This is a genomic window from Pseudomonas agarici (genome assembly GCF_900109755.1).
Classification (GTDB): domain Bacteria; phylum Pseudomonadota; class Gammaproteobacteria; order Pseudomonadales; family Pseudomonadaceae; genus Aquipseudomonas; species Aquipseudomonas agarici.
Genome location: NZ_FOAR01000006.1, coordinates 168,369 through 221,820, shown reverse-complemented (window position 1 = coordinate 221,820; position 53,452 = coordinate 168,369). Strand labels below are relative to the sequence as shown.

41 protein-coding genes, 4 pseudogenes and 1 riboswitch are annotated in these 53,452 nt (G+C 58.0%); of the genes and pseudogenes, 26 read left to right on the top strand and 19 right to left on the bottom strand.

Going from position 1 to position 53,452, the window contains the following annotated elements:
- Both BMX68_RS25850 and BMX68_RS25110 read right to left on the bottom strand, forming a co-directional pair.
- A partial coding sequence (locus tag BMX68_RS25850; RefSeq protein ID WP_177178864.1) for an Ig-like domain-containing protein occupies positions 1-1,205 on the bottom strand: 1,205 nt, incomplete at its 3' end.
- Positions 1,206-2,133: 928 nt separating this feature from the next.
- A pseudogene (locus tag BMX68_RS25110) lies at positions 2,134-2,997 on the bottom strand (transposase); the annotation flags it as partial.
- Between the two features lie 302 nt (positions 2,998-3,299).
- Between BMX68_RS25110 and BMX68_RS08270 the strand changes: the two are divergent.
- Together BMX68_RS08270 and BMX68_RS08265 are read left to right on the top strand one after the other, a co-directional pair.
- Positions 3,300-3,680: pseudogene (locus BMX68_RS08270) on the top strand (arginase family protein); the annotation flags it as partial.
- Between the two features lie 273 nt (positions 3,681-3,953).
- Positions 3,954-5,189: pseudogene (locus tag BMX68_RS08265) on the top strand (TIGR03862 family flavoprotein).
- A 71-nt stretch (positions 5,190-5,260) separates the two neighbouring features.
- On the opposite strand, the gene rhlE1 reads toward BMX68_RS08265, so the two are convergent.
- The 5 genes from rhlE1 to BMX68_RS08240 form a co-directional block, all read right to left on the bottom strand.
- The gene (gene rhlE1, locus BMX68_RS08260; protein WP_017131471.1) at positions 5,261-6,601 is read right to left on the bottom strand and encodes an RNA helicase RhlE1; all 1,341 of its coding nucleotides are present in this window, start codon (positions 6,599-6,601) and stop codon (positions 5,261-5,263) included.
- A gap of 61 nt (positions 6,602-6,662) precedes the next feature.
- The gene (yedA, locus tag BMX68_RS08255; RefSeq protein ID WP_017131470.1) at positions 6,663-7,553 is read right to left on the bottom strand and encodes a drug/metabolite exporter YedA; all 891 of its coding nucleotides are present in this window, start codon (positions 7,551-7,553) and stop codon (positions 6,663-6,665) included.
- 338 nt (positions 7,554-7,891) lie between these two features.
- The gene (locus BMX68_RS08250; protein WP_017131469.1) at positions 7,892-8,503 is read right to left on the bottom strand and encodes a 3'-5' exonuclease; all 612 of its coding nucleotides are present in this window, start codon (positions 8,501-8,503) and stop codon (positions 7,892-7,894) included.
- A 27-nt stretch (positions 8,504-8,530) separates the two neighbouring features.
- Positions 8,531-9,010, bottom strand: a complete 480-nt coding sequence (locus BMX68_RS08245; RefSeq protein WP_017131468.1) for an NYN domain-containing protein — start codon at positions 9,008-9,010, stop codon at positions 8,531-8,533.
- A gap of 153 nt (positions 9,011-9,163) precedes the next feature.
- A complete protein-coding gene (locus BMX68_RS08240; RefSeq protein ID WP_017131467.1) occupies positions 9,164-9,913 on the bottom strand; it encodes a DUF2076 domain-containing protein in 750 nt (249 codons plus the stop codon).
- Between the two features lie 180 nt (positions 9,914-10,093).
- Between BMX68_RS08240 and BMX68_RS08235 the strand changes: the two genes are divergently transcribed.
- The 3 genes from BMX68_RS08235 (at position 10,094) to BMX68_RS08225 (ending at position 13,760) form a co-directional block, all read left to right on the top strand.
- The gene (locus BMX68_RS08235) at positions 10,094-10,756 is read left to right on the top strand and encodes a YciC family protein (protein WP_017131466.1); all 663 of its coding nucleotides are present in this window, start codon (positions 10,094-10,096) and stop codon (positions 10,754-10,756) included.
- 86 nt (positions 10,757-10,842) lie between these two features.
- Complete coding sequence (locus BMX68_RS08230; RefSeq protein ID WP_026013115.1) at positions 10,843-11,925, top strand: endonuclease/exonuclease/phosphatase family protein; 1,083 nt, start codon at positions 10,843-10,845, stop codon at positions 11,923-11,925.
- 368 nt (positions 11,926-12,293) lie between these two features.
- Positions 12,294-13,760: a benzaldehyde dehydrogenase gene (locus BMX68_RS08225; protein WP_026013114.1), complete on the top strand. Its 1,467-nt coding sequence runs from the start codon at positions 12,294-12,296 to the stop codon at positions 13,758-13,760.
- A 75-nt stretch (positions 13,761-13,835) separates the two neighbouring features.
- Here the strand turns inward: BMX68_RS08225 and pcaQ are convergent, their stop codons facing one another.
- Positions 13,836-14,750, bottom strand: a complete 915-nt coding sequence (gene pcaQ, locus BMX68_RS08220) for a pca operon transcription factor PcaQ (protein WP_017131463.1) — start codon at positions 14,748-14,750, stop codon at positions 13,836-13,838.
- Positions 14,751-15,052: 302 nt separating this feature from the next.
- Between pcaQ and BMX68_RS08215 the strand changes: the two genes are divergently transcribed.
- Positions 15,053-16,273 (top strand): OmpP1/FadL family transporter, encoded by a 1,221-nt coding sequence (locus BMX68_RS08215; RefSeq protein ID WP_143063256.1) that lies wholly within the window; start codon positions 15,053-15,055, stop codon positions 16,271-16,273.
- A gap of 57 nt (positions 16,274-16,330) precedes the next feature.
- On the opposite strand, the gene BMX68_RS08210 is transcribed toward BMX68_RS08215, so the two are convergent.
- Positions 16,331-17,968 (bottom strand): GMC family oxidoreductase, encoded by a 1,638-nt coding sequence (locus tag BMX68_RS08210; RefSeq protein ID WP_256218772.1) that lies wholly within the window; start codon positions 17,966-17,968, stop codon positions 16,331-16,333.
- A gap of 518 nt (positions 17,969-18,486) precedes the next feature.
- On the opposite strand from BMX68_RS08210, the gene BMX68_RS08205 reads away from it, so the two are divergent.
- Positions 18,487-19,476 (top strand): LysR family transcriptional regulator, encoded by a 990-nt coding sequence (locus tag BMX68_RS08205; RefSeq protein WP_017131460.1) that lies wholly within the window; start codon positions 18,487-18,489, stop codon positions 19,474-19,476.
- A gap of 38 nt (positions 19,477-19,514) precedes the next feature.
- Here the strand turns inward: BMX68_RS08205 and BMX68_RS08200 are convergent, their stop codons facing one another.
- The 3 genes and pseudogenes from BMX68_RS08200 to BMX68_RS26730 all read right to left on the bottom strand — a co-directional run.
- Complete coding sequence (locus tag BMX68_RS08200; RefSeq protein ID WP_017131459.1) at positions 19,515-20,096, bottom strand: NADPH-dependent FMN reductase; 582 nt, start codon at positions 20,094-20,096, stop codon at positions 19,515-19,517.
- Positions 20,097-20,135: 39 nt separating this feature from the next.
- Positions 20,136-20,831 carry a nitroreductase gene (locus BMX68_RS08195; protein ID WP_017131458.1) on the bottom strand — a complete coding sequence of 232 codons (696 nt, stop codon included), beginning with the start codon at positions 20,829-20,831 and terminating at the stop codon, positions 20,136-20,138.
- 349 nt (positions 20,832-21,180) lie between these two features.
- A pseudogene (locus tag BMX68_RS26730) lies at positions 21,181-21,421 on the bottom strand (hypothetical protein); the annotation flags it as partial.
- 410 nt (positions 21,422-21,831) lie between these two features.
- A riboswitch (guanidine-I (ykkC/yxkD leader) is annotated at positions 21,832-21,934 on the top strand.
- Between the two features lie 66 nt (positions 21,935-22,000).
- On the opposite strand from BMX68_RS26730, the gene BMX68_RS08185 reads away from it, so the two are divergent.
- The 7 genes from BMX68_RS08185 to atzF all read left to right on the top strand — a co-directional run bounded on the left by BMX68_RS08185 (position 22,001) and on the right by atzF (position 31,607).
- The gene (locus BMX68_RS08185) at positions 22,001-23,068 is read left to right on the top strand and encodes a putative urea ABC transporter substrate-binding protein (RefSeq protein ID WP_017131455.1); all 1,068 of its coding nucleotides are present in this window, start codon (positions 22,001-22,003) and stop codon (positions 23,066-23,068) included.
- A gap of 15 nt (positions 23,069-23,083) precedes the next feature.
- Positions 23,084-23,899: an ABC transporter permease gene (locus BMX68_RS08180; RefSeq protein WP_017131454.1), complete on the top strand. Its 816-nt coding sequence runs from the start codon at positions 23,084-23,086 to the stop codon at positions 23,897-23,899.
- Positions 23,896-24,693, top strand: a complete 798-nt coding sequence (locus BMX68_RS08175) for an ABC transporter ATP-binding protein (protein ID WP_017131453.1) — start codon at positions 23,896-23,898, stop codon at positions 24,691-24,693. The genes BMX68_RS08180 and BMX68_RS08175 overlap by 4 nt, the downstream gene beginning before the upstream one ends.
- Positions 24,686-25,399, top strand: a complete 714-nt coding sequence (locus tag BMX68_RS08170; protein WP_017131452.1) for an urea amidolyase associated protein UAAP1 — start codon at positions 24,686-24,688, stop codon at positions 25,397-25,399. The genes BMX68_RS08175 and BMX68_RS08170 overlap by 8 nt, the downstream gene beginning before the upstream one ends.
- A 10-nt stretch (positions 25,400-25,409) precedes the next feature.
- The gene (locus tag BMX68_RS08165) at positions 25,410-26,036 is read left to right on the top strand and encodes an urea amidolyase associated protein UAAP2 (protein ID WP_017131451.1); all 627 of its coding nucleotides are present in this window, start codon (positions 25,410-25,412) and stop codon (positions 26,034-26,036) included.
- A 205-nt stretch (positions 26,037-26,241) separates the two neighbouring features.
- Positions 26,242-29,847 (top strand): urea carboxylase, encoded by a 3,606-nt coding sequence (gene uca, locus BMX68_RS08160; RefSeq protein ID WP_017131450.1) that lies wholly within the window; start codon positions 26,242-26,244, stop codon positions 29,845-29,847.
- Entirely contained in the window at positions 29,844-31,607 is a 1,764-nt protein-coding gene (gene atzF, locus BMX68_RS08155) for an allophanate hydrolase (RefSeq protein ID WP_017131449.1), read from the top strand. Before uca ends, atzF begins: the two co-directional genes overlap by 4 nt.
- Before the next feature lie 288 nt (positions 31,608-31,895).
- On the opposite strand, the gene hrpB is transcribed toward atzF, so the two are convergent.
- The gene (gene hrpB, locus BMX68_RS08150) at positions 31,896-34,418 is read right to left on the bottom strand and encodes an ATP-dependent helicase HrpB (RefSeq protein WP_026013113.1); all 2,523 of its coding nucleotides are present in this window, start codon (positions 34,416-34,418) and stop codon (positions 31,896-31,898) included.
- Between the two features lie 230 nt (positions 34,419-34,648).
- On the opposite strand from hrpB, the gene pmcY reads away from it, so the two are divergent.
- Together pmcY and BMX68_RS08140 are read left to right on the top strand one after the other, a co-directional pair.
- Positions 34,649-35,068, top strand: coding sequence for a periplasmic Zn2+ metallochaperone PmcY (gene pmcY / locus BMX68_RS08145; RefSeq protein ID WP_017131447.1), 420 nt, complete (start codon positions 34,649-34,651; stop codon positions 35,066-35,068).
- A 43-nt stretch (positions 35,069-35,111) separates the two neighbouring features.
- Entirely contained in the window at positions 35,112-36,002 is an 891-nt protein-coding gene (locus BMX68_RS08140; protein ID WP_017131446.1) for a cation diffusion facilitator family transporter, read from the top strand.
- A gap of 11 nt (positions 36,003-36,013) precedes the next feature.
- Here BMX68_RS08140 and BMX68_RS08135 read toward each other — a convergent pair whose 3' ends face one another.
- Entirely contained in the window at positions 36,014-37,015 is a 1,002-nt protein-coding gene (locus BMX68_RS08135) for a DUF6515 family protein (protein WP_017131445.1), read from the bottom strand.
- A gap of 428 nt (positions 37,016-37,443) precedes the next feature.
- Between BMX68_RS08135 and BMX68_RS08130 the strand changes: the two genes are divergently transcribed.
- The gene (locus BMX68_RS08130; protein WP_017131444.1) at positions 37,444-37,923 is read left to right on the top strand and encodes an Lrp/AsnC family transcriptional regulator; all 480 of its coding nucleotides are present in this window, start codon (positions 37,444-37,446) and stop codon (positions 37,921-37,923) included.
- Between the two features lie 100 nt (positions 37,924-38,023).
- Positions 38,024-38,233, top strand: a complete 210-nt coding sequence (locus BMX68_RS08125; RefSeq protein WP_017123375.1) for a DUF2788 domain-containing protein — start codon at positions 38,024-38,026, stop codon at positions 38,231-38,233.
- On the opposite strand, the gene BMX68_RS08120 is transcribed toward BMX68_RS08125, so the two are convergent.
- The 4 genes from BMX68_RS08120 to BMX68_RS08105 all read right to left on the bottom strand — a co-directional run bounded on the left by BMX68_RS08120 (position 38,228) and on the right by BMX68_RS08105 (position 44,669).
- Complete coding sequence (locus BMX68_RS08120) at positions 38,228-38,794, bottom strand: pseudouridine synthase (RefSeq protein WP_167375450.1); 567 nt, start codon at positions 38,792-38,794, stop codon at positions 38,228-38,230. The two genes, BMX68_RS08125 and BMX68_RS08120, sit on opposite strands and share 6 nt — an antisense overlap.
- Positions 38,795-38,987: 193 nt before the next feature.
- A complete protein-coding gene (amn, locus tag BMX68_RS08115; protein WP_169316092.1) occupies positions 38,988-40,460 on the bottom strand; it encodes an AMP nucleosidase in 1,473 nt (490 codons plus the stop codon).
- Between the two features lie 99 nt (positions 40,461-40,559).
- Positions 40,560-42,209: an acyl-CoA dehydrogenase family protein gene (locus BMX68_RS08110; RefSeq protein ID WP_017131441.1), complete on the bottom strand. Its 1,650-nt coding sequence runs from the start codon at positions 42,207-42,209 to the stop codon at positions 40,560-40,562.
- Between the two features lie 78 nt (positions 42,210-42,287).
- Entirely contained in the window at positions 42,288-44,669 is a 2,382-nt protein-coding gene (locus BMX68_RS08105; protein WP_017131440.1) for a hybrid sensor histidine kinase/response regulator, read from the bottom strand.
- A gap of 285 nt (positions 44,670-44,954) precedes the next feature.
- Here BMX68_RS08105 and BMX68_RS08100 point away from each other — a divergent pair, with 285 nt between their 5' ends.
- From BMX68_RS08100 to BMX68_RS08085, 4 genes are all read left to right on the top strand, one after another.
- Complete coding sequence (locus tag BMX68_RS08100) at positions 44,955-45,752, top strand: hydroxymethylpyrimidine/phosphomethylpyrimidine kinase (RefSeq protein WP_017131439.1); 798 nt, start codon at positions 44,955-44,957, stop codon at positions 45,750-45,752.
- A 71-nt stretch (positions 45,753-45,823) separates the two neighbouring features.
- Positions 45,824-46,447, top strand: a complete 624-nt coding sequence (thiE, locus tag BMX68_RS08095) for a thiamine phosphate synthase (RefSeq protein ID WP_017131438.1) — start codon at positions 45,824-45,826, stop codon at positions 46,445-46,447.
- A 17-nt stretch (positions 46,448-46,464) separates the two neighbouring features.
- On the top strand, positions 46,465-47,748 hold the full coding sequence (hemL, locus tag BMX68_RS08090) for a glutamate-1-semialdehyde 2,1-aminomutase (RefSeq protein ID WP_017131437.1): 1,284 nt from the start codon (positions 46,465-46,467) through the stop codon (positions 47,746-47,748).
- Positions 47,749-47,974: 226 nt separating this feature from the next.
- A complete protein-coding gene (locus BMX68_RS08085; RefSeq protein WP_017131436.1) occupies positions 47,975-48,523 on the top strand; it encodes a tetratricopeptide repeat protein in 549 nt (182 codons plus the stop codon).
- 147 nt (positions 48,524-48,670) lie between these two features.
- Here BMX68_RS08085 and BMX68_RS08080 read toward each other — a convergent pair whose 3' ends face one another.
- On the bottom strand, positions 48,671-48,997 hold the full coding sequence (locus tag BMX68_RS08080) for a DUF1820 family protein (protein ID WP_003236992.1): 327 nt from the start codon (positions 48,995-48,997) through the stop codon (positions 48,671-48,673).
- 775 nt (positions 48,998-49,772) lie between these two features.
- Here BMX68_RS08080 and BMX68_RS08075 point away from each other — a divergent pair.
- The 4 genes from BMX68_RS08075 to miaB all read left to right on the top strand — a co-directional run bounded on the left by BMX68_RS08075 (position 49,773) and on the right by miaB (position 53,364).
- A complete protein-coding gene (locus BMX68_RS08075; RefSeq protein ID WP_074862017.1) occupies positions 49,773-51,176 on the top strand; it encodes a PAAR domain-containing protein in 1,404 nt (467 codons plus the stop codon).
- A complete protein-coding gene (locus tag BMX68_RS08070; RefSeq protein ID WP_017131434.1) occupies positions 51,173-51,562 on the top strand; it encodes a hypothetical protein in 390 nt (129 codons plus the stop codon). The genes BMX68_RS08075 and BMX68_RS08070 overlap by 4 nt, the downstream gene beginning before the upstream one ends.
- Before the next feature lie 4 nt (positions 51,563-51,566).
- The gene (locus BMX68_RS08065) at positions 51,567-51,872 is read left to right on the top strand and encodes a hypothetical protein (protein ID WP_017131433.1); all 306 of its coding nucleotides are present in this window, start codon (positions 51,567-51,569) and stop codon (positions 51,870-51,872) included.
- Positions 51,873-52,035: 163 nt separating this feature from the next.
- Positions 52,036-53,364: a tRNA (N6-isopentenyl adenosine(37)-C2)-methylthiotransferase MiaB gene (miaB, locus tag BMX68_RS08060; protein ID WP_017131432.1), complete on the top strand. Its 1,329-nt coding sequence runs from the start codon at positions 52,036-52,038 to the stop codon at positions 53,362-53,364.
- Positions 53,365-53,452: the final 88 nt, after the last annotated feature.

Below are 53,452 nucleotides of genomic sequence, written 5' to 3'. Positions count from 1 at the left end.
GCATCAGCATCAGCATCAGCATCAGCATCAGCATCAGCGTCAGCATCAGCATCGGCATCGGCATCGGCATCGGCATCAGCATCCGCGTCGGCATCCGCATCCGCATCAGCATCAGCATCCGCATCCGCATCCGCGTCGGCATCGGCATCGGCGTCAGCATCCGCGTCGGCGTCGGCGTCAGCATCAGCATCAGCATCAGCATCAGCATCAGCATCGGCGTCGTTGTCATCTATATCAACCGCAACCACGGTAGTCGGAACAGACTCGTTCCCCGCCGCATCCGTCAGCGTGACGCTGAGGGTTTCGCCGTTGACTTGAGGCGGGTCCAGGGTGACCTGGAAGTTGCCGTCAGCTCCTACCGTGCCGGTACCGATCACGTTGCCGTTGGCATCGGTGATGGTGACAGTGGTATTGGGTTCACCCTTACCGGTGAGAGCAGTGCCATCAGGGCTGACTTCCAGCCCGGTAGCGGCAGCAGGCGCGGTAGTGTCACCCGCCACAACCGTAGCTGGCGTCGACTCGTTGCCCGACGCATCCTTGAGGACCACCTGCAGGGTTTCGCCATTGGTTTGCGGCGTGCCCAGGTTGACCTGGAAATTACCGTCGGCACCGACAGTCCCGGTGCCGATCACATTGCCGGCAGCATCCTTGACCGTCACGGTGGTGCCGCCTTGGCCCTTACCGCTGAGGACCGTGCCCGCGCTGCTCACTGACAACTCGCTCGCCGGCCCTGGTGGAGTGACGGGCGGCGGCGCATCGTGATGACCGCCCCCACCACCGCCACCGTCGATGGCCGCTGCGGCACCGCCCACAGCAAGAATCCCCAGCCCCCACAACACCCAGCTCGGGATCGAACTGTCGGCGGCGATGGCGGCCACGCCCAAGTCGTCGAGAGTAGAAATCTGCGTAAAGTTGAAGCCCGAATACGGGGTGGAATAGTTGCCCAGCAACAGTGCTCCATCGGCGTTTTCCAGAACCAGTTGGTTCGTCGCACCGTCAGCACCCACCACAAAAAAATTCTGAATAGTGACGGTTTTTCCGGACTTCAGAGTGACCACCAAATTCTGGCCGGACTGTTGAAAGGTTTGAACGCTTTCCAGTCCGAAGGGCAATTTTACAATGCTGGTTCCTTTAAGGCTGGTATTGCCAAAGGCATGTTCCGTCGCCGTCCCCGTCGCCTTGTCGACAACTATTATGTTTTTCATCTTTCACCCGTTTCTATCAATGAACACGCAGAGTTCAGCGCGAGCGAATGCCCACGGCGGTTATGACTGCCGAGCACTAAACATGTTATTGCGTTATTTAAGGGCTGTTCAGAATCCGCGCGGGTCAACCCACGCCGGTTTCTTCACGCGGTTGCACGTCGACCCACTCAGACGTGCAACGTGTTGGCGCCGATTCAGGAGAGGGGCTGGTATGCCCGCAAGCCCAGAGATCAAGCAATCGGGAGAGATGGCGTGCCGCGAGACGGACTTTTACAAGCTCTCGGGCAGCTTCGGTCGATGTGGTCGAGTGCCCGGGGATACCCGATGTACGATTCCTTTCGTTAGCCATCTCTGACGCACCTGCACAACTTTAAAAAGTACAACGCTTGGGCGGGAGCCGTCGATACATGGCGCCGCCGACAACGCCCGCGAGGCCGATACTAACGAGGCAAGAGTCAACATAAAAGGGAAAATTAAACACGCATTAAACATGAGCATTTAAACAGAACACTCACCGCACACCGATCGCACATCACTTATTAATCCATTATTACAGAATGATAACAAAGCACTCCTCCTCTACGAGCCGAGTGACGATACCGTTATAAAAAACAGGCTCCATTCATAAACATTATAAATTTGTAAAATCATATTTCAACGACGCACACACCTTCGAAAAGCTCAAGCCAAATAGTTAGCGGATTAGTAATAACTGAAGCTTATGTATTTATATAAGGCTCATTAATTTCGGGATGCAGAGATGCCTCCGCAATTTGCGGAAGAGGAAGGTATTCCTAAAAAGAGGGGTGCGAGCGGCAGGCGCAGCAAGGCCATAAACGAGGGAGGAGCGCTGTATCAACCAAAAACCCAGGGACCCGCCCGACGCGGCACCCCGTAAAATCGTCAGATTGCGCAGGGCCGTTTCTCAATCCGGTTTGGGCATATGAGCCACATAATCACGCTTGATCGTCTTCACGAAACTCTCCGCCATCCCATTGCTCTGCGGACTGCGCACAGGTGTTCTTCGCACCGTCGTCGCAGCGGAATTCGAAGCCGTCCGAGCACCAACGGGTATCACTGGTCATGACTGCGATTCGGCCTTCATGCCTGCGCTGGACGCCGGGCTGCTTTACGTGTCGTTGTAGCAGCAGATTGTGATCGCGCATCACGCGATAAACCCGCTTCACATTGATCGGTGGCAGCGACTGGGCTTCACGCTCACGGCGTAACAAACCCCAGACACGGCGGTAGCCATAGCTCGGTAAATCGCTGACTTGCTGCTCGATCTCGGCGACCAATTGCGTGTCGTTCACAAGCCGGCGTCGCCGTACTATGGGCGATACCGATTGCTGGATCCGAACCGTTAATTGCGAGCGCGACACACCGAGACATTTACTGACCAGTTTCACTGGTCGTCCCCCGGCAACAAGGGTGAGTGCGCAATCCATTTTCGCGACCGAGCGATCTCCACGGCCTCTTTGAGAACTTCCGCTTCCATCGTCTTCTTGCCTAGCATCCGCTGTAATTCGCGGATCTGTTTGAGCGCATCGCTTAGCTCGGACGCTGGTACCACGGCCTCGCCAGCACTGACCGCCGACAGACTTCCGTCCTGGTACAGCTTGCGCCACAGAAACAGCTGGTTGGCATTGATGCCGTTACGCCGGGCTACCACGGACACGCTTTGTCCGGGCTCAAGGCTCTCGCGAACCATGGCCAGCTTCTGGTCGGTGCTCCAGCGCCGCCGACGTTCCCGGCCGAGCAACTCGCCACCCTTATCATTGCTGTTAGTCATGAACATACCCGTTTGCCTATCCCCCTATCTTAAGGGGGGAACGGTGTCCTGTCTTTCATGGGGCTCGTTCAGTTAGGATCAAACGCGATACCGCTTTTGCTCCGAACTATCGATGGAAGTGAAGGACAGAAATCACTTCCATCCATTATGAAATCTTTCTCTGGTCTTTTACTCATCGGGATGAGCCTCCACACGCAATTGTTTTTGCATTTGCAAGGACACAGCGGTGGCTTTTTTCTTGATGTGACGCTGGTTATATACAGTCGCCATTCCGGGTGTTTGGGACCACCCCATCAACCTAGCATTGCGAGAAAAATTTCCCCGCACGCAAAGCCCCCAGCGACTGGGACATTCCACTGCCCATGGGCATGGGCGATGCCGACTACCTGCGGGTGGTGGATAACGCCCTGAATTACCTGCTACCGCTCTATCAGCCGGATCTGGTGCTCTACGACGCCGGTGTGGATGTCCATAAGGACGATGCCCTGGGTTATCTGAAACTGACGGACGCGGGGCTGGCGGCGCGAGACGAACAGGTCCCGCGCCATTGCCTGGGCCGGGACATTCCAGTGGTCGGGGTAATCGGTGGCGGCTACAGCAAGGACCGCCAGGCCCTGGCGCGGCGCCACGGCATCCTGCATCACAGCGCGCAGCGGGTCTGGACGTCATCAGGCTGTCACTGAATCGTGCTTGCTTACCCACAATGCCTGTGGAACCGCCTGTGGATAACCTGCGTGAAATGCGCTACAACACCTACGGAATAAGGGCTACAGACCGCTGTATGTTTTTTGTACAAGCCTCCTGAAAGCGCCGACAGTCCTGTGTTGGAGCGGGCTTGTCCACGAACGTCTCATCGCTGTTTTACCGACACCGCCTATTTTCGTTCTTCGTGGGCAAGCCCACTCCCCCAAAGAAAACGTAGAATGCCTGCCTACCATGCCACTTCGCAGCCTGCCATGACTCGCCCAACGCTCGACTCGCCTCCCCACGTCGCCATTATCGGCGGCGGCCCAGCCGGCCTGATGGCCGCCGAAGTCCTGAGTCAGGCGGATGTCCGGGTCGACCTCTACGACGGCATGCCTTCAGTCGGGCGCAAGTTTTTGCTGGCTGGCGTCGGCGGCATGAACATTACCCATTCCGAGCCCTACCCGGCATTTCTCTCGCGTTATGCCGAGCAGGCCTCACGGATCGCCCCGATGCTGCGGGCCTTCGGTGCCGATGATCTGCGCGACTGAATTCATGGCCTGGGGATAACTACCTTTGTCGGCAGTTCCGGACGAGTCTTTCCCAGCGATATGAAGGCCGCTCCGCTACTGCGCGCCTGGCTCAAGCGTCTGCGCGATGCCGGGGTCGTTATCCACACCCGCCATCGCTGGATGGGCTGGCAGGATGACCAGTTGGTTATCCACAGCCCGGACGGCAAAAAACACGTCCAGGCCGATGCCACGCTGCTTGCGCTGGGCGGCGGCAGTTGGGCACGCCTGGGTTCCGATGCGGCCTGGCTACCGCTACTGGAACAGCGCGGCGTGCGCGCTGCCCCATTGCAACCGAGCAATTGCGGATTTGAAGTCCAGGCCTGGAGCGAACTGCTGCGCGACAAGTTTGCCGGTGCCCCGCTGAAAAACGTCGCCATCGGCCTGCGACATACCGCTCCACGCCTGGGCGAGTGCGTGATTACCGCCAGCGGGATCGAGGGCAGTCTGATCTACGCCTTGTCCGCGCCGATCCGCGAGCAGATCAACCAAAACGGCTCGGCGATCATCGAAATCGACCTGCTCCCCGGCAAGACCCAGCAGCAGATCCAAGCCTCGCTCGCCAAACCACGCGGTTCACGCTCCATGGCCAAGCACTTGCACAACCAGCTCGGTATCGACGGGGTCAAGGCAGCGTTGCTGCGTGAACTGGCGGATGCCGCCTGCTTCAGCGACACCGCGCAACTGGCGAGCGCGATCAAATCCCTGCCACTGCAACTGGTCGCCTCCCGCCCGCTGGACGAAGCGATCAGCAGCGCCGGTGGCGTGCCTTTCGAAGCCATGGACGAACAGCTAATGCTCAAGGCGTTGCCGGGCGTATTCTGTGCCGGCGAGATGCTCGATTGGGAGGCGCCGACCGGCGGTTATCTGCTGACCGCCTGCTTCGCCAGCGGGCGGTTGGCGGGCAAAGGCATACTGGAGTGGTTACGGCGGGCCTAAGCCTTTTGCCCCTGCGCTCGGCCTGACGCCAGGGGAGCCGGTTGGCCTGCTCCCACAAGGTAACGCGCGCCTCAGGGCTTGCGCTTACGCGGCCCGGTGTTGAACACCGGCACCTTGCGCACCGGCTTGACCGATGGCGCCACGTCTTCCGGCTTTTCGCCGCTGTCCACCCATTTGCCCAGATTACGTTTACCACCACCGCCCGCGGCCTTCGGCTTTTTTGGTTTCTTCGGTTTTTTGATCACTTGCCCGGACACATCGGTTTGCGGCACTCGGTGTTCGGGCTCGAAATCTGCTTCTTCGCGACGGCTCAGCGCCTGGCGCGTCAGCACCTCGATGGCCGACAACAGATTGACTTCATCGGCACACACCAGGGAAATCGCCTCGCCGGTAGCGCCCGCACGACCGGTACGGCCGATACGATGAATGTAATCCTCGGCGACAATCGGCAGGTCGAAATTGACCACCAGCGGCAGGTCTTCGATATCCAGGCCACGGGCCGCGACATCGGTCGCCACGAGGATCTGGATCTCGCTGGCCTTGAAACGGTCCAGCGCCCGTTGGCGGGTCGCTTGAGGTTTGTCGCCATGGATGCCGTCGGCGTTCACACTCAGGCCCTGGAGTTTTTCCACCAACTGGTCGACGCCGTTGCGAGTCTTGGCAAACACCAGCACCTGCTTCCACTTGTGCTTGCGCAACAGATGCACGAAGAGCTCCGGCTTGCGCTTCTTGTCGACCGTCACCAGCCACTGTTTGACCGTGTTAGCCGCCACGTTGCGCGGGCTGACTTCAATGCTCAACGGATCGTTGAGCGTTTGCCCAGCCAACAGGCGGATGGCATCGGAGAACGTCGCAGAGAACAACAGGGTCTGGCGCTTTTTCGGCAAGGCTTTATAGATATTGCCCAGCTCTTCCTGGAAACCCAGGTCGAGCATGCGATCAGCCTCGTCGAGCACCAGGACTTGCAACTGGTTGAACTTGAGCGCGTTCTGGCGGAACAGATCAAGCAGGCGCCCCGGCGTGGCCACCAGCAGGTCGACGCCTTTGCGCAGCTTCATCATCTGCGGGTTGATACTGACGCCGCCATACACCGCATACGTGCTCAGCGGCAGGTGCTCGGCGTACTGGCGCACGCTTTCATGCACCTGCTCGGCGAGTTCGCGGGTCGGTACCAGGATCAGCGAACGGACCGAGTTAGCGGCGACCTTCAGTCCTTCCAGGGTCAGCAACTGCAACAGCGGCAGGGCGAAACCGGCGGTCTTGCCGGTGCCGGTCTGCGCGGCGGCCATCAGGTCGCGGCCAGCCAGCACGGCGGGAATGGCCTGGGCCTGGACCGGTGTCGGCGTCTTGTAGCCGAGAGTATCCAGGGCCCGGGTCAGGGGCTCGATCAGGCCGAGAGTCTCGAATGTCATGCAAGTACCATAGAAAGAAAAAGTGTCAACGCACAGGAGCGATGCGCGGCAGTTTACCTGCTCAAGCCTCTTTCGGCTTGCGCCACTGTGGTAAACCGATCAACACCACGGCGCTGATGATCACGCCCATGGCGATGCACTCGTGCCAGCCGATGTGTTCGTCGGCAAACAGGATGCCCAGCAACACCGCCACCGCCGGATTGACATAGGCATAACTGGTCGCCGCCGCTGGCCGCACATGCTTCAACAGGTACATGTAAGCGTTGAAGGCGATGATGGAACCAAAGACGATCAGGTAGAGCAGCGCCAGCCAGCCTTCGGTCGAGGGCATCTGGGTCAGGCGCTCGCCCCTGACAAAGCTGGCCAGCAACAGGACCGCGCCGCCCACCAACATTTGCGCCGCACTGGCCATGCCGCCCGGAGGCAGCGGCAGATGCTTGCTCCACACCGACCCGAACGCCCAGGTCGCCGCCGCCAGCAGCAGCAAGCCGGCACCCAATGGGCTGCCTTGCAGGTTGGACCCCATGTTCAGCAGGGCGATACCGATCAGGCCCAGCACGATCCCGGCCCATTCCAGAGCGGTATTACGAGCGCCCCAGAAATAGCCGCAGAGCAAGGTGAACAGTGGCACCGTGGCAATCGTCAGCGCCGCGACACCCGAGGCCACGCCCGTGTACTCGGCCAGGGTCACCGCACCATTGCCGAAACTGAGCAGTAGTACGCCGATGGCCCCCGCCGCTTTCCATTGTCGCCAGGTTGGCGCCGGTACACCGCGCCAGCGCTGATAGGCATACAGCAGGCTGCCGGCGATTACGAAACGGATACCCCCCATCATCAACGGCGGCCAGGACTCCACGCCGATACGAATACCCAGGTAGGTCGATCCCCAGATGAAGTACAAGGCAAAGAAGGCACCGATCAGCGGTAACGGAAAACGGCGTGGGGTTGGCATGGAAGGCTCTGGGCAGGACAAGGAAACGTTATTCTAGAAAGGTCATCGGCAAATAATAAGTTACAAAATCGCGTTATCACGCCAGTACACTTTATAAAGCATGGATATCTCGGGCGCAGAACCAGGCTTGGTCATGCAAGAGCATGGCCCGGAGTTTGAGGTGATGGCGAGTAAGGACTTGAGGTGCGAGGCTGATAACAGCCCGTATTGCATGCTCTATAGCTACGACACTATCAATGACACAGCCTTGATACTGAATCAGGTGCAAAACGTCGGGATTGGCCGGTGCATTACTGCCTGGTCAGAGACATCGACTGACGCTCGTCTCCGACCTTGCTTCAGGCGCGCTGATATCGCTTCAAATGCTCCCCCACCTTCGCCGCCGGCACTTTCTGCAATTTGCACAGCAGATCATGGGACAGCTCCCGCAGCCCATGCTTCTCGCGCAGTTCACTGGCCAGGTGCGCCAACAAGTTAGCGGCCATCTCGGCATCGGCCATGGCCCGGTGCGCCTGACCGGTGTGCGGCAGCCGCGCATGGGCCGTCAAAGTGCCCAGTTTGTGATTCGGTGCCGTCGGCATCAGACGTCGCGCCAGCAACAGTGAACAGGCAAAGTTTTGCAGGCGCGTGCGCTTGATCCGGCCCATCTCGAAGTCCCAGAACTTCTGGTCGAATGCAGCGTTATGCGCCAGCAGTGGCGTGATGCCAACGAATGCGTTGACCTCGTTCATCACCCGCTCCGCCGATGGTGCGGTGCGCAACATGGCGTTGCTGATGCCGGTCAGTTGTTCGATAAAGGCCGGCACTCGTACCCCGGCATTCATCAGGCTCTGGTAACGGTCGACAATGCGCCCTTGTTCCAGGATGACCACGGCGATTTCCGTTGCCCGACAGGCACTGCTCGGCGAGATCCCGGTGGTTTCAAAGTCGATGACCGCAATACGTTCCAAAAGCCCTGCCCTTTTCGATAATCGGTTTCAGTTTTTCAACAACAGCGTGCCTTCGATGGGCACGTAGCGGCTCGCTGCGCGGATCAGCGAATTGGCCGTCAGCCCCGGCACGCCATAGGCCACCGCCTCGACCCCGTGCTTGTCGATGATCCGCTCAAGCAGCAGGTCGAAATCACCGTCACCGGACGCCAGCACCACTTCGTCGACATTCGGCGCCACATCCATGATATCGATGGTGATGCCCACATCCCAGTCCCCCTTAGCGGAGCCGTCGCTGCGCTGGATATACGGTTTGAGTTTCACCGTGAAACCCAAGTTGCGCAGAATCTGCTGGAATTGCTGCTGCTTGCTGTCGCCACGGTCGATCGCATAGGCATAGGCCTCGACGATCTGTCCGCGCTGACTGATATCGGCCCACAGGGCGGTGTAATTGAAATGACAACCGTAAGCCTGGCGGACGGTGTAATAGAGGTTCTGGACATCGGCGAACACCGCGATTTTCTTCACCGTGAATCCTCATGGCGCAAGCGCGCACTGGCCGGGGTGACAGACACTCGAAAGCGAGTAGGCGCCCAGTATGCCAGCCCAAGGCAATTTTCAGCGAACAATCAGCCATGCCAGCGCAGTCCGGAGCGCAAAGGCGCTCCGGACCTTGGGAGGTCAGACGTAAGAATCGTCGTCGGCGAAAGAGGAAGAACTGTCGTCGCTATAGCCGCCGTCGAGGAAACCGCCCTGGTCGCTGTTGCCCCAGGCGTCGTTGTTGGCCATGCGCCGGTCATCTCCCCAACCATCGCTGTGGTTGCTCATCGGGCTGGGCTCAATGATTTCTTCGATGATCTGCGGCTGCTGGTGGTGATGGAACAGGCTGCTGATACCTTCGGCCAACATGACCCCGCCGGCGACGCCGGCTGCGGTTTTCAGCGCACCGCCAAGGAAACCGCTGCCAATAGGACTGGCCGCAGCCGGCTGCTGCGGCGCGTAATTGGGCTGAGGATTGTAATTCTGCTGTGGCGGGGCATTAAACGCCGGGCGTGTCGGTTCACGCCAGCCGCCACCGGAGTTGCTCGGCGCCGGAGCGGGTGCCGGATTGCGACTGCCACCGCCAAAGATGCTCGACAGGAAACCGCCGCTGCTCGGTACTGGCGCCGTACTTCGCGCGCGAGCCTCTTGCAAATCGGCCTGGGCTTGCTGCAATTGGGCCTGGAGCTGCTTGTTCTGCTCGTCGAGACTTTTGAGCGCATGCTCTTGCACCAGGATCGACTGAGTCATGTAGTACGTCGCAGCCGGTTGGCGCGTCAGATGCTCCTTGATCCGCGCCTCCGCCAGGGCGTCACGCGGGGCTGAATCCTTTTCGGCTTGTTGCAACCGTGAAAACAGTCCATCGATCAGGGTTTGCTCTTCGCTGTTCATGGCGACCTCATTAGATTGCCGGGTAGAAATCGGTCGCCCTGGCCGATCCGGTCAGGGCGTGCATCAGTTATGGGGCTGTTACAGGAAGTTTCAATGATCCTTACCTAACGTTTACATTTGAATGTCGGCCCACCTCATCGGTTAAAGTATCGCTTTGCTTTGACCTTCGATAGCGAGCCTATGAACCCGCTCACCATACTGCGCGACTCCCTGTACTTTTTTCGGCACAACCTGGGCCAGATCGCCCGCCTCTGCCTGCCGCTGGTGATCTTCGAAGCCGTGCTTCAGCGACTGCTGGACATCGCCATCGGCGCCCCTGTATCGCCTGCCTACGATCTGCTGGCCGGGCTGCTGGTGTACCCGCTGTACACCGCGGCACTGATCCTGTTTCTCGATGCCCGCAGCCGAGGCGAAACTCCGCGCAATCGCGATCTGCTGGCCATGTCCTTGCGCCTGTGGCCGCGCATGGCGCTGCTAGCGGCGATCAATACCGTGGCCATCGTGCTGGGGCTGTCGTTGTATTTCATCCCCGGTATCTGGCTGACCGTGGTGCTGGCGTTCGCCGAGTACTCATTGGTATTGCGGGGTCGCGAGCCGCTGCGGGCGATGAAGGAAAGCTTCAATCTCAGTCGCGGGCATTTCTGGCGGACCTTCAGTTGCATCCTCTGCGTCATGGGACCACTGTGGCTGCTCAAGGGCTTGAGTGCCAATGCTTACCCCGAGCCGCAAAATCCGCTTCTGACACTGATCATCGATAGCACTCACAGTTTCCTGCAACTGTTTACCAGCGTTGTACTCTTCCGGCTGTATATGCTGATCAGCCAAACAGCCGACAGGGACTGAGCGGGCCCCCTCCCGATAGAGGGTTAGGCGGCGACAAGGCTGTCGGCTATGCTCCCACACCTATTGCAACGTCATAAGCCGAGCCCATGACCCGTTTATTACGTTACACACTATTGAGCATGGCCCTTTTTGCCGGTCTGCTTGGACTGTTCATCTACAACCTGAGCTGGCATCCCGACAACAAGCAGGCGCTGCCGGTCAGTTGCACCGCCCAGGCCCCGGTGCTGGTCGCTGGCCAGGCCCTCAAGGCAATGACCTGGAATATCCAGTACCTGGCGGGCAAACGCTATGTGTTCTGGTACGACATGGCCGACGGCAGCGGCAAGGATGAACGCCCCACCCAGGAAGACATGGCCTTCAGCCTTGACGAAGTGTCGCGGATCATTCGCGACGAGCAACCGGATATCGTGCTGCTGCAAGAGGTCGATGAAAACGCCAAGGCCAGCGCCTATCAGGACCAGTTCAAGCTGCTCCAGGAGCGTGTGGCGGACCTCTATCCGTGCAGCTCGCAGGCCTTCGATTGGAAGGCCGACTTCGTCCCCGACTGGCATATCTTCGGCAGCGTCGGGCGCAAGCTGGCGACCTTGAGCCGCTATCGGATCGAGCATGCCGAGCGGCTGCAACTGCCCCTGGCTCCAGCCAACCTGATCCAACGCCAGTTCCAACCCCGCCAGGCGCTGCTGCTCAACTATCTGCCGCTCAGTGATGGCGGACAATTGGCGGTGATCAGTACCCAATTAGCTCCCTTTACCCAGAACGACACCCCGTTGCGCCAGGTACAGGCGATTGCTCGCCTGCTGGATAAGTTCGAAGGCCAGGGCACGCCATGGCTGATCGGTGGCGATTTCAACCTGCTGCCGCTAGGCCAATACCTGCGCCTGCCGCCGAGGTGGCGCGGCAGCTACTCGGCGGACAGCGAATTACATGTGCTGTGGGACAAGTACCCAATGATCCCGAGCAACAACGAAGCCAGCGGCATCGACCGCGAACACTGGCTGACCCATTACCCCAACGACCCCGACGTCAGCGGCCCGGACCGAACCCTGGATTACTTCTTCTACAGTGCCAAACTGAAGCGGGTCGAAGCGCGGGTACGGCAGGACGATACCTTGAAAATCTCCGATCACCTGCCGGTGATTGCGCGGTTCCTGTTGCCGGTGGCGCACTGACTGCCCCGGGTTACGCTCGCCGAGAAATAACGCCTGCATTTCCAGATTTATCGCCCCGCCCCTACTGAAACTTGCACGAACCGTTGTCGCAGCGTTACGTGTTTGAAAGGCACCATAAAGCTCAAACACCACCAAAGGCAGAAACTTGATCAGGAATTTTTTCTTCCACGCCCTGCTATTGCTCCATCAATAACCAAGAGGTTAATGATGCCTCATTTTATTTCAGTGTTACTCGCCCAATCTTCAAGCAAAACTCACTGTCGACCGACTGGTGATGAAGGTCGCCCGTCCCGCTTCTTTTCGAACTTCGATCGTCAGTTATTTTATAAAAGGCCTTCAATCAGGCTCCAACAATAAAGGAAAAAGCCATGTCTACTTTACCACTGCTACCTGCCGAACTCTGGAACGAGCGCCTGTTTACAGGAGACTGGCAGTTGGGGCCATTGCCTGCGACAGTTGTTGTCGAGCCAGCCAGCGGAGCACCACTTGGATCTATCGGCAACGCCGATGCTGCACTGGTTGCCCTCTCTTCGCAGACCGCTAGCCAGGCTCAGAAGCAGTGGTATGCACTGCCCCACTCCGAGCGGGCGCAGGTATTTCGTCGTGCTGCCCAGGCCTGCGAGACGCACCATGACGAGATTGTCGACTGGTTGATCCGTGAGAGCGGATCGACACGGCCTAAAGCGATGTTCGAAGTCAACCAGATGCTGCAGATTCTCAATGAGAGTGCGGCCCTGCCATCCCGCAGCCAAGGTGAAGTACTACCCTCGACTCCCGGGCGCTTGAGCTTGGCACGGCGTAAGCCTTTGGGGGTGATTGGGGTTATCTCTCCCTTTAACTACCCGTTATGTTTGGCAATTCGGGCGGTTGCCCCGGCACTTGCAGTGGGCAACGCCGTGATACTTAAACCTGATCCGAGAACTTCGATCAGCGGCGGTTTCGTGATCGCTCGGATCTTCGAATTAGCCGGGCTACCCAAGGGATTGTTACATGTACTGCCAGGGAGCGCAGAGGCAGGTGCCGCACTGACAACAGATCCACACATTGCAATGATCCAATTCACCGGTTCGACAGGTGCAGGGCGCAAGATTGCCGAAGCAGCCGGGCGCCATTTAAAGAAGGTTTCGTTGGAGCTGGGCGGTAAAAACTCGTTGATCATCCTCGACGACGCCGATCTTGATCTTGCGGTTTCCAACGCAACATGGGGCACCTACCTGCATCAGGGGCAAGTGTGCGTGGCGATCGGTCGTATTCTTGTTCACCGTAGCCTGTACCCGGCCTTTCTTGCACGATTGGTGGCAAAAGCTAAGAGTCTGACCGTGGGCGATCCCGCCAAAGGTGATTACGCCCTGGGCCCGCTCATCAACGCCCAACAACGCGATCACGTCGATCGCTTGGTTAAGGCGGCGGAACAGGCCGGTGCGCGCATCGAAGCTGGCGGCAACTACGAGGGGTTGTTTTACCAACCGACTGTCTTGAGTGGTGTCGATGAACGCAACCCGATCTTCAAGGAAGAAGTGTTCGGTCCCGTGGCGGTGGTAATGCCATTCGACAGTGATGAGGATGCGGTCAGACTCGCCAACAACACCGAGTTCGGCCTGGCCGGCGCAGTCATTTCAAACGATGTCGGCCGTGCGCTGAACCTCGGCGAGCAATTGCATGTCGGCTTGCTGCACATCAATGACCAGACGGTGGTAGACGAAGTTATCAACCCCTTCGGTGGCGTTGGAGCATCGGGTAACGGCAGCAGCATTGGTGGTCCGGCCAACTGGGAAGAGTTCACCCAATGGCAATGGATCACGTTGAAAAGTGAAGCGCCGCGCTATCCGATGTAAATCTCAAGCCTGATGAGAGCACTTTGGAGGGGAGAGCACTTCGCCCCTCCACGCCAAATAGCAAGAGTCATGAAGCTACAGGCTGTCATATCCCTGAGTTATCTCACGCAGCACTGCTATGCACCATTGCGCGGCCGGCGACAGCTCCAAGACGGGGTTGCGGCACACCCCGACCGATCCACCCGGCCCTCTGATACCCAGTTCCACCCATTCGCCTTTATTCAAATCCAGACGCACCGCATCCATTGGTGCCAGCCACAGGGCATGACTGCACTGCACGTACCGTCGACTCAGAGACACGGATAAGGTTTCCAAGACCCGACTTGGTAGATTGGCGTTATATTGAGCGAAAAGGCTATCGGCAAACTTACGAATAGTGGTGCCCGCCAAAGGCAGCACCAGTGGATAGTCCTCAAGTTTTTTGCATGCGCACGGGTCGGTAAACAGCGGGTGGTCACTACGAACTACAAGCGTCATCGATTCGTTATAAAGATGTTCGAACGCCAACCCCTGAATTTGAGGGCTGTCTGTCATACGTCCCACCACCAGGTCCAATTCTCCCTCTCCTAATCGGGACAGCAAGTACGCACTGGGGCCTGTGATGACCGTGACGATCAGCGACGGATGACGAGCATGCAGCCGACATACGACCTCGGGAATCAACACGCTCTCGACTGTCGAAAGCACTCCAAGCCGTATGGTGGTTGGCTCGTGAACACCAGAGCGCAGGCTGTTGACCCCCTCGCGTAAGGCCTGCACGCTCGGCCCGGCGAAGCGCAAAAAAGCCACGCCAGATGGGGTCAGTGCAGCCCCGGCCTTGCTCCGTACAAACAAGCTGACACTCAGTAGTGTTTCCAGCTCCTTTAGGGTCTTGGACAACGCCGGCTGGCTGACGGCTAATTTATCCGCAGCGCGCGCCAAACTCCCCTGCCGCGCCACTTCAAGGAAACACACCAAATGACGATATTTAATCCGTGTGTCGATGTTCACTAAGGCACTAACTCCTTTCATATAGCGGCCCGAAATGAACGTCGCGCTCTAGTGGCCTGTACGGTGAGTTCGTTATCCGAGCATCGCATAACAGCTATTTAGGAGGCAGTGAAAACTATGCAGGAAGATATTGCATAAAACGAATCCAAGAGCAGACAAGACCGAATTCGAGCATTTGCATCCATAACCGTCTGAGTAAGGGTAGGTTCTTTTTTTTCAATAGTTGAAACTATCTTTATCGAGAAATATAGGCGCTAGTGCGTAGCCGATACGTGCACCTAAAATAATAACAACGAGGCCGTATGAATAATTTATCCAAGCCGTTAAATTTCAATCGTTCCCCTTTGAAAAATACCTATACATTGAGCAGCATGGCAGTCAACACATTGTCACTTGGCATTGCGTTACTATGCTGTTGCGAGGTACAAGCCAACAATGGCATCCAACTTCCGGGATACGGTGCCAAAGCCATGGGTATGGGCGGCGCGTCCATCGCGCTGCCCCAGGACTCCGTGGAGTCCGCTAACAATCCTGCAGGCATGGCATTGGTGGGTGATCGAACGGACATGGACCTGACCGTCCTCCATGCCGACGTCAATTCCGAAGTGAATGGCCAGCATTACGGCACCGACCCCGTAGTTCCGGTGCCCGCAGGTGGCATCAACTTTACAATCAACCCAGATGTGACGGCTGGACTTTCCGTTTTTGGGCAAGGGGTTAAGCTCGATTACAAAGAGCCGATCTGGGGTACTAAGGACATGAAGTCTGAAATCAATCAGGTGATCATGGCGCCCACTATTACTTACCAATTCAAACCTGGGCATTATATCGGCTTCTCCCCCCGCCTTGCTTATCAGTATCTTGATATCGCCGGCTTCGAAGGATTCGGCTTCAACTCACCTGGCTCCGATCACGCGTTCGGTTATGGCTTCGCCGTTGGTTATATCGGTAAAATCCTCGACAATCTGCAGCTGGGCTTGACTTACTCCAGCAAAATCCGCTTTCAGCAACTTGATCGTTATAAGTCGCTGGTCCCCAATGGCCGGATCGATACGCCACAGCAAGCGGGTTTAGGTTTGAGTTACATGGCCACCCCCGACCTGACTCTGGCCTTCGATTATTTATGGATCAACTGGGCTGGTGAACGTGCTTATGGAAACAGCATGGTCGAAGGTGGGCCAATGGGTGCAAGCAATGGCCCAGGATACGGATGGCGTAACCAACGGATCTATCGCTTCGGTGTAGCCTATGAATTCAATCAAAAATGGACGGTACGCGCAGGCACTTCGCTGGCCAGTAAATTGATTCCGGACAGTGAAAGCACATTCGCGACTACCTCTCCACTTATGGATACCGACCACTATAGCGTGGGGGCAACATACAATTTGGATAAAAACATAGAAATAAATGGAAGCTACACCAGAGCCCTGAACGCCACCGTGCATGGAACTGGAGCCAGTAGTGGCGTTGACGCCAGTGTCTCGGTCGACTACTTGAATATTGGTATGGGTTACAAATTTTAGATTAGAAAACAAAGGCCCAATGATTTTAGTTAAACCATTGGGCCTTTGCCGATGTCGTTAGCCCTTGACGTATTCGCTCGCCTTGCTATGCGCCGAATGTTCTTGAACACGCCGTCCCCGAGTTCCCATCATATGATCGACGCCCTTGTCAGCAACGGCCATAGCAGTTGCGTTGGTATTGGCACTGATAATCACCGGCATCATCGAACAGTCGAAAACGCGTAGGTTTTGGACCCCTATTACTTTCAGGTCTGCATTCACCACCGACATCGGGTCGTCTTCCAGACCCATCTTGCATGTACCGACCGGATGGTAATTACTCTCGGTGGTTTGGTGGATGTAATCCATCAACTCTTCATCCGATTGCAGGTTCGCGCTTGGTGAAAACACCTCATCTATCGTTGAAGCAAAGGGTTCGGTCGCGGTAATTTTTCTGAGGTACTTGAGAGCCTGCAAGAGGCGACGACTGTCTTCCGGATTGCTGAGCCAGCCAAGATTCATTTCAGGATGATCCGCAGGATCTGCCGAGCGCAGCCGAACCTGACCGCGCGATAGAGGCTTGACCAAGTTCGCCAATAACGTGACCGCATCGGTCGGCTCGCGCTTGATCGATGGGTACATGACACCAACGCAGTAAATCTGTATATCGGGGTCAGCCTCGGGATCATCGAGGTTCACGAACGCCATGCTTTCCGAGCCGGTCGAGCCGATAGGACCACTGTTTTTAAAGGCGAAATATTGGATTGCATTTTTAAGCGCTTTCACCCCACGATCTTCACCGAAATAGCCAATCGGCCGTTTGGTCGTGGCGGATAGAATGGCGACATGGTGGTCCTGTAAGTTCTGACCGACTCCCGGTAAATCAACGAGCGGCTTGATTCCATGCTGCTCAAGATGTTCTCGTGGACCGATACCAGACAACATCAGCAACTGTGGTGTTACCAACGCACCTGCTGTGAGGATGACTTCTCCGGTGGTGGTACGCTCATGTGTCACTCCATTTACCACATATTGCACGCCCACTGCGCGCTTACCCTCAAAGAGAATGCGGTTTACACGCGCAGAAGTTACTAAGGTCAGTCGTGGATCATCTATGATCGGAAGCAGGAATGCGTCCGCCGCACTGCAACGCTTGCCTTTGTATATCGTGGATTGAGTGAGGCCAACACCGTGCAAATTGCCAGCGTTGAAGTCAGCAGTGAAGGGAACGCCTAGGTTTTGCATGGTGCGCAGAAATAAGGTATCGGCTTCGATCAGATAAGGAGCGTCCGATACTTTCAGCGGCCCATCACCACCATGAGCTTCGTTCTCGAAACGCTGGTTACTCTCTTGGCGTCGAAAATAGGGAACCATATCATCCCAGCCCCAACCGGCACCATCAGTGGCCTGATCCCATCTTTCGTAATCCAGGCGTGAGCCTCTTGCATACAGCATAATGTTGACTGAACTTCCACCACCCACAACGTTACCCTGAGGTATCTCGACAATCCGCCCTCCAAGCGAAGCCTGCGGCGTCGAAGCGATGCGTTTAACAAAGGGAGAGCTACCAGAAAGCATTTTAAAGCTGGCGGCAGGTATTTTAATAAGAGAATTGTTATCGCTAGGCCCCGCTTCCAGTAATAAAACTCGAGCATCATGTTCCAAAACAAGTCTGTTCGCAGTAACGCAACCGGAACTGCCAGCGCCAATAACAATATAATCGAAACGGTCTTTAATTATTATTTTATCCTAGCCATTAGTTGAACACAGCTCATTAATCCCAGGGCACAGCATTGTAACGAGTAGCTACCTGGAGATTTTTGCGACCCAAGTCAGCTAACAACATCCTTGCGCCATTTCGGCACAGAGATGCAAAAATTTTTAGCCGTTACAATTTCTCCATAACTGAAAAAAATAGCATCGCACAGCGCTCCCCGGATCGGCAGTGAAAATTATGCAGAAAGACAATGCATAGAACAGGACGAATAATTCTCGTGACCCGCTCAATTTGAGAAAACTTTGAGTACCTGGAGCTCGCATCCGTTTTCATCTAAAGACACTTCCGACTTATCGCCTCCAACAATCTCCATCTTCGATCTTCCATAGAAATATAATTCTATGCAGTATCGAAATGCAGTAACCTCATTAGCTCTCAAACAGGGAAGCGGGCTTGCCAACGGCAGCTTTTTATAATCAAATCAATAGCTAATACGGCCTATCCGGAAATTTTCACCATGATTGCTTTCGACAAACTGGATCTCAATCTAATTAGAGTATTTGATGCGGTTATGGAAGAACACAGTGTGCTGCGTGCCAGCCAACGCCTGCATCTGAGTCAATCGGCTGTCAGTCATGCGTTGTCCCGTTTACGAGAAGGCTTGGGCCAGGAGATTTTTGTGCGCACGGGGAAGGGGATGACACCCACCAGCTATGCGATAGAGATCAGCGGCCCGCTTCGTGCGGCATTACTCAACATGAGTAAAACCCTAACCCAGGCGGCCTCTCCCTTCGAACCAGAGAAGGTGAGCCGCTCCTTTGTGATCGCGGCCAACGACTACATTTCGGCAACGCTTCTACCGCAACTCAATCATCAATTATCGACAGCGGCCCCGGGTATCGATCTGCAGATTACTCCGGCGACTCGCTTAGACCTCGCCGAGCAGATTGACTTGGGGCGAATTGACGTCGCGATAGGTACTTTCCGTAGCGTTCCCGAACGATTTCGCACAAAACCGGTACTGTTTCAGGACGAGGTCTTCATCTGTAGCGGTGAACATCCGATTGGTGCAAAAACGCTGCAATTACAGGACCTGACCAGATATCCGCTGGCGGTAGTATCCTTGGGCGGCGAAGGCGAAGGGGTGCTGAGCGGTTACATACTCGAAAGAGGGCTGGCCAGGCAGGCGCAAATGTATGATCGCAACGCCCTGGAACAGGCGATGGCAGAGGCGGGGTTATCGGTACGACGGCAAATCGTACTTCCACACTTTCTGGCATTGCCGATGCTTTTAGAGAAGAGCGAGCTATTGGCAATCATGCCGCAGCCACTGGCCAGGACATTTGCAAGAACATTGGGCTTCATGATCAAACCAACGCCTTACGCTGCTACCCGCCAGCAACTGGATATGATCTGGCACAGCAGCAATGACAATGATCCCGCCCAACGTTGGCTACATAGTCAAATCAGTGCAGCAGCAGATGAAGTTTCTCGTTTACAGAACTGAGCAAGGCCGTTCGTGGCGACATCCTGCTCAGATTCTGATCAGGCTTCGCGAAGTGCGCCGGAGTATCTGACCAAGGTCGCACCGATCGCCTTCACCTCGCCGTCCACCTGCGCATCGGCCAACTGACCATTTTCCGCAAATGCCTGGTGTGCGACGCCTAACGTAAACGTCTGGGGAATGAGCACAGCACCGAGCCTTTCCAGTACACCACGCATGGCCAACATGGAACGAATGCCGCCCATCGGACCGGGCGATGCCGATATCACAGCAGTCGCCTTATTGGCAAACAACGCTAATCCAGAGACTTTTTCCAGAGTCGGCCGACTCATCCAGTCGATAGCATTTTTCAGCAGGGCTGTATATCCACCATTATAATCCGGGGAAGCTACCAGCAACGCATCGTGCTCACTGAACAACTTCTGCAGACGCAACGCTTGAAGCGGAACGCCCTGCTCCTTTTCAAGGTCACTGTCGAAAAAAGGCAGCGGATAGTCGCTCAACGAAATTACTGTCACTTCAGCGCCTGCCGACAATGCGCCCTGCACAACAACATTCAGAAGCTTTTGATTCAATGAACCCTTTCGGGCACTGCCGGACACGGCCAAAACTCTTACTGCCATTTTTATGTAGACCTCGTGTTGCCATATGAAGGATGCCGACTACTCGATAGATAGCGGAATCCTGAAAAATGGACTACTGATGGCTTGCGTTGTCTCTCGGGGCATACGCAGTGAATTCACCGGTGCAGTTTCATCCGCATAACCCAGCGACATGCCACAGACAATTTCCTGATGATCATCCAGCCGTAAAAAATCCTTGATCAGGGCCTGGAAACGAGCGAAGGAAACCTGCGGACAAGTTGCCAAACCGCGCGCACGCGCGGTAAGCATCAAGGTTTGGAGGAAGAGCCCGTAGTCGAGCCAACTGTATTTTTTCAAGTTGGCATCGATTGTAAAAATCAGTCCTACTGGTGCTCCAAAAAACTCAAAATTCAGTCCGCTTACCCTGGCTCGCCCGGCAGCATCGCATTTTTCTATTTGATGAAGAGCATAGAACAACGCCCCGAAGTGCTCCTGCCGCTCACGGTATTTCGGCGCAAGGTCGTCTGGCAGATGCATCAGCGGCTCGGCAGTCGGATCGGTGTGGGCAGTAGCCAGCAGGGCGCTCAAGGTCTGCTTCGGCGCCCCGGTCAGCACATGGATCGACCAAGGCTGCGTGTTGGAATTGCTGGGAGCCAAACGAGCGACGTCGATGATTTCACTGATCAACTTCTTTGATACCGGCGTCGGTAGAAAAGCCCGCACAGCCCTGCGCGAAGCAACCACTGCATCAAAGCCATCAACGGGCACACTCATAATACACTCCACAGCCTGAACTATCTTGTAATTAGTGCGAGGAGTCTTGCATAGCAACTCATCGAATAGCAGTGAAGTGTATGCAGCATGGTAATGCAGGCGGTGCAACAGGCTTGGCCGTCAACCAGGTAGATTCCGGACACAGGCAGGTCACCACCCAGGAGGTGTTTGTTTTATAGGAAATGGGCCAATCTGACGAAAGGCTTAAACCCGCAGTACTTGAAAGCTGGCCGTCATCACAAAGCATTCGCCCGAGCAGGCGAAGCAAAACTGCACGAGCTTCGATAGCGTAGGATCAAGCTCAATGCGATGAGAAAAGAAGGACTCAATGAGAGTGCACCTATAAATTTTATTTGTAAAAATCTCGAGATCTTCTTGAGATGTCATTTTCTGCCCAATCAAAATCCAGTTGCGACTCAGTACCATTCAGCCAGTTCGCAAGCCTGTAGGCGCTCGACCAAGCGCTGACTCATATCAATACTGGCGGAAACGCCTATAGAAGTAACGGATGCGCCTTCATCGACCGATAGGGACATTTCCTTGAGCCCATCAATAGCTTCCCCGTGCGTGGTTACTTGCTTGTCCGCTAACACGCAAAGTAACTTCTTGAATCATCAAAGATGCGTCTGGTGGAAGTAGCCGGATTTGGCTGCGAAGAGTCATTTCGCCGCCATTTCAAAAAATTTGCTTGGCATCAGCCCAGGCAGTTATCGCCAGCAGTCCGGCCAGGATTTAGCAGACGCCTGTGTGGTTAGTTCGCTCTTAAGCAATTAGACAAGCCCCCGTTGCTACCGCTACAAATCAGGGCACAAAGCCCTGAGTTGGTGCGATCAAGCCGAAGGGCAATATGACTGGAAAGGCCCGGTTGGTCTCCGTCGAATGCTGCCGCCCCCGCCCCCGCCGGCTATCAAAAAACATCAAGCCTCGTAAAGTGATTGGCACGGATCTCGCTTATTGGTGGATGTGCAGGAGCAGCCAATGCTGAGTGCACCACAATTTGAAAATGGTTGGCTAGGGTTCCGATTCACTGAAAAGTGAACGCCTGGACCGAGAGCTGACGACCTCTAGTTGAGGTTACACGGCGGGATAAAAGCCCGGGAGACAGACCACCTGTTTACACAGGTGTCGCGCTGCTCCTTGCCTGGCCACCCTCAACTGGAGTCCTAGTTATGAGAAACCCTCTTCTTTTCGCCTGCTTAGCCGCCGGTCTCACCCTGCTGACCAGTCCGTCGTCCCACGCTGGCGCGAAGACGGGCTTCAACGTGTGCTGGACGATCTATGCAGGCTGGATGCCTTGGGAGTACGCACAGGCTCAAGGCGTAGTCGATAAGTGGGCCAAGAAGTACGGCATTCACGTCAAGGTCACTCAGCTTAACGACTACGTCGAGTCCATCAATCAATACACCGCGGGCCAGTTCGATGGCTGCACCATGACCAACATGGATGCCCTGACCATCCCTGCTGCTGGCGGTGTCGATAGCACGGCGCTCATCGTCAGCGATTTCTCCAACGGCAATGATGGCATCGTCGTCAAAGGCACGGGTAAAACGATTGCTGACCTCAGCGGCATGGACGTCAATCTCGTTGAGCTGTCGGTATCCCATTACCTGCTGGCCCGAGCCCTCGATACTGTCGGTCTGCGGGAAAAAGACCTGAAGGTGGTCAACACTTCAGATGCGGATATCTCTGCGGCATTCAACACCGACGAGGTGCAAGCCGTCACAACCTGGAACCCCATGCTTGCCGACATCAAGGCCACGCCGGATGTCACCGAAGTGTTCGACTCCAGCAAGATTCCGGGCGAAATCCTGGACATGATGGTCCTCAACACTCAAACGCTGGAGGACAACCCTGCCTTGGGCAAAGTGCTGGCCGGCGCCTGGTTTGAAGTCATGGAACTCATGAGCAGCACAAGCCCCGCAGGGGAAGCGGCGCTTGAGCATATGGCTCAGGCCTGCGGCACTGATCTGGCAGGTTTCAAATCGCAGTTGGCAACGACCCGGCTGTTCCACACCGCTCAAGAAACGCTGGATTTTGCGAGCAGCCCTGAGCTTCCCAAGACCATGGCCAAAGTCGCCCACTTTTCCTTCGAACACGGTCTGCTCGGGGAAGGTGCCAAGGACAGTAGTGCCGTGGGCATGAGCTTCGCTCAAGACGTCATCCATGGAGATAAGGGCAACATCAAATTGCGCTTCGACCCTAGCTACGTGCAGATGGCCGTTGACGGCAAGTTGTGATCAGGAGAGCGCACTATGCAGTTGATTAACCGTCACCCTGATCGCTCTACGCGCTGGCTACTGGTGATCCTTCCGTTCGTTCTATTGCTGGGCGCCTACTTCCTGGGATCGGCGCAACGGCTTGCGGACAACCCAAATGACAAACTTCTGCCGAGCGCGGTGCAAATGAGCGATGCGGTAAAACGCATGGCCTTTACTGAAGACAAACGCAACGGCGGATATCTTCTGTGGCAGGACACTGCGTCAAGTCTGCGACGCTTGGCTATTGGCTTAGGCGCAAGCGCTCTGCTGGGTCTGTGCCTCGGTATCGCAGCAGGCACGCTGGCGCTGTTCGGTGCGACGTTGTCCCCACTGCTAGTGGTACTGTCGATGGTGCCGCCACTGGCGATCCTGCCAATCCTGTTCATTGTGTTTGGCCTCGGCGAACTTTCCAAGATCATGCTGATCGTTATAGGTATAACGCCAATCCTGGCACGGGATCTTGAACAACGTGCACGGGAAATACCCGTCGAGCTGCTCATCAAGGCCCAAACATTGGGCTCGTCGACCTGGACGCTGATCCTGCGGGTCGTACTACCACCATTGCTTCCTCGTTTGCTTATCTCAATGCGTCTGGTGTTGGGTTCCGCATGGCTGTTTCTTATCGCAGCCGAGGCCATCGCTTCGCAAGACGGTTTGGGATACCGGATTTTTCTGGTGCGTCGTTATCTGGCCATGGACATCATCCTGCCCTACGTGGTGTGGATCACCCTCTTGGCCTGGCTTATGGATTGGGGGCTCAAGACCCTCACCCGCCGAGCTTTCCCATGGTATGAGGGGGCTCGCCCGTGAGTTTCATTCAAATCAATAACGTGTGGCAGCAATACGGCGATCACGTGGTGCTGGAAGGCCTGAACCTGAGCATCGCCGAAGGCGAGTTTTGCACCATGGTCGGCACATCGGGCTGCGGTAAATCGACCTTCTTACGCCTACTGCTGGGTCAAGAAAGAGCCAGCAAAGGTGAGATCTTGCTGGACGGTCGGCCGCTGGCCGCTGAACCGGATCCTAGCCGAGGCGTTGTGTTCCAACGCTACTCCGTGTTCCCGCACTTAAGTGTGCTGGACAACGTTGTGTTGGGGCTGGAGCTCCCCAACGCACCTCTAGTAGGACGCCTGTTCGGACCGCGTAAACGGCTCGCTCAAGAGAAGGCAGCGCAACTGCTATCCAAAGTGGGGCTTGGACACGCTTTGGAGAAATACCCATCACAACTTTCGGGTGGCATGCAGCAGCGGCTTGCCATTGCTCAAGCGTTGATCATGAAGCCTCGGGTGCTGCTGCTGGATGAGCCGTTTGGCGCACTTGATCCCGGTATCCGCAAGGACATGCATGCGCTGCTATTGGAATTGTGGCGTGAGACTCGGCTCACCGTATTCATGGTCACTCATGACCTTAGTGAGGGGTTCAGCTTGGGCACCCGGCTGATGGTGTTCGACAAGGTACGCATCGACCCTCATGCCCCCTATGCCTATGGCGCTCGCATTACCTATGACCTGCCACTAAACGCCAAGCGTAGCGAGGCGCAACTGACTATTGCCTCGGCTCTGCCAGGCTCTCACCCACTAAACTTGAGGCATTCCCATGAATGACCGTACCGTTTTCTGCGAAGAGTTACTGCCAGGTGGCGGTCACCGTTCCTTCGTTCTCAAGCGCGGTCAATTGCTGCGCCTGACTGACCTTGAGGGCGGCGCCAACGCCAGCCTTATGCTGTTCAACGCGAACGAAAAAAGCGAGCGGCTGAATCTACCCGACAGCCTCAAGGGCCAGCACACGGCCAAGCTGACGGCAGGTCATTGCCTGTACTCGGACATGGGCCGTGTACTGGCAGCTATCACTCGCGATACCTGTGGGTGGAGCGACAGCATTGGGGGCGTCCTCTGCGCTGCCGAAGTCGAGGAAAAGTACGGTCAAGGGCGCTATCAGGAATTACGCAATGGCTTCTTCCGTAACGGCACAGACAACCTTCTGGTCGAAATGGGCAAATGGGCGCTGGGCCCGGCTGACCTGTCCATGGTCTTGAATTTGTTCAGCCGAGTCGATGTGGATGACCAAGGCGGGCTGAGTTTTGCCCTGGGGAACTCCAAGGCCGGCGATTGCATCGAGCTCTATGCGCCGATGGACACCCTGTTCATCATCACCGCCTTGCAGCATCCGATGGATCCGGCAAGCGAATATTCGCCGAAACCCGTTCAACTGACCTTCATGAATGCGGATGCCAGTGTCGCCGAGCATTGCCGCACTTCGCGCCCGGAAAATCAGCGCGGCTTTACTAATACCGACCGTTGGTTCGCCTGAGGACTATTTCATGACCGTTAATCTGCGTCCGGAAGCCGCCATTTATCGAGCCACGATTCCCGCTGGCGAACCTTGGCTGACCGAAGTCAAAGCCAGTCAAACACTCCGGATCCTGGATCTGGAAGGTAATCAGGCCATCGACACTTTGTTCTACAGTGCGACCAATCCGCGCGAGCGTTACGACGTGCAGCGCACCCTTCGTCGGCAGAACAATGTCTACCTCGGGGTGGGCAGCGTCCTCTACTCCAACTTGGGCCGGGCACTGCTGACCATTCTCGAAGACAACTGTGGCCGTCACGACACGCTGGGCGGTGCGTGCGCGCAGGAAAGCAATACCGTTCGTTATGCCCTCGACAAGCGCCATATGCACAGCTGCCGAGACAACTACTTGCGTGCCTGCTGCCACGATGGCCGCCTGGGCAAACGCGACATCGGCCCAAACATCAACTTTTTCATGAACGTGCCTGTCACCCCGGACGGCGGCCTTACCTTCGAGGATGGGGTTTCCGCGCCGGGTAAGTACGTTCAACTGCGCGCAGAGATGAACGTGATCGTTCTGATCTCTAACTGCCCTCAATTGAACAATCCCTGCAATGGCTATAATCCAACGCCGGCGGAGTTATTGATATGGGAATGAAGGCCTGGCTCCACGTCGGGAGGGCTTGGCTATTCCTGATCTGCCAAAGCCGCGCAGCCCAGGTTCGGCCTCGCAGCGATCATCGCATCAAACCCCGCAAACCTGACTGACCGTTGCCTGGGGACGGCCCCAAGACCTTTCGAAGAACTGCGGGACGACCCGCAACCCAGTCGAGGCGAACACCTGCCGCCTTTAGGGGAGATCTATGTTCAACACCCTGTTAATCGCTAACCGTGGCACTATCGCCTGCCGAATTTTTCGGACATTGCGCGAACTCGACGTTAAAGGCGTTGCGGTCTACTCAGAGGCAGATGTCGCCAGCCGTCATATCCTTGAGGCAGATCAGGCGCTAAGCCTCGGTGAAGGCGCTGCCGCCGGAACCTATCTCGCTGTCGACAAAATTCTGGCCGCCGCCAAAGCTAGCGGCGCTCAAGCTATTCATCCAGGTTACGGCTTCCTTTCTGAAAATGCGGCGTTTGCCGAAGCCTGTGAAGCGGCTGGCATCGTGTTCGTTGGGCCGACGCCTGAGCAACTTCGATTGTTCGGACTCAAGCACACGGCCCGTGCCCTGGCACGTGAGCAAGGCGTGCCCCTTCTGGAAGGCACTGACCTGCTGGACAGTGTCGAGGACGCCTTGCAGGCGGCAACCCAGGTCGGCTATCCGATCATGCTGAAAAGCACGGCTGGCGGTGGTGGCATCGGCATGCGTGTATGCCGCTCGGCGCAAGAGCTGAACGAGGCCTTTGAGACGGTCAAGCGGTTAGGCCAGAACAATTTCAGCGATGCTGGCGTGTTCATCGAGAAGTACATTCAACGGGCCCGTCACCTTGAAGTTCAGGTGTTCGGCGACGGTGCCGGCGAGGTGTTGGCCTTAGGGGTTCGGGATTGTTCGGTTCAACGACGCAACCAGAAGGTACTTGAAGAAACCCCAGCTCCAAACCTTCCAGACGGCATGGCTGGGGCACTCTGTGAGGCAGCGATCAAACTCGCGAAAGCCGTTAATTACCGGAGCGCGGGTACCGTCGAATTCGTGTTCGACAGCGATGATCGGCGCTTCTACTTCCTGGAGATGAACACACGTCTGCAGGTCGAGCACGGCGTCACTGAGCAAGTCTGGGGTGTCGACCTGGTACGCTGGATGATCCAACTGGCGGCAGGCGACTTGCCACCGCTGAGCGAGATAGGCGCGCAACTGGTCCCTCGCGGTCACGCTGTACAGGCACGGCTTTACGCCGAAGATCCGGGCAAAGACTTCCAGCCAAGCCCCGGCCTGTTGACCGCCGTCAGTTTCCCCGTGGCTGATGGCAAAGCGTTGCGCATCGACACCTGGGTGGAAGCGGGATGCGAAATTGCGCCCTACTTCGATCCGATGATTGCCAAAGTCATCACTTGGGCCCCTGATCGGGAAGAAGCTCGCCTGCAACTGCACAAGGTACTCGGCGAAAGTCAGCTCTATGGGGTGCAGACCAACCGCGATTACCTTCGTCAAATCCTGCTTGATCCCCCCTTCACCAGCGGTCAGCCTTGGACTCGGTGCCTTGAGGGGCTGGTTTATCGGGCCGAAACCTTTGAAGTGTTGAGCGGCGGTACCCAGACCAGCGTTCAGGACTATCCGGGACGTTTGGGCTACTGGGCTGTGGGAGTACCACCCTCGGGTCCAATGGATAGCCGAGCCCTGCGCTTGGGCAACCGGCTCCTGGGCAATCCTGAAGGTGCCGCCGGATTGGAGATCACCATGAGCGGGCCTACCCTGCGATTCAATAGCGATGCGGTAGTGGCTGTGACCGGTGCGGTCATGCCAGTCATTCTGGATGGCGCCGAGGTCGCCATGAATGCGGTGCTCCTGGTCAAATCGGGCTCGGTCCTGAGCCTGGGCGCGATAGCCGGTGCCGGCGCCCGGAGTTACCTCTGCGTTCGCGGCGGCATTCAAGTGCCGGACTATCTGGGTAGTAAAAGTACTTTTACCTTAGGTCAATTCGGCGGACACGGTGGCCGTGCGCTTCGTGCGGGTGATGTACTGCACTTAGCGCCGCTGACAGACAAAACGGTCGGAGCAATGCTTCCCGAGCAACGCCCCCTCGGGGCGCTTCGCCACATCAGGGTTATCTATGGTCCACATGGCGCACCGGAATATTTCACCGAGCACTACATCGCCACTTTCTTTTCCACCGATTGGGAAGTGCACTTCAACTCAAGCCGTACAGGTGTTCGCCTGATCGGACCGAAGCCTGAGTGGGCACGTGCCGACGGTGGAGAAGCTGGGCTTCATCCATCCAATATTCATGACAACCCATACGCCATCGGTGCCGTGGACTTCACTGGAGATATGCCCGTCATACTAGGCCCGGATGGGCCAAGTTTGGGTGGCTTTGTGTGCCCTGTGACCGTGATCGAGTCAGACCTGTATCAACTGGGTCAACTGAAAGCTGGCGACAAGATTCGCTTCGTTCCGACCGATCTTGCCCGCGCCCGCCGGCTTGCTAGCGCGCCGTTGTTAGCCAGGCAAACCGATGCCGAGTCAGTTGAAGACATCGCTCCACAATCTCCCATTGTTTTGGATATCGGTCACGACAACACTCGTCTGATGGCACGTGTAGCCGGCGATACGCACCTTCTTTTGGAGATCGGTGCTCCTGAGCTTGATCTGGTTCTTCGCTTTCGCGGGCATGCCTTGATGCAGGCACTGGCAGCCAAGCGGTTAGCCGGCGTGATTGATCTAACCCCCGGTGTCCGCTCGCTTCAGGTTCATTATCAGCCTGAAGAATTATCTCTGGAATCCCTGCTTGAGACTGTCGCAGTTGAGTGGGATGCAGTGTGTGCTGCAAGCGACCTGCAAGTACCTTCTCGCATCGTGCATTTGCCCCTGTGCTGGGACGATCCCGCGTGCCAACTGGCCATTGAAAAGTACAGGACCACCGTGCGCAAAGACGCGCCGTGGTGCCCGAGCAACCTTGAGTTCATCCGCCGCATCAACGACCTGCCGAATCTGCACGAAGTACAACGAACGGTTTTCGCTGCCAGCTATCTGGTCTTGGGGCTTGGGGATGTCTACCTGGGTGCTCCGGTAGCGACTCCGCTGGATCCCCGCCACCGGCTGGTGACCACAAAATACAACCCGGCACGCACCTGGACAGCGGAAAACTCCGTCGGGATCGGCGGTGCGTACCTGTGCGTTTATGGCATGGATGGCCCCGGTGGGTACCAGCTCGTAGGCCGCACGCTGCAAATGTGGAACCGCCACCGAAACGTGGCAGCATTTTCGGGCAATCCTTGGTTACTTCGCTTCTTTGACCAAATTCGATTCTACCCGGTCACCGCAGAGGAACTGATCCGCATCCGCCGCGACTTCCCTCTAGGTCGTTTTGACCTGCAGATCGAGCAGAGTCAATTACGACTGGCCGATTACCAAGATTTCCTGGCGAAAGAAGCAGAGAGCATTCAGTCATTCCGGGACCAACAACAGACTGCATTCGCAGCGGAAAGGCAGCGCTGGATTGACAGCGGCCAGGCGCATTTCGAGAGCCATGAAGCGTCGGCGGCGGCGGGCGAAGAAGCGCTTTTACCTCCTCACCAAACAGGTGTTGAAAGCTCCATTGCAGGCAATCTATGGCAAGTCCAGGTCGCCGTCGGTGATGAAGTCAGCGCGGGTGCAGCGCTGGTGGTACTCGAATCGATGAAGATGGAAATCCCAGTGCTTGCCCCAAGCGCCGGTATCGTTCGCCAAGTGCTAGTAGAACCCGGCTGCGCGATACATGCGGGACAACGCGTAATCGTTCTCGAACCGGTGATCGTTAACGGCGAAAAAGCATGAAAGACAATCTGAGACTTGATGTGCTGAGAGCGCGCTACCTGAGCGCAAGCGTCTCCCCGCGCAGCCTCATTCTGGCGCTTCGGGAGCGGGCACAGGCACTGAATCCCGATTTCAAGATGTTTATTCATCTCCTCAGTATCGAAGCGCTGGAGCCTTACCTGGCAGCGCTGGAAACCAACAGGATCGAAGATCTGCCGCTATACGGCATTCCATTCGCCATCAAGGACAACATCGATCTGGCCGGCATCCCAACTACCGCGGCTTGCCCAGCTTATGCGTATACACCAGAGCATTCGTCAACCATTGTTCAGAAGCTGATCGACCTTGGTGCGATACCATTAGGCAAAACCAACCTTGATCAATTCGCTACAGGTCTCAACGGCACTCGTTCGCCCTACGGCGCCTGTACCAATAGCGTGCTACGCGAGTACCCATCTGGCGGCTCAAGCGCCGGATCGCCGCTGACGGTCGCCTTAGGCTTAGCCAGCTTCGCGCTTGGCACCGATACCGCCGGATCCGGCCGCGTCCCGGCTGCACTGAACAATCTGGTAGGGCTAAAGGCGACAAAGGGGCTGATATCGACAGCCGGTGTTGTTCCCGCATGCCGCACACTGGATTGTGTCACTACCTTCACAGCTACCGCTGCGGAGGCTAGTCGCCTTCTGGCGCTCACGGCGGGGCTCGATCCCAAGGACCAATACAGTCGCGCCAATCCAAGCTGGAACGATGAATCTGCGTTCGGGCATATCAAGGCATTCCGATTTGGGGTGTCGCGCGTAGAAGACCTTCAATTCTTCGGATGCACCGAAGGCCCAAGCCTATTTACTGCCGCCGTAGAGCGGTTGAAAGCGCTGGGCGGCGAGCCAGTGGTGGTGGATCTCTCGCCATTTCTGGAAGCGGCACGTTGGCTATACGAAGGCCCTTGGATCGCTGAACGCTATAGCGTGGTGGGAGAGCTGGCACGCACTCAGCCAGAGGCCGTTCTGCCAGTGATTCGCGCCGTTCTCGCCAAGGGTGCGGATGTGACAGGCGTAGACACCTTTCGTGCTCAATATCGCATGCAAACCTTGAAGGCCGAGTGCGACCGCGTGATGGCTGGCCTCGACTGCGTTCTGACTCCAACCCTAGGGCGACCCGTTACTCTGGCAGAGCTCGCGGCAGAGCCCGTGCTCCGTAATTGCGAACTCGGCTACTACACGAACTTCATGAACCTGCTCGATTATGCCGCGGTGGCCGTCCCGAGCGGTTTCATGGCCAACGGCCTGCCTTGGGGGGTAACGCTGTTCGGTCGACCGTTCACCGATCAATACCTACTGAGCCTTGCCCATGCCTACCAGGATGGCAAAGCTGCGAGTAACGCGGCACGCAACGATCAGACTCGGCTGGTGGTGTGTGGTGCTCATCTCGACGGCCTCGCGCTCAACTGGCAGCTCAAGCAACATGGCGCCACCCTGCTTGAAGCTACCACGAGTTCGCCAAACTATCGACTTCACGCACTCGCTGGTGGGCCAGTGAAACGTCCAGGGATGGTACGTGTCGCCGAGGGAGGCGTTGGCATCGCCGTAGAGGTATGGCAACTGCCGAGCGCAGAACTAGGCTCATTCCTCAATGGTATTCCGGCCCCTCTGGGGTTGGGCAAGGTCGAGCTCAAAGATGGTCGCTGGGAAACCGGTTTCATTTGCGAAGGCTATGGACTAGCGGGCGCGACCGATATCAGCGAGTGGGGTGGCTGGCGAGCCTGGTTGTCGTCGTTGGGCTGATGCACGGTAATAGCGAATCAAGGCTTAATTTTCTGTAAATCCAGAGTAGCTTTACGCTGAGAAACGGGCGGAAGTTCGCCCAAGCTTTCGGGGCAGGTGTAGTAATGAATCACGATTTCGAAAAGCATGAGCCGTTGATAAGTGCTTTCACTGAGGCGATTGAGGAAGCCACAGAATCAACGCTTTCTGAATCGACCCGGTTTGCAGAGGTAAGCAGTCCGTCAGTTGCCTGGATATACCTGGTTGACTGCAGGCCGAATCGGGAACAGAGAGGGTGTCATGATCCCGCTATGTTCCTCTCGGCTTCGCACGGGCCGTCGCCTCGGCCACTAACGGATCTTCGGGCCAATAGTGTTTTGGGTATCTACCCTTAAGATCTCTCTTCACTTCCACGTAGGTACTACGCCAGAAATTGGCGAGATCCTGAGTGACCTGTACTGGCCTTCGAGCCGGCGACAAAAGATGCAAGGTGAGCAGTTGCTTCCCTTGAGCAATTCGAGGTGTTTCAGATAAGCCAAAAAGCTCCTGCAGCCTCACCGCCAGAATCGGAGGATGCTGCGAATAGTCGATGCGGATATTCGAGCCAGACGGCACCTGGATCGCCTGGGGTGCCTGGGCTTCCAACTCCTGAGGAAGAGGCCAAGGCAGCAGATTCCTGACTATCGACGACAGATCAAGCTGGCTGAAGTGGCTGAGTCTGGTGACCTTCCCCAAGTATGGCGTGAGCCATTCCTCAAGAGTCATCAGTAAGTTTGCATCGCTTAGATCAGGCCATTTGCTGCCGGCCTGGCCATTCCGGATATCCAGCTGACGCAGCAGCTCGACCCGCGCTTGCCACTGCCGAAGCTCAGGGTTCCAGGGCAGGAGTTCGATACCCTTGCGTCGAACCAGATTGACCAGCGCGAGCGAACGGGCATGCTCGTCTAGGCTTGGCAAGGGCGTTGTGGAAAGTACCAGTTGTCCCACTTTCAGTTGCCGCTCGGCCTTAAGCACACCTTCCCGTTCATCCCAATCGACTTCGTCGACCGACCTCACAAGATCGGATAATTCATCATCGAACAGGGTGGGCTCAAGGTCACTCGCCAGGAAGATGCGCTCCTCACGCTGCCCCAGCCGGCTCCCTAAATCCGCCACCACCAGCCATTCATGCTTGGTGAGTATGTCTGGCTCTGAGAAGACTGCTGCGCGCCCATTGGATAGCCGGTACTCAGATGCACTTGAGCGTCTCTGCAGGCCGATTCGATCGGGGTATGCGAACGCCAGTAGGCAACCTACCCACTGTGGGTGATCTGTCTCTGTAACGGGCTCAGAGGCCTCTCCTCGCAACAGGGATCGATACTGCCGAGCCGACTGCTTCACCCGTTGGAAAGAAGCGCCACCATGACGTGAATGCTGCTCGCCCGACAATGCACTCAGCCTGGTATGCAGATCAGCACCTGCCCCTCGTAGAATGTCCTTTTCACCCAATAGCGCTGCGATGTTACAGGCCAAGTCATCCAGGCCCATGGAGTTGCCTTTGATGAGCAGGTGAGCGATGCGTGGATGTGCAGGAAGCTCGCTCATGGCCGATCCGTGAGGCGTGAGCTGACCGGCATTGTCCAGCGCACCAAGGCGCTTAAGCAGGTCTCTGGCTTGAGCAAAAGGCGCCGAGGGAGGTTGGTCGAGCCAGGTCATTTCGTCTGGCTTCATTCCCCATCGGGCCAACTGGAGCGCGAGGCTCGCCAGATCGGCCTGGAGGATTTCAGGGATGCTGTAACCGGCCATTTGCTCATGTTGCGACTCTGACCACAGGCGGTAGCAGACTCCCGGTTCAAGACGGCCTGCACGGCCCGCTCGCTGGGTAGCGCTGGCCTTCGAGATGCGTTGAGTGTCGAGCCGGGTCATGCCACTTCGCGGATCGAACTTGGGTACTCGCTCAAGGCCGCTATCGACCACCACCCTGACGCCCTCAATGGTCAAGCTGGTTTCCGCGATATTGGTGGCCAGTACGATCTTTCGCGTTCCAGGGGCAGCGGGCTCTATCGCCGAACGCTGTGCGTTGAGGTCAAGGTCACCATATAACGGACACACCACAACATTCGGACGATGACTCAGTTGCTCTCTAAGAGACTCGGCCACCCGGCGAATCTCTGCCTGTCCGGGAAGGAACACCAAGATGCTTCCCGCCTGCTCATTGAGGGCGGTCAAGCAGATGTCTGTGACTCGGACATCTGCTGGTTGGCCGGGTTGATAGGGGCTTCCCCAGATCGCCGAGACGGGATGCATCCGTCCCTCGCTGGTAATCACGGGGGCATCGTTGAGCACTCTCGAAAGTCGCGCTCCTTCGAGCGTCGCCGACATGAGCAGCAACTTCAGTGGGGGTTCATCGCGCAGAAGCTCACGAGCGCTCAGGCAGAGGGCGAGTGCAAGGTCAGAGTCCAGACTCCTGAGGTGGTACTCGTCAAAGATGACCACACCCACACCGTCCAGTGCGGGGTCAACTTGAAGTCGGCGAGACAGAATGCCCTCGGTGACGACTTCGATCCGAGTCCGAGGCCCCACTTTACTTTCGAGTCGGATTCGATAGCCGACTGTTTCTCCCACCTTCTCACCGAGCTCACTGGCCAAGCGCGCCGCCGCCGCTCGGGCGGCCAGCCGACGAGGCTCGAGCAGCAGGATCTTCTGCTCGCCGAGCCAGGCTTCGCTCAATAGCGCTAGCGGTACTCGCGTGGTTTTACCCGCACCAGGAGGAGCCTCAAGGATCACTTCGTTACGGTCGGCTAAAGCCTTTCGCAAGGCTGGCAATACGGCGTCAATCGGTAGAGAAATCATCGAGGCTCCCAAATCAGGTGGTGCAGTATACGCCTGGGTGGGGATGATCAAGCTTTCAAGCTGAAACCGCGTTGTCTGGAAGTTTTTGACAAGAAAAGACTGCAACCGCCACGGAAATCATAATGGCGCCAAAGCTAACCGCCGAGTATAACGGCGAACTACATGGCATTAATCAGGGTCTTAAGCGTTGATCCTTGTATAGTTTCGGCTTTCTTTCGGGAGCGCTTTGCATGCGTATTTCTTCACGTATTATCGGTGGTGCGCTGGTCGCCACTTTGCTGACTCAACTGACCGCCTGTGGCTCGATTTTCTTCCCGGACCGTCGTGGCCAGATCGAAGGCAAGATCGACCCGCTGATCGCCGGGCTCGACGCCATCGGCCTGCTGTTCTACGTGCTGCCCGGCCTGATCGCCTTCGGCGTCGACTTCGCCACCGGTGCCATCTACCTGCCCGGCGGCACCACCGCACAGATCGCCCCGCAGAAACTGCATGAAGCCATCGGTGCCGACGGCCAGGTCGACAACGACAAACTACAGGCGATCATCCAGACCGAGCTAGGCCAGACGCTACCGTTCAACGACCCTCGGCTGATCCAGCACAAGGGCAGCCTGCAACAACTGGCAATGTACGGCCTGCGTCCATCCGCCTGATCCCTGACCGAACTGATACCTGAGAAAAAGGACCGTCTCCCCCATGAGCAGCAGCCCTGAACATGCACGCCTGTTACGCCTGGCCACCCGGGCCTCGGTGTCGGTCGCGTGTATCCTGATCGTGACCAAGGCCATCGCCTGGTGGCTCAGCGGCTCGGTGAGCATGCTGGCCGGCCTGACCGACTCGGCGCTCGACGGTGTGACCTCGTTCCTCAATCTGCTGGCGGTGCATTACGCCTTGCGCCCGGCGGATGACGATCACCGTTATGGTCACGGCAAGGCCGAGTCGCTGTCCGGCATGGCTCAGGCGCTGTTTATCGCCGCCAGTGCGGTGCTGATCGCGGTGCAGGCGGTTGAGCGGATCAAATACCCGCAACCGGTGGGCGCGCCGTGGATCAGTATTGCAGTCATCGTGCTGTCGCTGGCGCTTACCGTTGCCCTGCTGGTGCTACAGCAGCGGGTCATTCGCCAGACCGGCTCGACCGCCGTGCGCGCCGACTCGCTGCATTACCGCTCGGACATGCTGCTCAATGGCAGCATTCTGTTAGCCCTGGTCCTTGCCAGCTTTGGCTTCGCTCAGGTCGACGCCTGGTTCGGCCTGGGGATCTCGGCCTACATCCTGTGGAGCGCGATCCAGATCGGTCGTGAAAGCTTTGCGGTGCTGATGGATAAGGAACTGTCGCCGCAGATCAGCCAGCATATGCTGGAGCTCGCCAAGAGCGTGCCGGGGGTAATGGGCGCGCATGACCTGCGCACGCGCGTGTCCGGCAACCATTGGTTCGTGCAGTTGCACCTGGAGTTACCGGGAGAATTGACCTTGTCGGTGGCCCATGGCCTCAGCGACCAGGCGGCCGAGGCGATACATGCCGCCTACCCAAAGGCCGAGGTGCTGGTACACGCCGACCCTCGGGAAGCGGTGAAACCCCATGATTAAGGGCCAGGCCACTAGTAGTTGACCTGATAACCGCGACTGCTCAAGCAGTTGCCCTGGGCCTGGCGATAGGCCTGCACCACCGCCGGATCCGGTGCGTAAGTGACATTGGCCGGGTTGAAATGGCTTTGCTGTACCGCCCAGCGATAACAGTCCTCACCGTCCTGCTGTACCTGTTGCGGGCTCTGGCCGTTGGCCGGATACGCCACCACGTCATAGCCATTGCCTGACGGTGCGGGGGCCACTTGTGGCGCGGCGGTGGGTGGATCGACGACCACATAATCCTGAGTGTCTTCCTGATAAAGGTAATAGGCTCCGGTGGCGAGGAAAAACAACGAACTGCCGACCCAGACTTCCCGTGCATAATCGGGCAGGTAGCTGACGCGAATCCCACGCGGCGGCGCGACCACTACATAGCGCGGCCCCTGCGGGCGGTACCAGTAGCCCCCGGAGAAGAAGTAGTCCTGGCCCCGATAAGGCACACGCCAGTTGCGCTCGGGAAAGCGCTCGATCACATAACCCGGACGATATTGCGGCCCCGGTCCCCAGCCACTGCCATGGCCAGACGGGCGCCCGGCCCAGCGATGGTCATTGGGGTGGTCAAAGCCTCCAACGGGGCGCCCGTTGTTTCCGCTCGCCTGCCAATTGGGGTTATGCCCATCGCGCCGGTGAATGTCCGAGTAGTTGCCGCGCTGCGGTTCTTGGGTCTGGCGCACGCTGTCGGGCCGACTCTGAATCGGCAAGTTGTTCGGTGCCGGGCGACTCTGTGGGCTCGGCTCATGCTGCGGCGAACGCCCTTGCCATTGGCCACCGGGGTTTTGCTCGTGGCGCTCGAAATGCGGATTGTTCTGCGCACGCCCCTCGTTAGCATCGGAGCGCCCTTCAGGGCCTCGCTGGCCGCCATCGGGATGTGAGTGTTGCGGATTATCGTCACCCCGGTCTCCAGCCAGCGCCTGCGCACCGACACTCATACAGAGCAAGCCAACACCTGCCCAACGCCAGATGTGCGATTTCATGCGGTTCCTCACTGCGGTTCAGGGCATACCTATAAGACGGGAAAAACGGACGCCGGTTCTGCAACACTTTATCAGTCGCGCGACTTATTTTACGCACTAAAAAAGGGAGGCCCGTCGGCCTCCCTTTGGAGAATTTCGTCCGTGCTCGGCGCTTTTGATGCCGGCTCACCTCACGCCGTCTTCTGGACAGTGTGCAGCCCGGGGGGCCGGGGCAACCCTGTGGGATTGTCGGCCGCGGCGCACCTGGTTCGGCGGGCCGCTGTGGACGCTATGTCCGGGCAGTGATTTTGTTGCAGTGATTCTGGTGATAAGCATAGGCCCGACGTGGTGACAGAGGATTGCTAATATTGCTCAATTAAACATGCCTTGCGCAATAATTACCTTAAGATAGATAATTAAGCGCAATAGTTATGAGAAAGGCCTGAGTAATGAGCAAACTCGATCGATACGACCTGAGCATTCTGGCGCAATTGCAGCGCGATGCCCGCCTTTCTAACCAGGAACTGGCCGAGCGCATTGGTCTGTCACCATCGCCGTGCTCGCGGCGGGTCAAGCAATTGGAAGACGACGGTTACATCTCGCGCCAGGTCGCCTTGCTCGACCGCAAGATGCTCGGCCTGAACCTGACTGCCTATGTACTGATCGGCATGGACCGCCACACGCCGGAACGTTTCGAGAACTTCGAGGCGGCGATCCGCACCCTGCCCCAAGTCCTGGAATGCAGCCTGGTGACGGGGATGGACGCCGACTATCAGTTGAAAGTCGCGGTGCCAGACATGGACCACTACCAGAAGCTGCTGCTGGGGCACCTCACCCGCATCGAGGGCGTGACCAGCGTGCGCTCCAGCTTTGTGCTGAACCAGGTGCTCAATAGCACTGAACTGCCCTTGACCCACCTGCGTAGCTGAGACACTGGGCCTGAGTCAAACCGACGCAGGTCCATGCTCGCCGCCCCCCTCTGGCGTATACTCGGCAGGCTTTTTTCCCCGCCGGTGCTGGAGAGATTCGATGGATCCTGCCGTTTTCGAAGAGTGGATGATGACCGGCCTGGTCAGTATCCTGATCATTTTCATGGGCTTCATCGTTTGGGACTTGGCGAAAAAATCCAAGGCCGGGCGTTTCGGCACCTTTATCCTGTTCTTCGTGCTGGGTCTGGGTATCGCCGCATTTGTGATCAAGAGTGTGGTGATCGGTCTGATCGAGTCCGGCTCTCTATAAGCGCGCGGGAACTTCCTTCCACTGGCCCTGATCGAGCCCTTCGAGCGTCCAGTCGCCAATACGCACCCGCACCAGGCGCAGGGTCGGCAAACCGACCGCTGCCGTCATCCGCCGCACCTGACGGTTGCGACCTTCGCGAATGATCAGTTCCAGCCAATGGGTGGGAATGCTCTGGCGAAAGCGCACGGGCGGGTGGCGCGGCCACAGTTCTGGAGCTTCCAGTGCCCGGACCTGGGCCGGCAGGGTCATGCCATCGTTCAACTCGACGCCCTTGCACAGGCGCTCGATCTGCTCCGCCGTCGGCACGCCTTCGACCTGCACCCAGTAGGTTTTTGCCAGCTTGTGCTTGGGATCGGCAATTCGCGCCTGGAGCTGGCCATCATTGGTCAGCAACAGCAGCCCTTCGCTGTCGCGGTCCAGGCGACCAGCCGGGTACACGCCCGCGATGTCGATAAAATCCTTGAGCGTCGCACGCCCTTGGCCGTCGCTGAACTGAGTCAACACATCGAACGGCTTGTTGAATAGGATCAGCTTAGGCTCGACAGGCGGAGCCTTGGCGATCCGACGCGGTGCAACGGGACTTTTCGCGGTCGAACGGGGTGCGACGGGACGGGGTGGTCGGGACATGGCAACGAAGGCATCTGCAGATCAGGAACCGCCATGCTAGGGCGTACCAGCCATTATTTCCAGATACCCGCCAACCATGTGCTCGCGCCCCCGCCGGAGCGAGGGAACGAGGGAACGAACCGCAGGCTTAACGGAACGGCGGCTCATCAAAGCTGCGCAGTTTGCGCGAATGCAGCGAATGCAGCTCGGTACGCAGCAGGTCCACCGCCGCGATACCGATCTTCAAATGCTGGCTGACGGCACGTTCATAGAACGCGTTCGCCGAGCCCGGCAGCTTGATTTCGCTGTGCAGCGGTTTGTCGGAGACACAGAGCAACGTGCCATACGGCACGCGCAGGCGATAACCCTGGGCGGCGATGGTGCCGCTTTCCATATCCACGGCCACGGCACGGGACAGGTTGATCAGCGGACGCTCCTGGGCCCAACGCAACTCCCAGTTGCGGTCGTCGTAGGTCAATACCGTGCCGGTGCGCAGGCGCTTCTTCAGGTCGTCGCCTTTTTCCCCGGTGACGTTGGCCGCCGCCTCTTGCAGGGCCATCTGCACTTCGGCCAACGCCGGGATCGGGATATTGGGCGGCACCACCCGGTCGAGAATTCCGTCGCGACGCATATAAGCGTGGGCCAGCACATAGTCACCGATGGTCTGTGATTGGCGCAGGCCGCCACAATGGCCGATCATCAACCAGCAATGGGGGCGCAACACCGCCAGGTGGTCAGTGATGTTCTTGGCGTTGGACGGGCCGACGCCGATATTCACCAAGGTCACACCATGACCATCGTCGGCCTGCAGGTGATAGGCCGGCATTTGGTAGCGGTGCCACACCACCGCCGCAGCGACCGCCTGGGCCTCGGCATAGTCCATGTTCTGGTCGATGATCACGTTGCCCGGCAGAACCATGCGCACGAAGCGCGGGTCGTCGCGCAGTTGTTCCAGACCATGGAGGATGAACTGGTCGACATAGCGGTGGTAGTTGGTCAGCAGAATCCATGGCTGCACATGGCGCCAGTCGCTGCCGGTGTAATGCACCAGACGGCGTAACGAGAAGTCGACACGGGCAGCATCGAACAGCGCCAGGGGCAACGGCGAGGTATTTTCCCAGTCCTGCAGGCCATCGGCGATGCCGTCGGTGGCGGCGGACAGGTCGGTACTGGAGAATACTCGCGCCAGGGCGGCGGCAGTCACGCCAGAGCCGGCCAGTTCATCGCCTTGCTCGACGACATAAGGGTAAGGAATGTTCTGTTGGCTGACGCCGACTTCCACCGTCACGGTGAAATCGCGCATCAACGGCACCAGTTGTTCCAGCAGGTATTTGCGAAACGCCGCCGGGTGGGTGACGGTGACGCTGTAGGTGCCCGGCAACTGGACCTTGGCGTAGGCGCGAGTGGTCGCCGGGACTTCGCCCTGGTAGGTGTAGGTCAGGCGCAGTTCGGGGTAGCGAAACTGCGCGCGTTGTTCGGCACTGGGCTCGATGCGGTCCTTGAGATAACGCTTGAGCGCCTGGCTCAGGGCCGTGGTAGCACGCTCATGGAGTTGCGCCAGGCGGTCTACCGCCTGTTCGGGAGATTGCACGACAATAAAAGCTTCGGTCACGGAGAGCATCCTGTCTTCTGATGTTGCAGACCTTCATCTTGCCTGCAACATCGTCGGACGGAAACAGCGGGTTGTCGTTCACTGCCACAATGTCCGTGTGCTCTCTGCTCAGAAACCCTGCGGCGTCGAGCGGGCGACGATGGCCTCGACATCCACTCCCCGCGGCAAGGTGCCGTAAACCCGGCCACCCGCGCCCAGACGACTGGCGATAAAACCATCGCTGACCGGCGCATTCCCCGCCTCCAGCAATAGCTTGGCCTGCAGCGCCAGGGCAATGTCCTCGGTCAACTGGCGGGCACGGTACTGAATGTCGTGGGTATCGGTAAACGCCAGCTTCAGGTGCTCGATATGCCGGGCCAACCGCTTGTCGCCGTGACCGTCGCCCAGCTCGCTAAACAACACCTCCAGCACGCCCGGCTCTTTCGATAGCGAACGCAGCACATCCAGACACTGCACATTGCCCGAACCTTCCCAGGTCGAATTGACCGGAGCTTCGCGATACAGGCGCGGGAGGATGCTGTCTTCCACATACCCGGCCCCGCCCATGCACTCGGCCGCTTCGTTGATCATTGCCGGCGCCCGCTTGCAGATCCAATATTTACCCACCGCAGTGACCAGCCGGGCGAACTTGCTTTCATGCTCGCTCCCCAGCCGATCAAGCGCCCGCCCCATGCGCAGGCTCAAGGCCAGTGCCGCTTCGCTCTCCAGCGCCAGATCCGCCAGCACGTTGTGCATCAACGGCTGTTCACTCAACACTCGCCCGCCCACCAAGCGATGAGCGCAGTGATGACTGGCTTGGGTCAGCGCCTGGCGCATCAAGGCGCTGGAACCGACCATGCAGTCGAAACGGGTCATTGCCACCATCTCGATAATGGTCGGCACGCCTCGCCCCTCCTCGCCGACCATCCACGCCAGGGCGCCGCGAAACTCCACTTCGCTCGACGCATTGGAGCAGTTGCCCAGTTTGTTTTTCAGGCGCTGGATATAGAACTGGTTGCGGCTGTCGTCGGGACGGTGGCGAGGCAGCAGGAAGCAGGTCAAGCCCTTGTCGGTCTGGGCCAGGGTCAGGAACGCGTCACACATCGGCGCCGAGCAGAACCATTTGTGGCCCACCAGTTCATAGGCTTGGCCTGGGCCGCCAGCCCCCACCGGATACGCTCGCGTGGTGTTGGCCCGGACATCGGTGCCGCCCTGTTTCTCGGTCATCGCCATGCCAATGGTGGCGCCGTTCTTGTGGGCGATACCGATATTGCGCGGATCGTATTCGCTGGAGAGGATGCGTGGCAGCCACTGTTCGGCAATATCCGGCTGCAACTTCAGCGCCGGCACGCAGGCGAAGGTCATGGTCAGCGGACAACCGGTACCGGCCTCGGCCTGGCTGTGCAAGTAGGTCATGGCGGCACGGGCAACATGGGCGCCGTCCTGGGGATCGGTCCAGGGCAATGACGGCAGACCATGCTCAATCGCGGTACGCATCAACTCGTGGTAGGCCGGGTGAAAATCCACCAGGTCCTGGCGATGGCCATAACGATCGTGGCTGACAAACACCGGTTTATTCTGATTGGCCAGGAAACCCGCTGCCATCAGGGGGCCACCGGCCAGCGCTCCGTAGTGATCGATGTGTGCCCGCGCCCAGCCGGCACCGAAGCGTTCCGACCATTCCTGCAGCGGCAGGTCGATACGGTAGAGATTGGTCCCATCGAGCGACGGCGGCTGGTTGGTGACTTCGTGGGTTTCGGCGTATTGATGGAAGTTCATGCTGTCGGGCGCCTCTGGGAAGTTGCCAGGAAGTCCAGTGAATCACGCACGCGACGAGGAAAGAAGTGACATTTTTGCCTAAATATCGGCGCTTTCACCCTCCACCTGATTCAACAGGCGACGCGCCAGCAGGCTTTGCAACTCTTCGAAACGTATTGGCTTGTGCAGGTAGTCGCTAATCCCGGCAACCAGGCAGCGTTCGCGCTCCCCGCCATTGAGCAAATGGTTCAGGGCCAATATCAACAGCGGCGCACAGCCGGACAGGCTGCACAACTGGCCGCACAAAATCGTCCCGTCCGACTGATCGGCGGAACAATCGAGCAGCAAGGCATCCACCGCTTCGCCCCGTAGGATATCGATTGCCGCCCGCGGGTTATCGGTCGTCAGCACGCGATAGCCGAGCTTGAGCAGCATCCCGCGAACCACCAACTGGCTGACAGCGTTGCCGTCCACCAGCAACACCGTGCATTCTCGCGGGCGACGCGGTGTCGAGCAAGCGGCTCGGTTAACGCGGGGGCTCAACACTTCCAGAGCGACCTCGATCTGGAACCGGCTACCCTCTCCCGGTGCGGATTGATGGGTCAGGCGCCCGCCTAGCAACCCAATCAACTGTCGGCAGATTGCCAGGCCGATGCCCAGGCCACCGTACTCGCGAGTCGTCGACCCATCGAGCTGGAAGAAACGCTGGTACAGCGTCGCCTCGTCCAGATCGGTAAAGCCGATGCCGCTGTCGATCACGGCGAAGGACAGGGTCAATTGCGCTGGCTGCGCCGAATGACCGATCACCCGCAGCACGAGCCCACCTTCATGGGTGAATTTGATGGCGTTGTCCAGCAGGCACTCCAGGCAACGGGCAATTTTCGTCGCGTCGCCATGCAGGCTATCAGGCAGATCGTCGTCCACCTCGACGGTAAAGTGCAGGCCTTTTTTTTGCACATTGGCGGCAAACTGCTCCCGCAGTTCCTCAAGCAACTCGCGCAGGCTGAATGTCTGCGGGTAGACCTTGAGACGCCCGGCCTGTAACTCGGTCAGGGTGAGGATACCGTTGACCATGCGCATCATCTCCCGCGCGGAGCCCGCGGCGGTCCGCTGGTATTGCTCCAGTTCCGGGTCCAGCTCCACGGTCTGCATCAGTTCCAGCGAGCCGATAATGCCATTCATCGGCGTGCGCAGTTCGTGGGTGACAGTGGCCAGGAATTCATCCTTCAGGCGATTGCTGTTGGCCAGCTCCTGGTTCAACACCTCCAGTTTTTGTCCGGAGCCCAGCAACGTCTGGGCCTGTTGCTCGCGCATCGCATTGATCCGGTCGGCCAACGCCATGGACAGCAGACCGACCTCCAGGGCCGAGCCGATCTGGCTGGCGTACATCGTCAGGAACACGTTCGGCAAGTAACCGAGCACCATCAGCGTATTGACCAATCCACCCAGCAGGAACGCCGACCAGGCGATGATGAAATAGCGCGCCGCCCGCTGGCCGTGACGCCAGGCACTGATCCCAGCGTAAAAAATCGTCACGGTGAAGGCCAGGGCCAGGGCTGTCGCCAGGCGCAATGCCAACGCATAACCGGTCATCAGCGACAAGGCCATGACCAGCGCACCGAACGCCATCAGCAGCAACAGCAGGCGGTCCAGCCAGCGACTGTGGGCCGCCGTATGCAAGAAGCTGCGGGCGAACTGGCAACCGAAGAGCCCTGCGCAACCGATCAGGAACGGTGTTGCGGCGTTGGCCCACCAGGGGTTGTTCGGCCAGAAGTACTGCACCGCTGCACCGTTGACCGATAGTTGGTAGAAGCCGAACGAGGCAATATAGAAGATGTAGTACAAATAACTGGTGTCACGCACGCTGAGATAGATGAACAGGTTGTAGACCAACATCCCCAGCAACACGCCGTAAATCAGCCCGAGGGCGTACAACCGCACCGGCTGCTCTTCCAGGTAAGCCTGGCTCGACCACAAGCTCAGCGGTGCCTGGACCGATCCCTCGGTTTGCAAGCGCAGATAGACGGTTTTGCTTTCACCGGGAGCAAAGTTGAGCTCGAACAGGTAATTGTTCTGCTTGATCGACCGGCTGGCGAAGGGCAGCTCATCACCTGTGCGCTGGGCCAGGCGGTACTCGCCGTCGACGTCCGGCAGATAAAGGTCGATGTGGTCCATCGGCGGATAGGCCATTTCCAGCAACCAGGTGCGCTGCGCGTCGGTTTTTTTTGGTTTGTAGGTCAGGTCGACCTTGAGCCAGAACGCCGATCGCGAGTAGCCCCCGTTGAGGGTGTCCTTGTCATGGCGACGGAACTGGCCGGCCTTGGCAGGTGCGCTGATGTCCGCGATATCGGCCTGGCCGCTCGCGTCTTCGAACACTTGCATGACCCGACCCAGGGGCAGGTTCTGAGTGGACTCATCAAACTCGACCGCGCTCGCCATCAGCGGCAGCCAGCTCAATAACATCATCAGCAGATAACGCATAGGGCCCCAGCATGGCCAGTCTGGTCGCGTCAGGAGCCCCTTTTCCCTTTGAGACGACGTGAAACCGCAAGGCCTGTTATTCGTTTGGACTCACTCTAACATAGCCACTAATGGCCAAAGCACACCATTGAAAACTTTTATTCAAAGGCTCTAGAACAGGCGCATTGGCGATCAAATGGTCTCGGCGAGTACGGGGATCGGTCGCAACGGACAACGTTTCGGGACTGAAATGCCAGGCTCTGCCGAAGATTCCGAAAAAGCCGTTTGGTGGTAAGCTCGCGCACCATGAATATCTACAGCTCTCGTCCCGTTGTCCTCTGTCTCTCCGGCCATGATCCCAGTGGTGGCGCTGGCCTCCAGGCAGATATCGAGGCCCTGCTCGCCCAGGGTTGCCATGGCGCTGGCGCCGTCACCGCGCTGACCGTGCAAAATACGGTCAATGTCAGCGATTTCCGTGTCCTTGATCGCCAGTGGGTACTGGCCCAGGCCAACGCGGTGCTCGAGGATTCGACGGTGGCGGCGGTCAAGCTGGGGATGCTCGGCTCCCTGGAAATGGTCGACACCGTGGTCGAACTGCTCAAGGCACACCCGCACCTGCCGGTGATCTGCGATCCGGTACTGCGCGCCGGCGGCGGTGGTCGCCTGGGCAAGGACGAGGTCGGTTACGCCATGCGCCAGTACCTGCTGCCACTGGCGACGATCGCCACCCCCAACCTTCCCGAAGCCCGCATCCTGGCCGGACTGCCCGAAGGCAGCGCCGATGAATGCGCGGAAACACTCCTGCCATTCTGCCGACACCTACTGATCACCGGCGGCCACGGCGATGAAGAAGACATCCACAATCGCCTGTACAGCCGTGACGGCACCCGTCAGACCTTCAAATGCCAGCGCCTGCCTGGCAGTTATCACGGCTCCGGCTGCACCCTGGCGAGTGCTCTGGCCGGCCGTCTGGCCCTCGGTGAAAGCCTGGTCAGCGCCGTGCAATCGGCATTGAATTACACATGGCGCACCTTGCGCGACGCCGAACGGTTGGGCCAGGGACAATTTGTGCCGCGCCGCCTGCCGCTGGATTTCTGCTCATAACGGCTCATTACGCCAGGGCAGGCAAACCTGTGCTACAAACTCTGTGTTCGTAACGCTTCGAGGCCGAACCGATGAAACTACGTGGCCTGTACGCCATCACCGATAGCCAGTTGCTGGCCGGCAAGCTCCTGTCCTACGTGGAAGCTGCGCTGGAAGGCGGGGTGACGCTGTTGCAATACCGCGACAAAAGCACCAACGAGGCTCACCGCCTACGTGAAGCCGAGGCGCTACGCCAACTCTGCGAACGCTACCAGACCCGGCTGATCATCAACGATGACGCCGAACTCGCCGCACGCCTCGAGGTGGGCGTACACCTGGGCCAGACCGATGGCCCGTTGACGCCCGCCCGGGCCTTGCTCGGCAACAAGGCCATCATCGGCGCCACCTGCCACGCGCAGTTGGAACTGGCCGAACAGGCCGCCCAGGAAGGCGCCAGCTACGTGGCCTTCGGACGCTTTTTCCATTCCAACACCAAGCCCGGAGCCCCGGCGGCAGATATCGCGCTGCTGGAACGGGCTCGCCCGGCGTTGCACCTGCCGATCTGCGTCATCGGCGGCATCACGCTTGACAACGCCGCGCCGTTGGTAGCCCACGGTGCCGACCTGCTGGCGGTGATCCACGGCCTGTTCGGTGCCGAGAACGCCCAGCAAGTAACGCGTCGCGCCCGCGCCTTCAATGCCCTCTTCACTTCATGATTTTTGAGAGCCCGACCATGTCTCGTTCCGAAACACTGTTTGCCAACGCCCAGAAACATATTCCCGGTGGCGTGAATTCGCCCGTTCGCGCATTCAAGAGCGTCGGCGGCACCCCGCTGTTTTTCAAGCATGCCGAAGGGGCCTACGTCACCGACGAAGACGACAAACGTTATGTCGATTATGTCGGTTCGTGGGGCCCGATGATTCTCGGCCACAGCCATCCGGATGTGCTGGACGCGGTGCGCCGCCAGCTTGAACACGGCTTGTCCTACGGGGCACCGACCGCCATGGAAACCGAGATGGCCGAGCTGGTCTGCTCGATTGTGCCCTCGATGGACATGGTGCGCATGGTCAGCTCCGGCACCGAGGCGACCATGAGCGCGATCCGCCTGGCCCGTGGCTTTACCGGCCGCGACAGCATCATCAAGTTCGAAGGCTGCTACCATGGCCACTCCGACAGCCTGCTGGTCAAGGCCGGCTCAGGCGCCCTGACCCAAGGCGTACCAAGCTCGGCCGGCGTACCGGCAGCCTTCGCCAGACACACCTTGACACTGCCATTCAACGACATCGACGCGGTGGCCAAGATGCTTGGCGAAGTCGGCCAGGACGTGGCCTGCATCATCGTCGAGCCGGTGGCCGGTAACATGAACTGCGTGCCACCGGCTCCGGGATTTCTCGAAGGCCTGCGCAGCCTGTGCGACCAGCATGGCGTGGTATTGATCTTCGACGAAGTGATGACCGGCTTTCGCGTCGCCCTCGGCGGTGCCCAGGCCTATTACGGCGTGACTCCGGACCTGAGCACCTTCGGCAAAATCATCGGCGGCGGCATGCCCGTCGGCTGCTTCGGCGGCAAGCGCGAAATCATGTCGCATATCGCCCCCTTGGGCCCGGTCTACCAGGCTGGCACTCTTTCCGGCAACCCACTGGCCATGGCCGCTGGCCTGACCACCCTGCGCCTGATCAGCCGTCCGGGCTTTCATGCAGAACTGAGTGACTACACCACACGCCTGCTCGACGGCCTGCAACAGCGCGCCGCTGCCGCCGCAATCCCGTTCGTCACCACCCAGGCCGGTGGCATGTTCGGCCTGTATTTCAGCGAAGCCGAGGACATCGTTACCTTCGACGACGTGATGAGCAGCGACGCGCAGCGCTTCAAGCGCTTTTTCCACCTGATGCTCGATGGCGGTGTCTACCTGGCTCCGAGCGCCTTCGAGGCCGGTTTCACTTCAATCGCCCACGGCGAAGCCGAGCTGAAATTGACCCTGGATGCCGCTGAACGCGCCTTCGCCGCACTGAAATAAACGCCCGATCCGACGCCGCTTGCAGCCGGCGTCGGTTTTCCCACCTAAACTTCCCTGGTTTCTTCTCGTCATCTAACCCATTACTTGCAAAACAAGGCGATATAACCGCCCACGCAGCAGAAAAACGAGTAAAGACTTTGTAAGGTGGCCCCCGCTTATTTCATAATGCGCACCATACACATCCCCTGGCCGGGTACGCCCGCCCTTCAGAGGTACGTCGATTCCCATGAACCGCACCGGCCGCGCCCTTTCACTGGGCTGCCTGTTGCTCCTTCAGCCGCTGCTGGCACATGCAGGCGGTAACTCGTTGTTGATCCCGGCGATGGGGCGCTGCGCCCTTAATACCCAGCCCCAGGATCTCGCCGAGGCCCTGGCAGCCTGTGAACAGGCTGCCCAGGGTGGTGATGCGAAGGCGCAATACGAGTTGGGTGAGTTCTATTACGACGGCAAGAATGCGCCGCGCGACCTTAACAAAGCCCTGAACCTCTTCGAACAGGCCTCGCTGCAAGGCCATGCCCAGGCGCAATTTCAGCTCGGCAGCATGTTCTACAAGGGCGAAGGCGTGCCGGCCAACAATATCCAGGCCTATATCGTGCTGAAGATGGCGGCGGTCAATGGCGCCGAAGACGCCCTGGACACCGCCGATGAAGTCGCCGCGCAGATGCCACGGGACGAGCTGGAAATGGCGACCCAGGTACTGGGACAGATTTTCCGCAAATACTTGCTGGAACTACAGACAGCCGACGGGCGCACGCCGTTCTCACCGCTGCCCTGAATACCCTGGCTGTAACGATCGGTTCGTCGCCATGCCGTGCAGACCACGCCCGCGCCACACTGAGTCCGAACCAAGCCCTGATAGTGGGCACAATCGACAGACCGAGGGAGCGGGCCTGTGCGCGAAAAAGAGGTGCGCCAGGCTTGGTTATTTTTCAGGCATCGGCATCGGAAACGGCATGACGTTGCTCACGCCCCGGGCCTCGCTGATCTTTGGCGTGCCCAGGCGCTCGACCTCATCGATCCGCACGATCGAGTGCATCGGCACGAAGCTGCGCACCACTCCTTCGAACTGGGCCTTGAGTTTTTCCTCGCCCGGATCGACCACCAGTTGCGTGCGCTCGCCAAAAACGAATTCTTCGACTTCCAGAAAGCCCCACAGATCGCTCTGATAGATCTGCTTGGCGTACATTTCGAACACCTGGCCCTGGTTGAGGAAAATCACCTTGTAGATCGGGGCTTCACGTTTGGTCATGGTGGGCGGACAACACATCGGGGATATAAAAGAGGGCGCAGACTATAGCATAGCCACCGGGCACACCGTGGGCGATCATGATGCCAACGGCACACATCGGCGTCGGTGACTTGGATTCGGTCGATTTTGTAAACCTTTCTCCTCAGAAGACCTGCTGAAAATCGCAACAGTGATGCATGGATCATGGTGGTTGGCTATCCCGGGATCTCGAAAACGCAGAACGTGACGATCGTCGGGAACACCGGCTACTGGCCAGTGTGGTGAGTTCTATCAGCCCATTTCGAATGCTCCTGGCCCTGGCATCGAACCGAAGGCAAGAAATCGCCAGGATGTATTTAACCGCGAACCATCTCGCCCTCCGCTCGCCGTTGTCCGGTGCAAGGGACAGCAAAAGGTAGTTGTCGAACGGACGCAATCAAATAAATGTTGAAGGCAACGCGGTGTTGATCAAGCCGCTTATTTGCGGGTCAGTATTTTTCGGAAGTGTCCTACTTACATTCAACAACCAACGTTGTAGGGTCGACTTGGGCTAAGCACATTCTCTTACTGATTATGAGGCAGGATTATAAAAATGCATATGTCGGCGTCCTTGTTGCATACCCACCGAGTCTCTTCTGAGCTTCTCCACACTTTGGGCAAATGGCCTTTATCTCGGGCAGCCGCTTGCCGATTGCGAACAGCCTGCCTGACAGCTTTTCACTAATAGCGGGCTTAGCTTAAAGCTCACTCGCCCATCGCTATGTATCGCGTGATCGTCGAAGTGGAGAAAAACTAAATGAGTGATGGTTATTTTATCGGCCTGGGTGACAAAACCACCTGCGGCGGGGAAGTTCTGGATGGTGACGAGAGAATCAATATGTTTGGCGTCCTGCATGCCTGCGAAGGTGATCGGGTCTCATGTGGAAAGGACGGAAAGACTTATCGGATCGTCGGTGGCGTTTCCCATATGAATAGCCATGGTCGGCTGATGGCTGGCACGCTGGATAGCCACAGCGATTGCCCCTGCAAAGCCAAACTGATCCCCTCGGTTCTGACGGCTTGCTATCGTAATGGCCCCGCAACCAGCCGAGTCGCCGAGCAACCGGCCTCTTCAGCAGCTACCAGCCGCTCGCCAGCGCCGCTTAAATATGTTTTCTCTCCTCCAAGCCCTCCAGCCCCAGGGATATTCAGCCGCGTGGAGCCCCAGGAGCCGGGTTTCCATGTAGTGCCCAAAAGCATGACCCGCGAGGCACTGGAGGCCACGCTGTTCCCCACGCCCGACTCGGCGGTGATGCGCAAGTTTCGGGCGCTCAACCCTTATCGTGGCGACGTCAAGGCTGGTTCGCTGATCGTCCTTGGCGATCCGAACAACCTGCTCTGTACCCGCGAAGAGGCGCAGTTGATGGCGGCGGCGCAAGCGGTGCATGCCGAGCTGGAACCCCTGACACCGGAACAAGCCGACTTCATGCAGCGCCACAGTGTCGAAATTGCCAGTTTTGCCGGCCATGCTTCAATCTGGCTAGGCGTCAGCACGATGGTAATGGAAAGGCACCTGAGCGGCCTGCGCGACACCCTCCAAGCGATGGAGCGCTTGCATCAGCAAAGCTATCGTCAGCACGGCCACCTTAAGTCGCCGCAATTCTTCGCCGAGCGCCGGCATCTGCTCAGCCAGTTGGATGCCCACCTGCTGAACTCCACTCGCCTGCGTGGTCAGACCAGCCTGGGCGATCACCCCAAACTGAAGACAGCTCTGGGTATTTCCAACCGAAGTCTGGTACATCACTGGGACAAGGCCGGTGCACCGGGACAGATACCCGGTTATGCCACGCATGTGAATGCCACCAGCCGTGCTGTTCAGTATATGAAAACAGGCGGTTATATCGGTATTGGCATTGGCGGCGTGTCCTCGGTGCTGGCTATTCAGGAGGTGTGTAACAGTGGCTCCGTAGCGGCTTGCGAGAAGATCAGGTTTACTGAAGGAGGGAAATTCGGGTTGTCCACCGTTGGTGGTTTTATTGGTGGAAGGATAGCCCAATCTGCCAGCGCTCCGATCTGCGTGGCGCTTGGTGCCTCTACAGGTGTAGGGGGTGTCGCCTGTTTCGCGGTCTTAGTCGGAACTGGCTCGTGGGTAGGTACGACAGTCGGTGGTATGGGGGGCGAATACATGGGTGAGAAAATTTACGAAGCTACACAGCCATGACCAGCATCGATACATGGCCTTCGTGGATTGCAATCATTGTCACCGGAGGTCCAGGTTTGCTCGGACTTGCAAGTATTGCATTTAGCCTGTATTTGAGCCGCCGCCATCTGGACGCTATAAAGGAGGCGTTGAAGAACAGCCGTTATATTTATATATGGGGGCCGAGATTGGGGAATCGAGGGCTGATTTGGTCTCTCCTGGAGATTGCAAAAATCACAGGAATGATCATGATGCCAAGGGCATCACTGCGCATCGGCGAGTTGGATCCAGTCGATCTTGAAAATTTTCCCTCTCACCTTAAACGTCTACTGAAAATCGACTTCGCGATAATGATGGGCAGTGGTATTTGGATGGTAATTGTATATGTACTGTTGAAATTTAAATAACCTGATGCACGACTATTCAAAATTGAAAACAGCCCTGGGTATTTCCAACCAAAGTCTGGTGCATCACTGGGACAAGGTTGGTGCGCCGGGGCAAATACCCGGTTATGCCACGCATGTAAATGCCACCAGCCGTGCTGTTCAGTATATGAAAACAGGCGGCTATATCGGTATTGGCATTGGCTGCGTGTCCTCGGTGCTGACTATTCAGGAGGTGTATAACAGTGGCTCCGTAGCGGCTGAGAAGGTCGGGTTTACTAAGGAAATGCTGATCTATTCTGTTTTCGCCCAGGGAACACCCTTCAAACCTTAATTTACCTGAGGTGCCCAAACACAGTTGATAGGTTGTCAATGAGCATGGCGAGCCTGTTTTCAACGCCACACGGGCCAGCGCAGATACATTTCATACAGAGCCTAGGAAGTGACCGCGATGCCCCTTATAATGCGCGGTTCTCTGAATCACTTGATGAAACCCCATGGCCAAGAAGCTTTATATCGAAACCCACGGTTGCCAGATGAACGAGTACGACAGCTCGCGCATGGTCGATCTGCTGGGCGAACATCAGGCCCTGGAAGTCACCGATCGCGCTGAAGACGCGGACGTTATCCTGCTCAATACCTGCTCGATCCGCGAGCGCGCCCAGGACCGGGTCTACTCCCAGTTGGGCCGCTGGCGCGAACTGAAGCTGGCGAACCCGGAGATGGTGATCGCCGTCGGCGGCTGCGTTGCCAGCCAGGAAGGCGCGGCGATTCGCGACCGCGCCCCCTATGTCGACGTGGTCTTCGGCCCACAGACCTTGCACCGCCTGCCGGAAATGATCGATGCCGCGCGCCTGACCAAACTGCCGCAGGTTGATGTCTCGTTCCCGGAAATCGAAAAATTCGACCACCTGCCCGAGCCGCGCATCGAGGGGCCCAGCGCCTATGTGTCGGTGATGGAAGGTTGCAGCAAGTACTGCACCTTCTGCGTGGTGCCCTATACCCGCGGTGAAGAAGTCAGCCGACCGTTCGACGACGTGATCGCCGAAATCATCCACCTGGCCGAGCACGGCGTGCGCGAAGTGACCCTGCTGGGACAGAACGTCAATGGCTATCGCGGCACCACCCATGACGGGCGCCTGGCCGATCTGGCGGAACTGATCCGGGTGGTCGCCGCCGTCGACGGCATCGAGCGCATCCGCTACACCACCTCCCACCCGCTGGAGTTCTCCGACAGCCTGATCCAGGCTCACGCCGAGGTGCCCGAGCTGGTCAAGCACCTGCATCTGCCCGTGCAATCGGGCTCGGACCGGATTCTCGCGGCGATGAAACGCAACCACACCGCGCTGGAATACAAATCCAAGCTGCGCAAACTGCGCGCCGCCGTGCCGGGGATCTGCATCAGTTCGGACTTTATCGTCGGTTTCCCTGGCGAAACCGAGAAGGACTTCCAGCAGACGATGAAGCTGATCGAAGACGTGGGTTTTGACTTCTCCTACTCGTTCGTCTACAGCCAACGCCCCGGCACCCCCGCCGCGGACCTTGTGGACGACACGCCAGAGGCGCTGAAAAAACAGCGCCTCAATGTCCTGCAACAGCGCCTGAACCAGCAGGGTTTCGAGATCAGCCGACAAATGGTCGGCTCGACCCAGCGCATCCTGGTGACCGATTACTCGAAAAAGGACCCCGGTGAACTGCAAGGCCGGACCGAGAATAACCGTATCGTCAACTTCCGCTGCGACAATCCACAACTGATCGGCCAGTTCGTCGACGTCCATATCGACGCAGCCCAACCCCATTCACTGCGCGGCTCGATGCTTCAATGAGCGCGTGTGGCGAGGGGCGTTCAGCGCTCATAAGCGCTTTCGTACCCGAGCCGCTAGCGTTATCCTTGAATCCATATCCATTGCCATA

What these genes read in the sequence shown, in the direction of transcription:
- yedA (WP_017131470.1), bottom strand. Translation starts at nt 7,553, where the DNA reads ATGCCAACCCCACGCCGTTTTCCGTTACCGCTGATCGGTGCCTTCTTT.
- BMX68_RS08130 (WP_017131444.1), top strand. Translation starts at nt 37,444, where the DNA reads ATGAGCAAACTCGATCGATACGACCTGAGCATTCTGGCGCAATTGCAG.
- miaB (WP_017131432.1), top strand. Translation starts at nt 52,036, where the DNA reads ATGGCCAAGAAGCTTTATATCGAAACCCACGGTTGCCAGATGAACGAG.
- BMX68_RS08110 (WP_017131441.1), bottom strand. Translation starts at nt 42,209, where the DNA reads ATGAACTTCCATCAATACGCCGAAACCCACGAAGTCACCAACCAGCCG.
- BMX68_RS08105 (WP_017131440.1), bottom strand. Translation starts at nt 44,669, where the DNA reads ATGCGTTATCTGCTGATGATGTTATTGAGCTGGCTGCCGCTGATGGCG.
- BMX68_RS08185 (WP_017131455.1), top strand. Translation starts at nt 22,001, where the DNA reads ATGAGAAACCCTCTTCTTTTCGCCTGCTTAGCCGCCGGTCTCACCCTG.
- BMX68_RS08230 (WP_026013115.1), top strand. Translation starts at nt 10,843, where the DNA reads ATGACCCGTTTATTACGTTACACACTATTGAGCATGGCCCTTTTTGCC.
- BMX68_RS08240 (WP_017131467.1), bottom strand. Translation starts at nt 9,913, where the DNA reads ATGAACAGCGAAGAGCAAACCCTGATCGATGGACTGTTTTCACGGTTG.
- pmcY (WP_017131447.1), top strand. Translation starts at nt 34,649, where the DNA reads ATGCGTATTTCTTCACGTATTATCGGTGGTGCGCTGGTCGCCACTTTG.
- atzF (WP_017131449.1), top strand. Translation starts at nt 29,844, where the DNA reads ATGAAAGACAATCTGAGACTTGATGTGCTGAGAGCGCGCTACCTGAGC.
- BMX68_RS08125 (WP_017123375.1), top strand. Translation starts at nt 38,024, where the DNA reads ATGGATCCTGCCGTTTTCGAAGAGTGGATGATGACCGGCCTGGTCAGT.
- BMX68_RS08180 (WP_017131454.1), top strand. Translation starts at nt 23,084, where the DNA reads ATGCAGTTGATTAACCGTCACCCTGATCGCTCTACGCGCTGGCTACTG.
- BMX68_RS08070 (WP_017131434.1), top strand. Translation starts at nt 51,173, where the DNA reads ATGACCAGCATCGATACATGGCCTTCGTGGATTGCAATCATTGTCACC.
- BMX68_RS08080 (WP_003236992.1), bottom strand. Translation starts at nt 48,997, where the DNA reads ATGACCAAACGTGAAGCCCCGATCTACAAGGTGATTTTCCTCAACCAG.
- BMX68_RS08140 (WP_017131446.1), top strand. Translation starts at nt 35,112, where the DNA reads ATGAGCAGCAGCCCTGAACATGCACGCCTGTTACGCCTGGCCACCCGG.
- hemL (WP_017131437.1), top strand. Translation starts at nt 46,465, where the DNA reads ATGTCTCGTTCCGAAACACTGTTTGCCAACGCCCAGAAACATATTCCC.
- uca (WP_017131450.1), top strand. Translation starts at nt 26,242, where the DNA reads ATGTTCAACACCCTGTTAATCGCTAACCGTGGCACTATCGCCTGCCGA.
- amn (WP_169316092.1), bottom strand. Translation starts at nt 40,460, where the DNA reads ATGCTCTCCGTGACCGAAGCTTTTATTGTCGTGCAATCTCCCGAACAG.
- BMX68_RS08215 (WP_143063256.1), top strand. Translation starts at nt 15,053, where the DNA reads ATGAATAATTTATCCAAGCCGTTAAATTTCAATCGTTCCCCTTTGAAA.
- BMX68_RS08225 (WP_026013114.1), top strand. Translation starts at nt 12,294, where the DNA reads ATGTCTACTTTACCACTGCTACCTGCCGAACTCTGGAACGAGCGCCTG.
- BMX68_RS08165 (WP_017131451.1), top strand. Translation starts at nt 25,410, where the DNA reads ATGACCGTTAATCTGCGTCCGGAAGCCGCCATTTATCGAGCCACGATT.
- hrpB (WP_026013113.1), bottom strand. Translation starts at nt 34,418, where the DNA reads ATGATTTCTCTACCGATTGACGCCGTATTGCCAGCCTTGCGAAAGGCT.
- BMX68_RS08065 (WP_017131433.1), top strand. Translation starts at nt 51,567, where the DNA reads ATGCACGACTATTCAAAATTGAAAACAGCCCTGGGTATTTCCAACCAA.
- BMX68_RS08135 (WP_017131445.1), bottom strand. Translation starts at nt 37,015, where the DNA reads ATGAAATCGCACATCTGGCGTTGGGCAGGTGTTGGCTTGCTCTGTATG.
- BMX68_RS08170 (WP_017131452.1), top strand. Translation starts at nt 24,686, where the DNA reads ATGAATGACCGTACCGTTTTCTGCGAAGAGTTACTGCCAGGTGGCGGT.
- rhlE1 (WP_017131471.1), bottom strand. Translation starts at nt 6,601, where the DNA reads ATGACATTCGAGACTCTCGGCCTGATCGAGCCCCTGACCCGGGCCCTG.
- thiE (WP_017131438.1), top strand. Translation starts at nt 45,824, where the DNA reads ATGAAACTACGTGGCCTGTACGCCATCACCGATAGCCAGTTGCTGGCC.
- BMX68_RS08075 (WP_074862017.1), top strand. Translation starts at nt 49,773, where the DNA reads ATGAGTGATGGTTATTTTATCGGCCTGGGTGACAAAACCACCTGCGGC.
- BMX68_RS08235 (WP_017131466.1), top strand. Translation starts at nt 10,094, where the DNA reads ATGAACCCGCTCACCATACTGCGCGACTCCCTGTACTTTTTTCGGCAC.
- BMX68_RS08200 (WP_017131459.1), bottom strand. Translation starts at nt 20,096, where the DNA reads ATGGCAGTAAGAGTTTTGGCCGTGTCCGGCAGTGCCCGAAAGGGTTCA.
- BMX68_RS08205 (WP_017131460.1), top strand. Translation starts at nt 18,487, where the DNA reads ATGATTGCTTTCGACAAACTGGATCTCAATCTAATTAGAGTATTTGAT.
- BMX68_RS08100 (WP_017131439.1), top strand. Translation starts at nt 44,955, where the DNA reads ATGAATATCTACAGCTCTCGTCCCGTTGTCCTCTGTCTCTCCGGCCAT.
- BMX68_RS08195 (WP_017131458.1), bottom strand. Translation starts at nt 20,831, where the DNA reads ATGAGTGTGCCCGTTGATGGCTTTGATGCAGTGGTTGCTTCGCGCAGG.
- BMX68_RS08085 (WP_017131436.1), top strand. Translation starts at nt 47,975, where the DNA reads ATGAACCGCACCGGCCGCGCCCTTTCACTGGGCTGCCTGTTGCTCCTT.